The organism is Eubacterium ramulus ATCC 29099 (assembly GCF_000469345.1).
Taxonomy (GTDB): Bacteria; Bacillota; Clostridia; order Lachnospirales; family Lachnospiraceae; genus Eubacterium_I; species Eubacterium_I ramulus.
This window is the reverse complement of record NZ_KI271175.1, coordinates 8995-49912: the sequence shown is the minus strand read 5'-3', so window position 1 is coordinate 49912 and position 40918 is coordinate 8995. Positions and strand designations below refer to the sequence as shown.

At 47.3% G+C, this 40918-nt stretch carries 24 protein-coding genes and 1 riboswitch; of the genes, 22 read left to right on the top strand and 2 right to left on the bottom strand.

The genetic code is table 11. The features are described 5' to 3' along the window. From HMPREF0373_RS17055 to HMPREF0373_RS13215, 14 genes are all read left to right on the top strand, one after another. On the top strand, nt 1-2076 hold a 2076-nt coding region (locus tag HMPREF0373_RS17055; protein WP_021740269.1), incomplete at its 5' end, for a cadherin-like beta sandwich domain-containing protein. Nucleotides 2077-2162: 86 nt separating this feature from the next. Beyond that, nucleotides 2163-5861: a cadherin-like beta sandwich domain-containing protein gene (locus HMPREF0373_RS13275; RefSeq protein WP_021740268.1), complete on the top strand. Its 3699-nt coding sequence runs from the start codon at nt 2163-2165 to the stop codon at nt 5859-5861. A 79-nt stretch (nt 5862-5940) separates the two neighbouring features. Beyond that, entirely contained in the window at nt 5941-7188 is a 1248-nt protein-coding gene (locus HMPREF0373_RS13270) for a cohesin domain-containing protein (RefSeq protein WP_021740267.1), read from the top strand. 156 nt (nt 7189-7344) lie between these two features. Then, the gene (locus tag HMPREF0373_RS13265) at nt 7345-9618 is read left to right on the top strand and encodes a hypothetical protein (protein ID WP_147597898.1); all 2274 of its coding nucleotides are present in this window, start codon (nt 7345-7347) and stop codon (nt 9616-9618) included. Nucleotides 9619-9705: 87 nt separating this feature from the next. Then, entirely contained in the window at nt 9706-10641 is a 936-nt protein-coding gene (locus HMPREF0373_RS13260; RefSeq protein WP_021740265.1) for an AAA family ATPase, read from the top strand. Nucleotides 10642-10653: 12 nt separating this feature from the next. Beyond that, nucleotides 10654-11823, top strand: coding sequence for a DUF58 domain-containing protein (locus tag HMPREF0373_RS13255; protein WP_021740264.1), 1170 nt, complete (start codon nt 10654-10656; stop codon nt 11821-11823). Between the two features lie 72 nt (nt 11824-11895). Next, on the top strand, nt 11896-14310 hold the full coding sequence (locus tag HMPREF0373_RS13250) for a transglutaminase-like domain-containing protein (RefSeq protein WP_167618700.1): 2415 nt from the start codon (nt 11896-11898) through the stop codon (nt 14308-14310). A gap of 23 nt (nt 14311-14333) precedes the next feature. Beyond that, on the top strand, nt 14334-19295 hold the full coding sequence (locus tag HMPREF0373_RS13245) for a GumC domain-containing protein (RefSeq protein ID WP_044964468.1): 4962 nt from the start codon (nt 14334-14336) through the stop codon (nt 19293-19295). 104 nt (nt 19296-19399) lie between these two features. Next, on the top strand, nt 19400-20785 hold the full coding sequence (locus HMPREF0373_RS13240; protein WP_044964465.1) for a prenyltransferase/squalene oxidase repeat-containing protein: 1386 nt from the start codon (nt 19400-19402) through the stop codon (nt 20783-20785). A gap of 15 nt (nt 20786-20800) precedes the next feature. Next, nucleotides 20801-21445 (top strand): DUF4430 domain-containing protein, encoded by a 645-nt coding sequence (locus HMPREF0373_RS13235; RefSeq protein WP_021740260.1) that lies wholly within the window; start codon nt 20801-20803, stop codon nt 21443-21445. Further along, nucleotides 21442-22323, top strand: coding sequence for an energy-coupling factor transporter transmembrane component T (locus HMPREF0373_RS13230; RefSeq protein ID WP_021740259.1), 882 nt, complete (start codon nt 21442-21444; stop codon nt 22321-22323). Before HMPREF0373_RS13235 ends, HMPREF0373_RS13230 begins: the two co-directional genes overlap by 4 nt. Continuing rightward, nucleotides 22296-24029 (top strand): ABC transporter ATP-binding protein, encoded by a 1734-nt coding sequence (locus HMPREF0373_RS13225; protein ID WP_021740258.1) that lies wholly within the window; start codon nt 22296-22298, stop codon nt 24027-24029. Before HMPREF0373_RS13230 ends, HMPREF0373_RS13225 begins: the two co-directional genes overlap by 28 nt. A gap of 3 nt (nt 24030-24032) precedes the next feature. Beyond that, on the top strand, nt 24033-24725 hold the full coding sequence (locus HMPREF0373_RS13220; protein ID WP_021740257.1) for an ECF transporter S component: 693 nt from the start codon (nt 24033-24035) through the stop codon (nt 24723-24725). Nucleotides 24726-24958: 233 nt separating this feature from the next. After that, nucleotides 24959-26173, top strand: coding sequence for an LL-diaminopimelate aminotransferase (locus HMPREF0373_RS13215; RefSeq protein ID WP_021740256.1), 1215 nt, complete (start codon nt 24959-24961; stop codon nt 26171-26173). A gap of 168 nt (nt 26174-26341) precedes the next feature. Here the strand turns inward: HMPREF0373_RS13215 and typA are convergent, their stop codons facing one another. Continuing rightward, nucleotides 26342-28171 carry a translational GTPase TypA gene (typA, locus tag HMPREF0373_RS13210; RefSeq protein WP_021740255.1) on the bottom strand — a complete coding sequence of 610 codons (1830 nt, stop codon included), beginning with the start codon at nt 28169-28171 and terminating at the stop codon, nt 26342-26344. Between the two features lie 341 nt (nt 28172-28512). Here typA and HMPREF0373_RS13205 point away from each other — a divergent pair, with 341 nt between their 5' ends. From HMPREF0373_RS13205 to HMPREF0373_RS13170, 8 genes are all read left to right on the top strand, one after another. Further along, the gene (locus HMPREF0373_RS13205) at nt 28513-29145 is read left to right on the top strand and encodes a single-stranded DNA-binding protein (protein WP_021740253.1); all 633 of its coding nucleotides are present in this window, start codon (nt 28513-28515) and stop codon (nt 29143-29145) included. A gap of 141 nt (nt 29146-29286) precedes the next feature. Further along, complete coding sequence (locus HMPREF0373_RS13200; RefSeq protein WP_021740252.1) at nt 29287-29778, top strand: cob(I)yrinic acid a,c-diamide adenosyltransferase; 492 nt, start codon at nt 29287-29289, stop codon at nt 29776-29778. A 109-nt stretch (nt 29779-29887) separates the two neighbouring features. Beyond that, nucleotides 29888-30064, top strand: a riboswitch (Lysine riboswitch). A gap of 147 nt (nt 30065-30211) precedes the next feature. Next, nucleotides 30212-31099, top strand: a complete 888-nt coding sequence (gene dapA, locus HMPREF0373_RS13195; RefSeq protein WP_021740250.1) for a 4-hydroxy-tetrahydrodipicolinate synthase — start codon at nt 30212-30214, stop codon at nt 31097-31099. A gap of 76 nt (nt 31100-31175) precedes the next feature. After that, nucleotides 31176-31940, top strand: coding sequence for a 4-hydroxy-tetrahydrodipicolinate reductase (dapB, locus tag HMPREF0373_RS13190; RefSeq protein WP_021740249.1), 765 nt, complete (start codon nt 31176-31178; stop codon nt 31938-31940). 34 nt (nt 31941-31974) lie between these two features. Continuing rightward, nucleotides 31975-33945 (top strand): fructose-bisphosphatase class III, encoded by a 1971-nt coding sequence (locus HMPREF0373_RS13185; protein ID WP_021740248.1) that lies wholly within the window; start codon nt 31975-31977, stop codon nt 33943-33945. A 234-nt stretch (nt 33946-34179) separates the two neighbouring features. Then, nucleotides 34180-34818: a MarR family winged helix-turn-helix transcriptional regulator gene (locus tag HMPREF0373_RS16125; protein WP_021740247.1), complete on the top strand. Its 639-nt coding sequence runs from the start codon at nt 34180-34182 to the stop codon at nt 34816-34818. A 50-nt stretch (nt 34819-34868) separates the two neighbouring features. Further along, nucleotides 34869-37196, top strand: a complete 2328-nt coding sequence (locus HMPREF0373_RS13175) for an ABC transporter ATP-binding protein (RefSeq protein WP_021740246.1) — start codon at nt 34869-34871, stop codon at nt 37194-37196. Then, on the top strand, nt 37189-39036 hold the full coding sequence (locus HMPREF0373_RS13170) for an ABC transporter ATP-binding protein (protein WP_021740245.1): 1848 nt from the start codon (nt 37189-37191) through the stop codon (nt 39034-39036). The genes HMPREF0373_RS13175 and HMPREF0373_RS13170 overlap by 8 nt, the downstream gene beginning before the upstream one ends. Before the next feature lie 272 nt (nt 39037-39308). Here the strand turns inward: HMPREF0373_RS13170 and HMPREF0373_RS13165 are convergent, their stop codons facing one another. Then, complete coding sequence (locus tag HMPREF0373_RS13165; protein ID WP_021740244.1) at nt 39309-40643, bottom strand: MATE family efflux transporter; 1335 nt, start codon at nt 40641-40643, stop codon at nt 39309-39311. Nucleotides 40644-40918 lie beyond the last annotated feature (275 nt).

The following is a 40918-nucleotide window of genomic DNA, read 5'->3' as shown; positions in this document are numbered from 1 at the left end:
ATGATCTTCGTTCCGCTGGGCGGCGGTATCCAATGCTTTAATGCTTCTACATTGGAGTCTCTCTGGTGCTACAAAGGAAGAAAAGGTTCCTGTAACAGCCCGATCCGTTATGACAACGGAAGGATTTATGTGGGATTCCAGCAGGGTGATTTCGTGTGTCTGACAGCGACAGATGAAGATCCGTCTGATCAGACAGAGATGAAGACTGCATTATGGACCAATTACAGTACCGCAGGTTACTGGTGGGCAGGCGCATGGACGAATGACAACTATGTATTCTCAGTAGACGCCGGCGGTGCACTGATGGTTATGGATAAAAATACTGGTGTGACAGTACAGCGTATTCAGACAAAGGCTGATAAAGTAAGAAGTGATGTTTCCTATTACAATGGAAGAATCTATTTCTCTACACAGAGCGGATATCTCTACTCTTATAACCTGACAGCAGATGGCAAGGTGGATTTGGAGAACCTGATCGAGCCGTTATACTTTGGTGGTGCAAGTACCTGTACACCGGCCATCTACAACAACCGTCTCTACATCGGTATCTCTGGTGGAAGTGCCTTTGGCGAGGACGGCGCATCTATCCTGGTAGCAGATATCAACCCGGAGAACGGTGCCATGAGTAAAGCTTATCTGGTTCCGACCAAGACTGATTTTGGTTACTGCCAGACATCCGGACTGATCATCAACGGTTACGAGGATGAGACAGGATATGTATATGTATACTTCCTGGTAAACAGTGCAAAAGGTTCCCTGTACATGGTAAAAGATAAACCGGGCATGACAGAGGCTGATCCGGAGAGTGGATTATTGTATACGCCGAGCCATGAGCAGTATTGTATCGCAAGTGCGGTAGCGGACAGCGACGGAACAATCTACCTGAAAAATGATTCCGCATGGCAGATGGCATTGAAACGTTCCAATGCATACTTGAAAAATATTGAAATGATTGGTGGCAATGCAGTGCTTGATGGCGGAAAAAACTTTGCAGGCAGCGTGGCAGAGCACTGGTTTAATGTGGATCAGGGTACGGAAAAAGTAACATTAAATCTGACTGCGAATGAGGGCACAGAAGTACGCATTAATGGTGTTCAAGGTGCAAAACAGGATATTACCTTAACCGGAGACAATACAAATGTAGAAGTTACACTTGTAAATGGTGAAGATACCAGAGTTTACAATTTTGCTATTTACCGTGGCCCGACATTGAGCAATATGTATGTATATACTAGTCCAAATAATGGAATGGGCAAGAACTATGTGATGGATCCGGAATTCAATCCAGTAAAGACAGATTATCTTGCAGGATATAGTTCTGCAAAGGAGATTATGAGCGGTTATGTATGGTTTGTTAAGAATAATAGCACAGATACAATTAAGGCAACAGCCGTAAGTGGAATTGATGATTATAACGGTGGTACATTGCCGGAAGGAACTGAGCTGAATATTCGTACAAACTATAAAGGAGAAACATTTGTCGAAGTAGAGTTTGCTGAATATGGGGCAGGAGTTGCCACTACAGCTGCGATAAAACTTACCGTTACTTCTGCAGACGGAACACAAAGCAGGGATTATCTGATTACTCTGTATACGAATGATGCACTGCCAACCTTGACATTAGGTGAGAATGCAGTTGTTGAACGTACAGATAATGCAGCAAAAGTAGCTGTTACAGCAAACAAAGCAGGTACATTGTACTATCTGGCACAGGAAGCTGATAAAGCAGCCCCGGACGCAGAAACCATCGTAAAAGAGGGCAAGGTTGTAGATGTTGTTGCCGGTGAGAATACGTTAGAACTGACAGGCCTGACAAAAGCAGGCTATAACGTATACATGCTTCTGAAACAGGAAGATGGAAAAGCATCCAGAATCCGCAGCGTATCTCTGAAGGGACTCTGGACACTTGGTGATGTCAACAAAGACGATGTCGTAGATCTGACAGACGTAGCCGTATTACTGGACAAGATTACAGAGAATGAATCTGTATCCTTATCCACCGGTGATATCAATGGCGACGGTGTTGTTGATATGACAGATGTTTCTGTTTTATTAGATACGCTGACCGAGAAATAAACATCCAGAATATCTGAACAATTGACGCAGCCAATTGATTCGGAAAAGACGACAGCAATTTTAGAACAGACTGAGAGGAGAACCAAATGACAGGGAGACAGAAGAAAACTACAAAAAGGCTAGCATGGCTGCTGACACTGTTCCTTGTCATTTCGGCCATCCTTCCACAGCCCATGCAGGCGGCGGTGAGCAGCCAGACAGGACAGGTTGTGATGGAGGGGATCCGTCTCAGCAAAACAAGTCTGGTGATGAAGACCGGGGAAAGTAAGACCCTGACGGTATCTTTCCTGCCGGAGAATACCACAGAACAGCCGGATGTTATCTGGAGTTCCGATGACACAGATGTAGTGCAGGTAACCCAGGATGGAAAGACAGCCACAGTGACAGCACCGGAGGGCGAAGGCGGCACAGCCGTCATTACAGTAAAGGTTGGAACTTATACTGCCACCTGCCGGGTACTTGTGACCGTACAGGAGCCGATGCTGGAAAGTATGGTATTTATGCAGAACAGTTCCGGAAGCAACCGTTATGAACTGACGGAAGCAACGGAGGGTGTGCGGGAATATACCCTGCGGGTGCCGGAGAGCACCAATGTGGTATTTGTCAGACCACAGCTGCGGGATGATGCGCAGAATGCACAGATCACAGCCAGATTCACAGACGTGACTTCCGGACAGGAAGTGGCAGTGAATCTGCCGTCGGATGAAGTGACATCCCTGACCAGTGCTTCCACCGGAAGACTTCTGAAAGCTTACAATATTGAGCCGAAGGATCTGGTTATCGAAGTGAAAGACGGAGAGAATCAGGAGAACTATCATATTCAGGTGGTGCGTGGCACGTATCTGGGCGGCTTTACACTGACAGATGATGAAGGAACAAAGCTGGCATACACACCGGCATTTGACAAACGGACATTTCAGTATTCCCTCCATGTTCCGTCCAGCAGAAAGCAGATCCATCTGTCTATGACCGGAGCGGAGAAGACAAGTACCTGTCTGACCGTAAACGGAGAAGCAGCGGAGGATGGTGCGTATACGGTGGATATCGCAGACCGTACCGATGGTCAGATCCGGCTGGTATTGCAGGCTGGAGACGGAACACTGTCATCACCTTATGAATATGTGGTGACCGTTTATGTGGATGAGATCTGCTATGTATCCGTACATACAGAACCGGCGGATGCCGTTGTTTCCATCTATGATGCGGATAAAGTGAAGATCGATCCGAAAAATGGAACATTTGAACTGATCAAAGGTGCCGCTTATTCCTATACGATATCGGCACCGGGCTATCAGTCACAGTCCGGAACCTTTAAGGTGAAGGATAGTGAAACAAAACAGATTACATTAAAAAAAGGCTCAGACAGTCAGCAGGAACAGCTGAACGCAGAATGGGGCAGCTACTGGAAGACGGAGGACAATCAGAACATCCTGGAAGCCCAGACACCGGAATCTCTTTCCGGTGCAGAAGTAAAATGGAAAAAACAGTATGGTACATACGGGGATTATACCAACAGCATCAGCGATGGTATCCTGGTCGAGCAGTACATCTGCAGTTTCCAGGGACAATATCTGTATTATCTGGACCGGAACACCGGGGAGACCGTGAAGTCCGTAAAGATGCGGGGCAAAGGCAACAGTGCTTTTACAAAACCGCTGTATGCGGACGGTATGATTTTTGTTCCGCTGGTGAACGGAAGAATTCAGGCATTCCGAGCAAAAGATCTGGAATCGCTGTGGCTTTATACGGATGTCATCGGAGGAAATACAGCGACCGCACTCCGATATGATTCCGGATATCTGTATGCAGGATTTGCAGATGGCAATCTTGTCTGTCTGAACGCAGCAGATGAAAATGTGGATCAGAAGGATGAGGACAAGACACCAATCTGGCGGAAGTATGACAGCGGCGGTTATTACCGCAGCGGTGTTTATACCGGTGAAACATATCTGTACGCCTGCGGCCGTTCCGGCAGTCTGTACTGCCTGAATAAGAAAACCGGAGAAACCGTACAGACGCTCACACTTTCCACCGAATTGGGAGCACCTTCCAGTGCCATCAGTTATGCATCCGGCAGCATCTATTTTTCCACAGAGAACGGATATGTATGTGCATATCCACTGACAGAGGACGGATTGCCGGATACAGAGCATGCACAGCAGATCAGACTGGATGACACAATCTGTGGAACCCCTCTGATATATCAGGGAAGACTTTATGTGGGAAGTGCCGGTAAGGATTCGTATGGCACAATTCACAGTCCGTATCATCTGAATGTGGTGGATATCGGAAAAGACGGTACACTGAGCCTGGCTTACCAGATGAATGTCAGCGGATTCCCGAAAGGAAGCGGTACACTGACCACAGCTTATGAAGAACAGACCGGATATGTCTACGTATATTTTACGACAGACAGTACAAATGGAAGTATCTATCTGCTGAAAGATAAAGCAGGGCTTACCAGCCCGGGCGAGGGCAGCGGGCTGCTTTATCAGCAGAGCGAGGTCTATGGAAACGGCAGCGGTACCGTGCTGGCAGATAAAAATGGCAATCTGTATGTCCGGTATGAATCCGGTTGGATGTATGCCATCAAATCTTCCTCCCTGTATCTGGAAAATGTTATCATTTCAGACGGAAATGCCGTCGTTGATGATGGCGGAGCGTTTGACGGGCAGGCAGAAAACCATACGGTGATCCTGGATGCAGGAACTTCTGAGGTTACTATGAAGTTTGAAGTGTCTGATGGAACGCTTGTGACGGTGAACGGTAAGGAAGGAGCAGAGCAGAAGATCCGGCTGGTGGACGGCAAAGCAGAACTTTCCGTAATGCTTGGCAGAGAGGGACAGACCAGAACGTACCGGTTTTCGATTCATACGAAGAGCAGTGACACCAGTCTCAGTCAGCTGCAGGTCAGTTTTTCCACTATCGTGAATGTATTTGAGATGGAAATGGAACCCGCATTCCAGCCGGATATCACGGAGTACAATTCTTCACTTTTCGGAAGTGGAAAGGACAGAGAACCGTATTATATCTGGCCGGTAGCAGCAGACAGCAAGGCGACGGTTAAAGTGACAGCAGTATATGGTGTGGATGGGGTCCGTTCAGGACAGGAAATCACACCGGCCACGGCAGCTTTTGATGATCAGATCCGTGCCCGCTACAAAGTGCGGCCGTTATCTGAGACAGATCCGGCGCGTATCTGCATTACAGTGACAGCAGAGGATGGTGTGACTACACGCAGCTATTATATAAATCTGTACCGGAACAATGACTGGCCGGAATTTACCATTGACCGGGAGAATGTGACGAATCGTACCGCAGATTCCGTGACACTCCGGATCCATGCGAAGATTGACGGGTATCTGTATTACCTGCCGGCCTACCGTGGGGCGTATGCTGATATTCCGGCTGCCAATGAGGTGAAGTCCCAGGGACAGCGTATTGCGATCCATGCAGGAGACCAGGTGGTGACCATTCCGGGGCTGGGAAAAGAGGAATGCACCCTGTATCTATACGAAATGAGTTATGCACAGCGTTTCAGCAATGGGGCGCAGCTTGATATCGCAGCATATACCGGTGGAGATAATCCGCCGGATCCCGTAACACCGACTCCGGGAGATCTGAATCAGGACGGAAAAATCGATATGACGGATCTGTCGTGGATACTGGATGCCCTTACTGCGGGCAGGAGCGTAGATCAGACTATGGGAGATCTGAACGGGGATCATGTAGTAGATATGACGGATGCGGCGATTCTGATGGATCAGATTACCGCAGCGTTATAAAATGATGTAAGTAGCAAAATTAACTTTTGACACGCACATCATAAAACAAAAGGCACCAAAAAAGAAAAGGAGAAGAATCATGAAAGTCAGAAAGAAATTGACAGCATTGCTTGGCGCAACCGTCATGGCAGCAGCAGTAATGTTTGCAGCAGGCGGAACTGTAGATGCAAAGGCAGCAGCAAGTTACAAAGTAGACTGCTCAACAGGAGATGTCAGTGCTTATATCGGGGAAACAGTGGAAATCCCGGTAACTGTAAAAACGGAGCAGAAGCTGAGAGGTTTTCTTGGTAAATTAAAAGGAAACTACGATGAAACTGTACTGGAATTTGAGGGACTTGAGAAAAAAGATCTTCCGGAGAAAGCGATGGTATCCACTGCGGGAGGAAATTTCTCTTACCTGACATCTGCAAAAGATACTACCTTCTCGGAAGCAACGTTTGCATTAAAATTTAAAGTATTAAAATATGTAGATGATCCGGTAGAAGTAGCGATCAAAGGTCTGTATTTCACGGACGGCAATGAGAGCACAGCTCCGGTTGACCTGACTGCACATGTAACAACCAGAGACAAAGCAAGAGAGTTCACAGGTCTTCAGGAGAGAGAAGACGGTATCTACTATGTAAAAGAAGGCGAAGTAGATACTACTTATAACGGACTTTACAATGATGCTGTTTACGGATGGCGTTATGTCAAAGCCGGTAAAGTAGATGCTGAGTACACAGGTCTGTACAATGACAGTGTATGCGGCTGGTGGTACATCAAAGACGGTGCGGTAGATTTTGATTATACAGGGCTCGCTGAGTGTGAGTATGGCTGGTGGTATGTAGTTGGTGGAACCATCGACTATGGCTACACAGGACTGGTATATGACAGCAACTATGGCTGGTGGTATGTAGAGAATGGCAATATCAATTTTGGCTACACAGGTCTGTACAATGACAAGAACTGTGGCTGGTGGTATGTAGAGAATGGAACCATCACATTTGCGTTCACAGGGCTGACAGCAAACGAATATGGCTGGTGGTATGTGGAGAACAGCACGATCACATTTGTACGCACAGGACTGGTATATGACAGCAACTATGGCTGGTGGTATGTAGAGAACAGTGCGATCAACTTCGGTTACACAGGACTGGTATACGACAGTAACTGTGGCTGGTGGTATGTAGAGAACGGTGCGATCAACTTCGGTTACACAGGACTGGTATACGACAGCAACTGTGGCTGGTGGTATGTAGAGAACGGTGCCATCAACTTTGGGTATACAGGAACTGTAAGAAATGCATACGGTGTATGGAATGTAGTTGGAGGAGCAGTCAGATTCTAACGTGAATAAGCAAGTAGCGTGGGCAGATTGCGAATAATTATCTGACAATTATTGCATACACATCATTTAGATGGACACAAGGAAGTAAAAAACAGGTTTGTTTCGGACTTTGCAACCGGAACAAACCTGCTTTTGTCAAAAAAACAGGGGAATTTCATGAACAGACCGGGAAGTAGAAACAGAAAAAATAAAAAGAAAATAAGAGGAGCACTGGCGGGAGCCGGAATTGTGGCTCTGGTTCTGGCGCTGATGATTTCTTTTGGAAAGACAGCCCCGGAAAATCCCATGGACAGGAACCGTGCGGATGCATCACGGATGTATCTGCTTTCCTCTACGCTGGATATGGACATGGATCAGCTGGCGAATATCGAAAATGCAAATATTAATGCAGGTGATTCCGCCAATCAGGCAGAACAGGAAGAACAGCAACAGGAAGAAGAGAAACAGGAACAAAATCAGGATACTCCTCAGCAGGAGCAGCAACAGAATCAGGATACACAGAATCCGGATCAGAATATAAGCGATCCGAATATCCAGAACGCAGTGGCTGCCGATATTCCAGGCAGTCTGATGAATCTGATCCAGAAAAACCAGAGCGGCGGCAGTGGAAACGGAAGTTCCGATCAGCCGGGCGATGATCAGGGCAATGGTTCAGGCGATGGAACTACCGGGGGCAATTCCGGAATTCCATCCGATGGTGGTCAGCAGACCACATTGAATCCGTCACAGTCTGCGGCGTTATTTACCACAAGCCTGAAGGACGGAGATGAGGTGACAGATCCGGAGTATCCGTTTACCGTGGATCTGACCGAAAAAGGAAAACAGCTGACATTGGTCAGCATGACAGTGAATTTGAATGGAAGCGGGCGGATCTGCAGGAGCAGGGATTCGCTGACGTTAAAGGAAGGTGCAAACTCGGTCTATGTCACAGTGCGTTTCCGTGACAGTAAATATAACCAGATTGATGCATCGACTAAAATATATACGATCTATTACTACCCGGAAAACGAGGTGGAACTGGTAGTAAGAAATGCAAGGACAGGTGAGTACATCAATGATCAGGATGCACTGACGGTGATGCAGGATTCTTTCTGGATCGAAGTCCGGGCGAGAAAGGCTTCCGGTGGTGTCATCAATGATGTGGCAGCCCGGGTGCGTCTGAATAACAAGATACAGAAAGCAGATTCTGACGGTATCTACCGGATGGGTCTGACACTGGGAAATAACCAACTGAAAGTAACTGCCGGAGAAGGGGGCAACACGCAGAAGACCCTTTCCTGTACAGTGAATTATAAGATCGATAACTTTATGATAAGCTTTGAAAGTTCGATCCGGACAGAGAAGATATCTAACAATCCGGGTATCGGCGATAAAGTATTCAAGGGAATCACGAAGCTGAAATATGCCTCCACATCCGGTGATTTTTCTTTCCGGGTACGCAATTCCACGGTAACCGGTGTGGAGAAGATTGACAAAATCCAGATGACAAATCGTTACGGTACACTGGATATCACAGATCTGGCGGGAGCGGACGGATACATCCAAATTACTCTGGATGCGTCAAGAAGCACCGACATTAAAGTATATTGTACGGATTCTGATGGGGAACCACAGTGGTACACCTGGTCTGTCACCTATGAACGGGTACTGGATCCTGCAGAAAACCAGAGAAAGGCACCGGTCATCCGTGCTGATGTTACAAATGAGACAGTAAACAAGAATCCGTTTATCATTCCGATCAAGGTATTCGATTATAACGGAAATGAGTTAAAGGCAAATCAGAATTTTACACTCTATCTGAACGGAGCATATCAGGACTATCACAGCCGTGAGACGGATGGTACATATGAGTACAATCTGGTTCTGACAGAAGGACCGAATACTGTGGTGATCAAAGCTGTGGACAATGAGGGATACACGGCAGAGAAGACGCTGACGGTTACTTACAATCCGGTGGCGGAAGAGGCAAGGGTGCGTGTGATCGTATCCGGTGAGGTGCTGGGACTTGGTACTATGATCGATGAGACAATTACGGCGAAATCCGATCAGACGGTGGCACAGATCGTGGAAGATCGTCTGGCAGCACATGGTTACAGTACGATTCATGACGGTGTGGCGGATGCGGACAGCTATTTCCTGCGCCATGTCATGAAGACCGGTATCACAGACGGATGGAGCATTTCTGCTGAGGAACGGTCACTTCTGGAGATGCTGGGGTATGATATTGCAGAAGGTCCGAAGAATCCGAACAGTCTGGGAGAACGAGACTTTACCGCTGGTTCCGGCTGGATGGTGACGCTGAATCACTATTATATTGCGCAGACCATGGGAACACGGCCAATCCGTGACGGAGATGAAATCCATCTGATCTACACGCTGAGTGTGGGTAAGGATATTGGAGTGGATACAAGTTCAAGTATCTATGATTAAACAGGAGGATCATGTTTTTCACAGGTGATCGCAGGACATCTGTAAAAATAATGACAGAATAACAGGTTTATAAGGGAGGCAGACAGAATGAACAGTCGTACAGATGCGATCATAAATGAGATTGAAAAAGTAATTATCGGAAAAAGAAATGTTGTGGAGCGTGTGCTGATGGCAATCTTATCAGAGGGGCATATCCTTCTGGATGATGTGCCGGGAACCGGTAAGACCACACTGGCACTGACGTGCTCTGTGGTCATGGGGGTACAGTATCAGCGTATGCAGTTTACACCAGATGTTGTGCCGTCGGATATCGTTGGATTTTCCGTGTATAACAAGGCAACCGGCGGGTTTGATTACAAACCGGGCGTAGTTATGACCAACCTCCTGCTGGCAGATGAAATCAACCGTACGTCCAGTAAGACCCAGTCGGCGTTGTTGGAGGTTATGGAAGAAGGACAGGTGACCGTGGATGGTGTGACACATCAGCTGCCAAAACCGTTTGTAGTGATTGCAACTCAGAATCCGGTTGGTTCTGCGGGAACACAGCTGCTGCCGCAGGCTCAGCTGGACCGATTCGTGATCCGTCTGCAGATGGGATATCCGGATTTCAAGAGTCAGGTGGAAATCCTCAGAGACAGACAGAAAGTAAATCCGCTGGATCATATCAGCAAAGTGATCTCAGGGGAAGATATCATTGCCATGCAGCAGGAAGTGCGTGATATCCATGTGGAGGATTCCATTCTGGAATATGTCACTGCCCTGGCCACAGCCACCAGAGAGCATGAACTGATCCGTCTCGGAGTCAGTCCGCGAGGTGCCCTGGCAATTGTGCGTATGGCAAAGGCACATGCGTATCTGGAAGGCAGAACGTATGTCATTCCGGAAGATGTACAGCAGATTTTTACCGATGTGTGTGCCCATCGAATTATTTTGAACCCGAAAGCAAGAGTTTCTGAGTTGTCTGCGGATGATATTCTCAGACAGGTCATGAAGCAGACAAAATCACCGGATATGGGCCGGTAACAGGAGGAGACTATGAAAAAGTCCAGAGTATTATGGGGACTGTGGTTGTTGATGTCGGTGATTTTTTGTATGGCGACTGACAGTATGGCAGGATATCTCCTGGTGCTCCTTTCTGTAATCGTTCCGTTGCTGGCGGCTCTTCCGGTACGCCGGGCTGCGAAAAGGTTAGAAACAGAACTGACAATTTCAGCTTATGGAGAGAAAGGCACAGCATTTGCAGGGAAAATCCTGCTGACAAATAAAAGCCTGTTTCCCACAGACCGGATTCTTTGCCGTGTCAGCTGCGAGAATCTTTTGACCGGTGAGAAAGAGGTGATCTCCATTCATATGGCAGCACCGTCCAGAAGCAATACAGATACAGAGTTTCTGCTAAAGAGCCGACACGCGGGCAAGGTACGCCTTTCCCTTCAAAAAATGATCTGTTATGACTCCTTTGGTCTGTTTCCGGTAAAGACAGTGCCATCCCGGGAGATTTCTGCATTTGCACTGGTGGTGCCGGAGAGTTTTTCTCTGGAGACACAGATTGCTTATGGAGAGAGTACAAATATGGATAGTGATGAGTATTCCATGAAAAAGGCGGGCTACGATCCATCTGAGACGTTTGCGATCCGTGAATATCAGCCCGGAGACCGGATCCGTCAGATCCACTGGAAACTGACGGAGAAGTTTGACAATCTCATGGTGCGGGATTATGGACTGCCAATTCAGAATACGATTCTTCTATTGTTGGAGACCGGATATGGTACAGAGGAAGCAGATGCGGATTGTCTGGATGCACTGGCAGAGGCATTGTATTCTGTCTCACAGGAACTGTTGAGTCAGCAGATTATTCACAGCATCGGCTGGCAGAATCACGAGGAAAATACTTTTCAGTGTGTGGAAGTGGAAACAGAGGAAGATTTGAACGCACTGCTGCCGGAATTGCTGGGGGCCGTACCGGGCAGAGATGGCATGAGTGTTGCCGATCATTATATGGAAAGCCGGGAACAGCTGGAATTTGCACATATGGTGATTTTTTCACAGGCGCATCAGGCGAGCCTGGGCGGATTGGCAAGTCAGTGTATTCTGACGGAAGTGATCTGTTCCGGAGAGGCAGCCGGGTATGATCAGCAGGATGGCATTGCGATTTTGGGCGGAACACCGGAGAATCTGCCCGAGACACTGTCGTATCTTGAAATTTAGAGAAGAATGCAAAAAAATCAGATAGGGAAAATTGTAATGGATGCAAGAGACATCATGGAAAGATAAATGATTATGAAGAATAACAGAAATAGTAATAAAAAGAAAGGCGCGTTTTTGTTGCGCCCGGTACAGGTGCAGAATGGAAGGAAAAACCGGCTGACAGCATTTCTGACAGATGTCTGCTTTGTATGGCTCTACCTGGCAGGTATGACTTTCTGGCTGGAGAGTTCCCTGCAGCTTGATATCTCTATTGGAATCTGTCTGCTGGTGGCGCTGGCTGCAGCCCTGCTTCAGCAGCTGGCAGCCGGTGGATGGTCAGAGAATGGTGCCGGAAGACGATGGCTTGGAATTCTGAGCTGGTGTGGTGCCCTGGCGGTGATCGCCCTGGCGGCACATCAGATGTGGCTCAGTGGTATCCATCAGATCTGCAATCATGCAGTTGACATGCTGGGGCATCGGTTTCCATACCTGTTTTCATCCTATGCTGTGACCGTGGACACTTCTGCCGCACGGTATCTGGCAGTGTTCTGGGTGATGCTTTTGCTGGCACTGGCAGGCGGGTATCTGGTGCGCAGTGGAAACCGGATACTGCTTGGTATGCAGATTGTCTGTATGCTGGTTTTGCAGCTGGTGACAGGTATTGGTCCGGTGCAGATCCGCAGCTTTGTCCCGGTGTTGTGCTGTCTGATCGCTGTGTGGATGCGGGGGCATGGAGAACAGATTGCCGCAGGCAGACAGCGTCTGGCGGCATTGCAGAATGTTATCGGACTGGCTGTTCTGGCAGTTATCGTTCTGGCAGCTGGCAGTCTGACATTAGGAAAACTGGTGCCACAGGATGGGACGGTATTGTCGGATTGGAAAGCAGCAACCGTGGAAAAAATCCGGGATCTTCGCTACGGAGGCAGTAATGAAGTGCTTCCGGACGGAAGTTTTTCCGGACTGGGTTCCTTTCAGCCGAAGGGGGATGCAGTGCTGACGGTGACGATGAGCCAGCCGGAATCTTATTATCTGCGAGGCTTTATCGGAAGTGATTACACCGGGGATGGTTGGAAAGATACGGATGCGGTGAAACTCTGGAAAAGCCGGGATTTATTTTACTGGCTTCATCGGGACGGTTTTTACGGACAGGAGACATTGTCAGATGCGGCCTTGATTTTTGGCAGTGAGGAAGACCGGACGCAGAAGAATAACATAACCGTGAAAAACACCGGTGGCAACTCCAGATACTATTATGTGCCGTATGAGCTGGATAGCAGTGCAGATTCCGGTGTGCAGGCAGCACTGGGCGAACAGAAAATCGGAGACAGCACCATCATAGCAGACGGACTGCGGGGACAGCGGCAATATACATACCAGGCACTGCTGCCACAGATTACAAAATATCCGGTCTATACCACAGCATTGCTGGATACAGACGCACTGGATGAGGCAGGCAAAAATTATCAGAATCTGGAATCTTATTATAATGAATTTGTATATCACACCTACCTGGATATGCCGGAGCGGATCCAACGCACACTTTCTTCTCTGCTCGGGGAAGCCAAGATTCCGGAGGGAGAGAAACATGTGGACTATTCAGAGGCAAAGGAGAATATCCTGTATCTTCTGACATCGGCTTATACGGATAGCAATCAGCTGGATGAGCGCTGGACAGGAGATGATTTTATCTTTGATTTTCTGCAGATTTCGCAGAAAGGATATTCCGTTCATTTTGCAAGTGCAGCGACGATGATGTTTCGTTATTACGGAATCCCGGCACGATATGTGGAAGGATATCTGATCACGCCGGAGGATGCACAGGCGATGACAGCCGGAGAACCGTATGTGGTGGATGATACGCATGCACATGCCTGGGTAGAATATTATCAGGATGGTGTGGGCTGGTTGCCGTTTGAGACGACACCGTCCTATCTGGATATTATGAACAAGGCGGAGGATTATCAGAATATCAGCGGCGTGTCCGGCGGAAGTTCCCAGGATGAACAGGATATGGAGCAGCAGGAGGAAGAGAAACAGGAGGAAGAAGAACCGGATGAGAAGATTGACTGGGTACAGGTTCTGCTGATCCTTCTGGTGATCGGTATCTGTCTGCTGATCCTTGTGATGATCGCATTCCTGATCTGGGTGCTGGTACAGCGGCACAAGAGCAAAGTGCTGAAGCGGAAGTTTGATTCGGAGGATGCCAGAGAGGCGGTCAGAGCCATGTTTGAATATACGATGAATATTCTGGCGGCGGCAGGACTGAATATCCGGAATACTTCCCTGTATCGGTATGAGAAGCAGATCGCAAAGATGTTTGACGAAGAAACCGCAGCGGAGTATCATCATATTGTAGATATCCGTCAGGAAGCGGTGTACAGCAGCAATGAGATGACGCCGGAGCAGAAGGCGCAGATGATGGCCTTCAAGGAGAAAATTTGGAAGCGGATCTACACAAATGGAACTCTGATACAGAAACTGCAGTTGAAATATATTTATTTCTTATAGGGAACAGGAAGCGGGAGACAGCAATGAGGAAAAAACAGAAGATTTCAAAAGTGAAGAGAATAGGAACGTGCCTGGTGGCATGTATCATGATCGCGGCGATGACCATTACTTCTGTGCCCCTGTTTCAAACGGAAGTCCGGGCGGCGGGAGTATCCAATCCCTGGGACGGAAGCAGCAGGGAAGTACCGGAGACGGATGAAGACGGTACTTATCTGATCCATAACGGTGCGCAGCTTGCCTGGTTTGCAGATCAGGTCAACAGCGGAAATGGTGAGATCAACGCGAGACTGGAAGATTATATTTATCTGAATAAGTATAATACCTCCCACAAATGGGTGATCATCGGAGACAGCCAGGAGCATCCGTACAAGGGAACCTTTGACGGAAACGGACAGAAAATTGTGTACATGAATGTGGAGATCAATGGGAATATGCCGGAAAAACGCTATGCGGGTCTGTTTGGCGTCATCGACGGCGGAAGTGTCCGCAACCTGACAGTGCTTGGAAAAGTCATGAGTAACTATGCAAGCTATACCACCGACGGGGCCAACGACCAGTTTTACTCCGGAAGCGGCGGTGTGGCCGGTTATCTGAAAAACGGAAGTATCGTAAACTGTGTAAACTATACGAGAACCACCATGGAGGGAGATGCCCTGTATCGAAATGCGGGCGGTATCGCCGGTATCAGCGAGGGCGTGATCTCCCGGTGTGAAAACTATGGAAAGATATCCACCACGGTAGTGATCGCGCAGAACCATGTAGGTGGTATCGTGGGTCTGGTGTCCGGTGCCAATGCGGAAGTAACCACCAGTGTCAACCATGCCAATGTGCAGGGATATTATTGTGTGGGCGGTATTGCCGGAGCGGTAAAAGCCGGAGCGGAAGTACACCTGAGTGCCAATTACGGCGATGTCAAGGGTAACGGTATCATCGGCGGTGTGGCAGGACGGGTGTCCACCACCGGTATGTACAGCAATGGTACCGCAAAAGAATGTGCGGTTTACGATGTCTATAACTTAGGTCTGGTCAGTGGCTATGGAACCACTGCCGGAAGTGAGATGGGCGGTATCGTGGGCGAAGCCGGATATGAGAACTGGAAGCAGGAGGCACTGCCTCCGATGCCGGTGATTGAGCGGGCCTATTCCGTGCCGATCAGCAGTGGTGTGGCCAGAAACGGCGGCATCATCGGTTATCTGCTGAGCGGATGTTATGGAACGGTATATGCCATCAGTTCTTCCAGTTACGGACCGAATGTGGTGGGAGCCACTAATAACCGTGCAGTGAAGATCCTCGGAGAAGCACGGAAAGTGACAGAAGCTGAAATGAAAGGGGAAGTGGTGCTGGAAAAACTCGGCAGCGCATTTACCGCTTCCAATGCGTATGATACGGAGAACAAAGGATATCCGAAACTGGCATGGCAGAGTCTGCCATCCGAACTGTTGGATCGTATGGATGCGGCACAGTTGGAACTGAGTGGCTGGCTCACAGAGAACAACCGGAAAAAATATGGCAAGAATTATGTCAAGATTGAATCTCTGGTCAAAACATACAAAGAAAAATTGTCAGCGGCAGCGTCTGAAGAGGAACTGGATCAAATGATGGAGGAGGCAAGAGAAAAACTGACCGCCATCAAGCCGGGGGTCGGACAGGATACGGATCTGGCGGATGCCATTGACAATGGTATTATCGCCCTGGAAGAGTATCACAAGCGTCTGGTGAAAGAAAATCCGGATCTGACAGATGACCAGAAGCTGCAGCTGGAGAATGTGCTGACAGCATGGAAAGAAAAACTGGAGACAGCAGAGTCTGAGGATGATGTGCGGCTTCTGGTGCGTGACGGAAAAGATGCATTGGAAGATGAGATTGCATCATTTACTGCAGATAAGAAACTGGAAGAAGTCCGTGCCAATGCGGTACAGGTACTGACAGATTACCGTGCGTCTGAGACTTACGATGTGGTATGGATGCACAAGATCAAACTGGTTCGGGATGGATTTATCAGTGACCTGCAGAAAGCACAGACAGTGGCAGAACTGAACAAGCTGCTGGAGCAGGCGAAAAATGAGATCGACGCCATCATCGACCAGATTCCGGAGACCGGAGCCTGGGATGGTGTGACAAAGACAGAGCCGAAGGCCGATGAAAACGGAGTTTACCAGATCACCAGCGGTGATGAGCTGGCATGGTTTGCAGATCAGGTCAACCAGGGAAAAGGAAGCCTGAATGCCGTGCTCTGTAACGATATCAGTCTCGGTGGAAAATACTGGACACCGATTGGAAAGAGTGCGGATAAGACGTTTTCCGGAACCTTTGACGGGCAGGGACATGTAATCCGCGGTCTCTATCAGGATGTGGAAAGTGATTTTACAGGGCTGTTCGGCGCTGTCCGGGGAGCCGGAGCATCTGTCAGCCATCTGACGGTATCCGGTAATATCAAACTCGGTGGAAGAGTTACCTATGTGGCAGGAATTGCGGGTTATGTGGCAGGGAAGAACAGTGATGCAAAGGCACAAATCACAGACTGTCACAGCAAAGTCAGCATTACGGTAACCGGGATCCGTACACTGGACGCCGGTGTGGCGGGTGTAGCCGGATACAGTACAAATGCAAAAATCACCAACTGCTCAAATGAAGCGACAGTAGAAATCGTATCGGCAGGACGGGGTGGTCTGACGTATTACGCTGGAGGTATTGTGGGCGTGGCACGAACCGGCTGTCAGATCGAGGCTTGCACGAATAAAGGAACGGTCTGGTCTGCACATGCGGCAGGCGGACTGATCGGTGGTATTCTGACATCGGATATATCCTGTCGTTCCAGCTATAATGCAGGAGATATTTCCGGACTTTACTATGCAGGAGGAATCTGTGGAGTTATGCTGAATGATACCGCAGAATTTAACCGGTGCTATACGTCCGGTACTGTCAATGCAAAGGATTCCGGTCTGGCACTGGGTGCACTGTTTGGCAGGATCACCGGAAGTAAGGAGATGATTCTGTTTGCACTGAAGCGTGCGGACAATATTGGACGTACTCTGGTGGGAAGCTCCGGTGATTTCTCTGCCTGCGGTAAATTTGTCAGTGAAAAAGAACTGAAAAGCGATGATATGTTAAACAATCTGAATGCAGGCGGTAACCAGTATATCCACGATTATCTCGGATTCCAGAACGGTTATCCCATCCTTGCCTGGGAAATGACATTGGAAGATTTTCAGGCCGGTTCTATCTCGTCACTGAACAGCAGTGTCAGCGAAGCAGATTACACCGCAGAAAACTGGAAACAGGTGCAGAAGATTCTGGCGGATGCAGCAGACCGGATTCATCAGGCAGCGGATATGGAGGCAGTAGATGCCATTCGAACAGAAACACAGACAGCCTTAAAAGCGATTGAGACACTTGCCGGTGCACAGGAGCGGAAACTCCAGGAGGCGAAAGAGGAAGCTATCCACCTGCTGGAAAACTATGTGGATCTGGAAAGCTACCGGGATGAGGAAAAGAGCGAGATCCAGTCTCTGATCGCCAATGCGAAGAAATACATTCTGCTGGCAGATACGATTGCGGAAGTAGAACGGCACAGCAGTGAGACAAGAAGCAAGATTGACCGGATTCCGGATGCATGGCAGTATGAGCATCAGCTGGATATGGCAGCGGCAACCCAGGTGGACAGCTATATAATGAATATCGGTGAAGTTATTTATACACCATATGTCAAAATGTCCATTCAGATTGCGAGAACGGCATATGACAGTCTGACGGAGAGACAGAAAAGTATGGTAACGGCATATCAGATCTTGTTGGATGCTGAGAAACAGTGGGAGATTCTGGAAGCAGAAAACAGTTATACAGACGAAGATCTGGCACTGGCGGCAGAGGTGGATAAACTGATCGATGCAATCGGAAGCGTAACCGAGGACAGCGGAGAGGCAATTGAAAAAGCACGTTATGCCTATGACAGTCTCCCGGAAAAAATAAAAACGATTGTTTCACATCCGGAAGTACTGATACAGGCGGAGCAGACCTATAACCAGCTGAAAGCTTCAAAAGTCGTGGCAGCCATTGCCGGAATCGGAGAAGTGACGCTGGAGAAGAAAGAACAGATTTTTGCTGTTCAGGCGCAGTATGAGACACTGACGGAAATACAGAAAAAACTGGTGACGGATTATAACGTACTGGTGCAGGCAATCCGCAGATATCAGAATCTGGTGGTAGTACAGCCGGTAATCCAGCAGATCCATGAGCTGGGCGGAGTGGAGAGTATCACACTGGAGAGTGGAACAGCCATCATGGCAGCCATTAACATGTACAATGCCCTGACCGGTGAACAGCAGGAACTGGTGACAAATTATGATGTACTGGAAATGCTGATCAGAGTCTATGATTCGAAAGCGGCCATTGATCGTGTAACGCGGCTCATTGACAGTATTGGAGCGGTGAGCAGCGCAAGCGGTTCACAGATTCAGGAAGCAAGGGCAGCGTATGATGCACTGACGCTGGATGAGCAGAAACAGATCCGGAACCTGTCGGTGCTGGAGCATGCGGAAGCAGCCTATGCGGCATTGACACAGAATGGCGCAAATGCACGGCCGGGAACGGGAGAAGGAAATCAGGAGACACTGGAGAGCCTGCGAAACGGAGGCAATACGTTCGGACTCAGTGATCTGGCACAGAACGGCCAGAATATGACCGGGGAAGTGGCAGGAACGATAGAAGGAGTGCTGCCGGAAGAAGCCCATGATGCACAGGCGCAGGATCAGACACAGATTCCGGTGGAAGATACGCAACTTCCGGACTGGCTGGCCAGTCAGCTGGATGAGGGGGCAGCAGAGGACAGTACAGCGGTAAAGACGACCGGAAAGGATGGAACATACCGGACACTTCTGTCGGTACTGGTGATCGTATTTACAACCTGCGGCATTGTGACGATCGGTTTTGCGGTGGCACTGGCTGAGGCAGCAAAAAAACGAAAAGCAACACAGGTTCATTATTAGACAGCAGACCCGGGGCGGATGGATAATAAGCGATAAGAGAAGCATCCGGCGTAAGTCTGATATGAGATACAAGGTATAGAATGAGATCATATGAGGAGAGAGACATGAGAAAGGGCTACAAAGCAAAAAACAGGTGGAGCGCAGGATTTCTCCTGCTGCTCCTTGTGGCAGTCTGGCTGACTGCCATGCCGCGGCAGGTATGGGCCGCAGATCGGTTACCGGATGTAAAGCAGATGGAGGAAGGCATCGTGTCATGGAAGAGCAGTTCGGAAGGTGAGAAGGAACTGCTGACAGGAGAACTGCGTGATCAGGCCGGGAGCGCCGGCAGTGACTGGTTTGCGTTTGATGTGGCGCGCATGGGAAGTGCTACGGAAGAACAACGGGCAGCATACCTGGCCAGATTGCAGGATGCAGTGGAGGCGGTGTATGCAAACAAAGAAGACAGTATGATGAGATTACGGATTTCCGATATTCACCGTATGGCACTGACTGTCATTGCATGTGGTGGGGATCCGGAAAATTTCGGTACGGATCCGGATGGAAATCCCATCAATCTCATTCATGATACCGTATGGAACAGCAACAGCTGCTGGGGAGACCCGGGGGATCAGGGGATCAACGGTTATATCTGGGCACTGTTGACCATTGACGCAAAGAACTATCAGGAGCCGGAAGGCGCTGAGTGGACCAGAGAAAAACTGATCAGTGAACTGTTATCCCGACAGCTGGCAGATGGCGGTTTCGGACTGATCAAGACAGACCCTTCTGATGTGGATTTGACTTCCATGGTACTGACGGCATTGGCGCCTTATCGGGGACAGGACAAGACATATACTTATACCGGAATCATTTCCGGGCAGGAAGAGACATCCACTGTGGATGCGGTGGCAGAGAAAGCGTTTGCACGCTTAAGCGAGCTGCAGGCAGATGACGGAAGCATGCTGACTTACGATGAACGTACTTCCGAGAGTACCGCATGGGCGATGATCGCGCTGGCATCCTGGGGCAGAGATCCGGAGCAGGATGGTGCCTTTATAAAAAATGGTAAAACACTCATCGACGGTATGCAGGCATTTTGTCTGGCAGATGGTGGTATCATCCATAGCCTGGATAGCGATGAGAAAGAAACTGAGGGCAATAACATGGCCGGTTATCAGACGCTTTACGGTCTGGAGGCAGTGCGCCGTCTCTGGGAAGGACAGACGAGACTGTTCGAGATGACAGATGCACAGACGGTTTCTGCAGATGCCATTGCGGCAGCAGACAAGAAGCTTCCGGCACTGAGCGATACAGATACAACAGATACACGCAGCAGTGAGGAAGTGGAGGCGGATGTCAGCAACAGAACCTTATATCTGACTGCTGGTATTGCCGTTGTGATCGTTGTGGTGGTTGTGATTTTCCTTGTTCTGATATTAAAAGAGAGCAAAAAGAAAAAAGCGTCGGCACAGAATGCGCAGCTTGACGACGATGATGATGACGAGTGGTAAGGACAGGATGATGGCATGAAAAAAAATATTGTAATGATCGGAATCATGCTGGTACTGGCACTGGTTCTGATAAGAGGAACCAAAATTCAGTCCGTGGACGAATACTATCTGACGCATATGGAGGATATTCAGGAAGATTCCGAGACCGTTACGATCAGTATCAAATGTGATACTCTGCGTCAGCCTGAGAACTGGGAAAAACTAAACAAACAGTTGAAGGACGAAAAATATGTTCCGAACGATGGTGTCATTCTTCCGGAAACGACCTATGTACTGCGAAAAGGCGATACGGCATTTGATATTTTGAAACGCGCCTGCCAGTACAACAAAATTTCCATGGAATACAACGGTCCGGACACGAACAAGTACAGCACGGTGTTTATCCGCGGCATTAATCATGTCACGGACTATTCCTGTGGAGAACTGTCCGGCTGGATGTATAAGGTAAACGGCAGTTTCCCGGGGAAGGGACCAAGTGCTTATAAGCTGAAGGACAAAGATACGATCGAGTGGGTATATACCTGTGATCTTGGCAGAGATGTCGGAGACGACTATTATGAAAAGATAAAAAATCAGAAAAACAAAAAGAATGGAAACAAAACAGATTCTGAGAAACAAGACACAGAGAAAGAATCAGCAGGAGAGGGGGATGCAAAATGAATGGGTATGAAAGTTATCATCCTGCCGTACAGTTTCTGTACTATGCACTGGCTGTCGGATTTTCCATGGTCAGCATGCATCCGGTGGTGATCGCGGCATCCATAATTGGCGGAATGCTGTTGTTCAGCATCCGAAATACTCCTCGCAAAATTGTAGAAGAATTGTTTTTTTTCTTCTGTCTGTTTTTTATGCTGGCAGTGATGAATCCGATATTTATTCACAGCGGTGAGACCATTTTGTTTTTTATGAATGATAATCCTGTGACGCTGGAAGCACTGATCTATGGAACAGTTTCGGCCGGTATGCTGGTGGGCGTGCTGCTCTGGTGTAAATGTTATACGACAATTCTGACTACAGACAAATTCCTGTATCTGTTTGGAAAAATCATTCCAAAGATGGGACTGATCCTGTCTATGGTATTCCGGTTTATTCCGCTGTTTAAACTGCAGATCCATAAGATCAATCAGGCTCAGAAGACCATGGGACTTTATGCCACAGACAGTATTCCGGACAAAATCGGCGGCGGTATGCGTGTTTTTGACAGTCTGCTTGCCTGGTCGATGGAAAACTCCATTGACACGGCGGATTCAATGAAAGCAAGAGGATATGGTCTGCCGGGAAGAACCAGTTTTACACTGTTTAAGTTTCAGACCAGAGATGCCATTGTAATGGGGATCATGGGTGTGCTGGCAGTGATCACACTGTTTTGTTTCCTGAAAGGATCTTTTGAAATGTATTATTATCCGTATGTAGCTGATATCAAAACAGACCATCTGGCTGTTGTCGGATATGTAAGTGTTTTAATATTTATGTGTATTCCGGGTATTTTGGAATTGAAGGAGAAAGTGTTATGGAGTTACTTAAAGTCGAAAATCTGACTTTTACATATCCGAAGCAGAATCCGGATGCGGCTGAGCCAGAACCGACGCTTCAGAATGTATCTTTTCAGGTGCAGGAAGGAGCGTTTGTGGTGGTTTGCGGAGAATCCGGATGTGGCAAGACCACGTTGCTGAAACTGCTGAAGCGAGAGCTTGCCCCGGCAGGAGAACGTTCTGGGAACATCTGGTTTCACGGCGTGGAACAGGCAGCGTTGACGGAACGGGAAGCTGCCTGTGAGATTGGATTTGTTTTACAGAATCCGGAGAATCAGACAGTAACAGATAAAGTCTGGCATGAACTTGCGTTTGGGCTGGAAAATATGGGGGTACCGACCCCGGTCATTCGTCGTCGAGTGGCAGAGATGGCATGTTTTTTTGGAATTGATGACTGGTTCCGGAAAAAAACCACAGAACTTTCCGGAGGTCAGAAACAGCTGCTGAACCTTGCAGCTGTCATGGTCATGCAGCCAAAACTGCTGATATTGGATGAACCGACAAGCCAGTTGGATCCGATCGCAGCTTCTGACTTTATCAATACACTGCGAAAAATCAACAAGGAACTTGGTCTGACCATCATTATGACAGAGCATCGTCTGGAGGATGTTTTCCCGGTGGCAGATCAGGCGCTGATCATGGACCAGGGCAGAGTCTTGTTGATGGAGTCGCCGCGGCAGGCCGGTAAAGATCTGAAAAAACTGAATTCAGATCACAAGATGCTGGTTGGTATGCCAAGCGCCCTGCGGATTTATCATGGACTGGATGTGGAAGAGGAAGAGTGTCCGTTGACTGTCCGTGACGGGCGGATGTTTCTGGAAAAGAATTACCGCAATGAAATCCGTCATTTTGAACGGAAGAATGAGACTGTTTCCGAGGATGCACCGTTTGTCATGCGCATGAAGGATATCTGCTTCCGGTATGCGAAGGATCTGCCGGATGTGCTGGATGGAGTAGCACTGTCCGTACGCCAGGGCGAGATTATCAGCCTTCTGGGTGGAAACGGTGCAGGCAAGACAACACTGTTGAAAATCATCTCCGGAACCTGCAAACCGTACCGCGGCAAAATTGAGGTATTTGGAAAGCGTCTGCAGAAATATTCCGGAAAAGAGCTGTATGTGAACAAACTGGCATTTCTGCCACAGAACCCACAGACTGTATTCTTAAAAATGACTGTGCGGGAAGATTATGCGGAAGTGCGAAGAACCATGGGATACAGCAAAGAACAGATGGCACAAAAGACAGAGGAGATTGCTGCGACGCTGCACATCGAACACCTGCTGGACCGCCATCCGTACGATCTCAGCGGCGGCGAGCAGCAGAAAGCAGCCATTGGAAAAATTCTGCTGCTGCAGCCGAAACTGCTTCTGTTAGATGAGCCGACGAAAGGCATTGATGCCTGGTCCAAACGGCAGCTTGGAATGCTTCTGAAACAGTTGAAACAACAGGGCATTACTATTATCATGGTAACCCATGATGTGGAGTTTGCAGCAGAAGTTTCTGACCGCTGCGGACTGTTTTTTGATCATGAGATCACATCTCTGGATGTACCGGAGGAATTTTTCTGTAATAATAACTATTATACGACGGCAGCCAACCGTATTTCCCGCAAGGCTTTTGATAACACCATTACCTGTGAGGAAGTCATTGCTTTGTGCAGGCAGAACGGAAAAAAAACGGATACTTCTGTACAGATGCAGGAGCGGAGGTAGCATATGAGCAGTGAAAAACGACGAATTAGGAATGATGTGATCATGATCGGCAGCATAGTGGCGTTGATCGTTCTTGGCGTGCGATTATTTTCTGACCGGAGGTATACGCTGGTGTCCATGATGATCGCATTTCTGGCATGCTTCTTTTTCTATCTGACTTATGAGAAGAAAGAAGGCAGTATCCGCCGGATGGTCATGATCGCAGTTATGACGACCATCACGGTCATCAGCAGACTGATCTTCGGTGTAGTGCCCGGCTTCAAACCGATGTCAGCCATTATCATTCTGACCGGTATTTTTATGGGGCCGGAGTGTGGGTTTCTGGTAGGATCCCTCTCTGCACTGACTTCGAATATTTTCTTTGGACAGGGGCCATGGACTCCGTTTCAGATGCTGACATGGGGAATCATCGGATTTCTGTCCGGACTTCCGGGGATGCGAAAAGTGCTGCGCAACCGCATACCGCTGATAATCTGGGGCATGCTGATGGGAATGCTGTATTCCGGTATTATGGATATCTGGACAGTGCTGGATCTGACAGGTGTGTGGTCCTGGAAACGGTATCTGATGGCACTGAGCACAGCTGTACCATATATTATTGCCTATATGTCATCCAATGTGGTCTTTTTGATGATTGGATTAAAACCGTTGGGTGAGAAGCTGAATCGTGTGCAGACGAAGCATGGGATTTTTTAATCACAGTTCACCCATCACATGTATTCAGGTAATGATCATGCTTGTATGAGGAATTACCTGGATACATAGTGACGGAATCGGTTGCTTTTTTTCTATCAGTTATGTTATACTAAGTCCGCTTACATAAAACGCAGTACATATATGCGTTTATTTATGTAAGCGGACTTAGATTTTTGTTACTACACAGAATCCGAAGAAAATTTAAAGAGATTGTTTAGTGAGGAGTTGAGAAGATGTTTAAAGTGAATGACAACTATCAGAAACTTCCGGGCAGCTATCTGTTCAGCACGATTGCAAAAAAAGTAAGTGCATACCAGGCTGCAAATCCGGAGAAAACATTGATTCGTCTTGGAATCGGTGATGTTACCCAGCCACTGGCACCTGCAATTATCGATGCAATGCATGGTGCAGTTACAGAAATGGGAAATGCAGAGACCTTCCACGGTTATGCACCGGATCTCGGATATGAGTTCCTGCGCACTGCCATTGCGGACAATGACTATAAAGCAAGAGGATGCGACATCAGCGCAGATGAGATTTTTGTATCCGACGGAGCAAAGAGTGATTCCGGAAATATCCAGGAGATTTTTTCCGTAGATAACCGCATCGCTGTATGTGATCCGGTTTACCCGGTTTATGTGGATTCCAATGTTATGGCAGGCAGAACCGGTACTTACGATCCGAAAACTGAGATGTGGAGCAATGTCATCTACATGCCATGCACAAAAGAGAACAATTTCGTTCCGGAGTTCCCGAAGGAAGATCCGGACATCATTTATCTGTGTCTGCCAAATAATCCGACAGGTACTACCATCACAAAAGACCAGCTGCAGGAGTGGGTTGACTATGCCAACCGGATCGGTGCAGTGATCATTTATGACGGTGCATACGAAGCATACATTTCCGAGGATAATGTAGCTCATACGATCTATGAGTGCGAAGGCGCAAGAACTTGTGCCATCGAGCTGAAGAGTTTTTCAAAAAATGCCGGATTTACAGGTGTCCGTCTCGGATATGCCGTTGTTCCGAAAGACTTGAAATGCGGCGAGGTATCCTTGCATCAGATGTGGGCAAGACGTCACGGAACCAAATTCAACGGAGCTCCGTACATCGTACAGCGTGCCGGTGAGGCTGTATACAGCGAGGCAGGCAAAGCACAGTTAAAAGAACAGGTTGCATATTATATGAAAAATGCAGCAGCCATCAAAGGCGGACTGCAGAACGCAGGCTTTGAGGTGTTTGGCGGTGTGAACGCACCATATATCTGGTTAAAGACACCGGATCAGATGACATCCTGGGAGTTTTTCGATTACCTGCTTGAAAAGGCAAACGTTGTAGGTACACCGGGATCCGGATTCGGACCGAGTGGAGAGGGATACTTCAGACTGACAGCATTTGGAACGTATGAGAATACACTTGCTGCTCTGGAGCGCATCAAAGCGTTATAGGAAATTATGATAAAAAACTGTCGCATTTCGGTGCGACGGTTTTTTAAAATTAAGAAAATCTATTTGCTTTCATTGTAAATAGTGGTTTGAACATGCGCATTTTAATGCGTGGCAAAAGAAAACACAAGAGAAAAGACGTCTTAGTCTGTCTCTTGTGTTTTCTTGCATTTATTTCTTGAAAGATGCACGTTTTCTTAAAGTCGGATCAAGGATCTTCTTACGGATTCTCAGGCTTTCCGGAGTTACTTCCAGAAGCTCATCGGTATCAATGAAGTCAAGTGCCTGCTCCAGACTCAGAATTCTCGGCGGTGTCAATGTCAGTGCCTCGTCAGCAGAAGAGGAACGTGTATTGGTCAGATGTTTCTTTTTGCAGACATTTAATTCAATATCCTCACCACGGGAACACTGTCCGATGACCATGCCGGAGTATACTTTTTCACCAGGTCCGATAAACAGGGAACCACGCTCCTGTGCGGAGAACAGACCGTATGCTACGGACTCACCGGACTCGAAAGCAATCAGGGAACCAAGTTTACGATACTGGATATCTCCACGGTATGGTTCATAGCCACAGAAGATGGTGTTGATGATGCCGTTACCTTTTGTGTCTGTCATAAAATCGCCACGGTAACCGATGAGACCACGGGACGGAATTTTGAATTCCAGACGGGTATAACCGCCGCTGATGCTTCCCATATTCTGCAGCTCACCTTTACGCTGGCTCAGTTTCTCGATAACAACACCGGTGAACTCATCCGGTACATCGATGTAAGCCTGTTCCATTGGCTCTGTTTTTTTGCCATTCTCATCTGTATGGTACAGAACTTCTGCTTTACTTACTGCAAATTCATAACCTTCACGACGCATGTTCTCGATCAGAACAGACAGATGCAGTTCGCCACGACCGGATACTTTGAAGCTGTCAGCACTGTCGGTTTCCTCTACACGGAGGGAAACATCTGTGTTCAGCTCTTTGAAGAGACGGTCACGGATATGACGGGAAGTAATGTATTTTCCTTCCTGACCTGCCAGCGGGCTGTCATTTACGATGAAATTCATGGAGATGGTCGGCTCGGAAATCTTCTGGAACGGGATCGCTACCGGATTTTCCGGATCACAGATCGTATCACCGATATGGATATCAGCGATACCGGAGATCGCTACGATGGATCCGATCTTTGCTTCTTTTACTTCTACTTTATTTAATCCGTCAAACTCATACAGTTTGCTGATGCGGACTTTTTTCTGTTTTTCCGGATCGTGTGCGTTCAGCATGATGGCATCCTGGTTCACACGCAGGCAGCCGTTGTCGACTTTGCCGACACCGATACGTCCAACGTACTCATTGTAGTCGATGGTACTGATCAGAACCTGTGTGTTTGCATCCGGATCACCTTCCGGAGCCGGAATGTAGTTTAAGATTGTCTCAAACAGCGGCATCATATCTTTCGGCTCGTCGTCAAGACTCAGGGTTGCATAACCGTTCTTTGCAGATGCGTAAACGAATGGGCAGTCAAGCTGCTCATCGGAAGCATCCAGATCCATGAACAGTTCCAGAACTTCGTCGATGACTTCATCCGGTCTTGCCTCAGGACGATCGATTTTGTTAATGCAGACGATAACCGGAAGATTCAGTTCCAGTGCTTTCATCAGAACGAATTTTGTCTGAGGCATAGCACCCTCAAATGCGTCAACCACAAGGATAACGCCATTTACCATTTTCAGGACACGCTCTACCTCTCCTCCGAAATCAGCATGACCCGGAGTATCAATGATGTTGATTTTTGTATCTTTGTAAAATACTGCAGTATTTTTAGACAGAATCGTGATTCCTCGTTCACGCTCGATGTCATTGGAATCCATGACACGTTCCTGCACTTCCTGATTCTGACGGAAGACGCCGGATTGTTTCAGCAGCTCGTCTACCAGTGTTGTTTTGCCGTGGTCTACGTGAGCGATGATAGCAATATTACGAATGTCCTCTCTTTTTGTTTTCATTACATGTATCCTTCCTTCTGAATAAATCAGTTGTTTATAGTTTCGTCTATCGAAATGATAGAAAATGTAGTCTTTATATCAGTGCAACCAATTTATTTTATCACAAAATGAGAATTTGACAAGAGGAAGAATAAAAAATGTTATCGACAAAAATAACTATAATATTCATTCACTGAATGATACATTATGGGAGCCGGAAGACAAAAGCTGCTGCAGAAAACCCAGACCACAGAGGGGAGCGTTTCTGCTGAAGTTCAGGTTCTAAACGCGAAAAAAAAGAATAAATTAAAAACACAAGGAAGTACATGTAGAAAGATACATGTGAAGAAGGGAGCACAATTATGACAGATAAATTGTTTGAAAACAACCAGGTGACAATGATGGGTGAGATTGTTTCAGCGTTTCAATTCAGTCATGAAGTATTTGGAGAAGGTTTTTACATGGTGGAACTGGCGGTGAGCCGTCTGAGTAATTACTCCGATTATATCCCGCTGATGGTTTCAGAACGCCTGATCGATACTGAACAGGATTACACCGGGCAGTTCATCCGGATCAGCGGACAGTTCCGGTCTTATAACCGCCATGAAGAAAAGAAAAATCGTCTTGTGCTGTCGGTGTTTGTCAGAGAACTGGAGTTTTTGGATGAGATAGATGAAAATGAGAAAACAAACCAGATCTTTCTGGATGGCTATATCTGCAAAGAACCGATTTACCGAAAAACGCCTCTGGGAAGGGAGATTGCCGATGTGCTGCTGGCAGTGAACCGGTCTTATGGAAAGTCAGATTACATACCATGCATCTGCTGGGGCAGAAATGCACGGTTTGCCTCCGGGTTCACAGTGGGATGTCACATTCAGATCGTTGGCAGGGTGCAGAGCCGGGAATATGTCAAACGGATCAGTGAGGAAGAAGTGGAGCACCGGGTGGCATACGAAGTATCTGTGAGTAAGGTGGATCTGTTGGAAGACGAATAGAAATATTTGCATTTTTTGGATAAATGTGCTATCTTAAATCCGGTTTGAGGATCGTTCTGATGCTGCAAATGTAGAAATAAAGCATCCGATACAGAATATGCAGGCTGCAAAGAAGCATATGTGACTTCAAAGGAGGAGACTATGAGTACAGGAAAAATACAGGTATATTATGGTGCCGGCAGGGGAAAGACATCGGCGGCATTAGGATATGCCATTCATGAGGCAAGCAAGGGAGAATCCGTCATTGTAATTCAGTTTTTAAAACGGAAAGATGAAGATGAGATCAGCTTTCTCGGACGTCTCGAACCGGAGATCCGTCTGTTTCGTTTTCAGAAATCAGAGAAATATTACAATGAACTGCCGGATGAAGGACAGTTAGAAGAGCAGATGAATATGAAAAACGGCATCAATTATGCCAGAAAGGTACTGCAGACAGGGGAGTGCAATATTCTGATCCTGGATGAGGTACTGGGACTCCTGAATGAGCAGATTGTGTCAGAAGAGGAGATTGTTCAGTTGATGGAACTGAAATCCGATGATATGGATCTGATCATGACCGGACAGATCATCAGCGATGGTATCATTACTCATGCAGATGAGGTGTATGAAATCTGCATCAAAAAGGAAGGATAGAAGAAATCCTTCTGTGAACTATAATAAATATGTGAAAAGTCTGTATAAAAATACAAACCGAAGGTTGACAATTCTGTTTCAAAGTGTTATATTGAGCACCAACAAAACATTAACAGATAGAGGTTGCGTGGATTAAGAGTAATCTGCCGTATGTTCCGATTCACAGATGAGGGCAGAGGAAAGGAAGACACGCCGAAAGAATATATGGGAACGGCTGTATATTGCTTGGGGGCAATGTGAAGAACATTGTAACTGTCATCGGAAACGATGGTGCGCTATCACTGAAATAGGACGTTTAATTCGTTTGTGTATTTAAGACATGAATCAGTTTCAGGAACCAGCGCGTGAGCTGGTTCATTTTTTTGTCAATCTATTCAGAAAAAGCAGTAATTCGTTTCGTTTGTTGAAAGTATATAGGTAGGAGGAGTTTGAAATGCCAATTTTCAAAGGAGCAGGTGTTGCAATTGTTACACCGATGAAAGAGAATTTAGAAGTTAACTATGAACTGCTGGAGAGAAACATCAATTATCAGATTGATAACGGTACAGATGCCATTATTATTGCCGGTACAACCGGTGAGAGTGCAACTTTATCCGAAGAAGAACATAAAAAAGTTGTAAAAGCAGCCATTGAGTTTACAAAACACCGTGTTCCGGTCATTGCAGGAACCGGTTCTAACAGTACGCAGACAGCCATCGAGCTTTCTCAGGAAGCTGACAAAGACGGTGCAGATGCTGTTCTGATCGTAACACCTTACTATAACAAAGCAACACAGAAAGGTCTTATTGCACATTATACCAGCGTTGCAAATTCTATCAAAGTGCCGGTGATCATGTACAATGTTCCGTCCAGAACAGGCTGTGGACTGAATCCGGAGACCATCGCACATCTGGTAAAAAATGTAGATAATATCGTAGGTTTGAAAGATGCCACCGGAGATCTGTCTCACGCAGCAAAAACCATGAACCTGTGTGACGGAAAACTGGAACTGTATTCCGGAAATGATGATCAGGTAGTTCCGCTGTTATCACTGGGCGGTCTGGGTGTGATTTCTGTATTATCCAATATCGCACCGCGCCAGACCCATGATATCGTGATGGAGTTTCTGGAGGGAGATTATAAGAAAGCAGCAAAATTACAGCTGGATGCAATTCCACTGATCAACGCATTATTCTGTGAAGTAAACCCGATTCCGGTAAAAACAGCCATGAACATGCTTGGCTGGGAAGCTGGTCCGCTGAGAGCACCACTGTGTGAGATGGAAGATGCACACAAGGAGATGCTCCGTCAGGAAATGATCAGATACGGTTTATTAAAATAAATACAATAAATTGTCTTGCCCCCGCATGATGTGCGGGGGTATTATTAAATAGAAAGATTACGGAGGAAGATAAATTATGACAAAAGTAATTATGAATGGATGCAACGGACATATGGGTCATGTGATCAGTGATCTGTGTGAAAAAGATCCTGAGATTGAGATCGTGGCAGGCATTGACATCAACACGGAGCAGCATTACGGCTATCCGGTATTTGCAAATATTGGAGACTGCGATGTGGCAGCTGATGCCATTATTGATTTTTCACATGTCAGCTGTATTGATGCTCTTATGGCATATTGCGTATCCCGTCAGATTCCGGTGGTTGTATGTACCACAGGTCTTTCCGGTGAGCAGGACGCTCTGTTAAAAACATCCAGCGAGAAAGTCGCTGTATTGAAATCAGCAAATATGTCTCTGGGTGTGAATACTTTGATGGAATTGCTTCAGACGGCTGCAAAGGTGCTGGCTCCGGCAGGATTTGACATGGAGATCGTGGAGAAACATCACAATCAGAAGCTGGATGCTCCGAGCGGAACTGCCATTGCGCTGGCTGATTCCATGAATGAAGCACTGGATGAGGCATATTCCTACAAATATGACCGTTCTCAGGAACGTAAGAAACGTGACAAATATGAGATCGGCATTCAGGCGGTCCGCGGCGGTAATATCGTCGGTGAACATGAAGTAATCTTTGCAGGAACGGATGAAGTGATCACATTCAAACATACTGCATATTCCAAAGCCATCTTTGGCAAGGGAGCCATTGAGGCAGCAAAATATCTGGCAGGAAAACCGGCCGGATTTTACGGAATGGCAGATGTGATCAAGAGTGCATCCTAAAACACGAACGATTTAATAAGGGGGATAACCAGGCATGGAAAATGCAGATATCAAGTATTTGAAGGTACTGGCAACACAATATCCAAACATTGCAGCAGCAGCGACAGAAATCGTCAATCTGAAGGCAATCTTAAGTCTGCCGAAAGCCACAGAGCATTTTATTACAGATGTTCACGGGGAATATGAACAGTTTCGGCATGTTATGTGCAACGGTTCCGGAGCCGTACAGCGCAAGATTGAAGACGAATTCGGAAGTTCTCTTGGAATTCCGGAGAAACGTACCCTGGCGACATTGATCTATTATCCGGAATTGAAGATCAAACAGATTGAGGGAAAACTGACACAGCGGGAAAATCTGGAAGACTGGTATAAAGTGACAATCTTCCGTCTGATCCGCGTGTGTAAAAATGCATCATCCAAGTATACCCGTTCCAAAGTGCGGAAATCATTGCCAAAAGATTTTGCATATATTATTGAGGAACTGATGACAGGAAGACCGGATGTGGCAGATCAGGAAGCGTATTATAATGAAATCATCAACTCTGTCATCCACACCGGCAGAGCCGCACAGCTGATCATTGATTTCTGCTATCTGGTGCGCAGATTTACTGTAGATCATCTGCATGTGGTAGGCGATATTTTTGACCGAGGTCCATACCCGCATCTGATCATGGATGATCTGATGACTCATCATTCTGTGGACATCCAATGGGGAAACCACGATATCCTGTGGATGGGAGCAGCGGCCGGTTCCGTACCATGTATGTGCAATATGCTGCGTATTTCCGCCCGTTACGGCAACCTGGCGATTCTGGAGGATGCGTACGGGATCAATATGATCCCACTGATGCGGCTTGCCATTGATTGCTATCAGGGACATACAAGTAAGACATTCAATGTTCATGTGCGGGATGATGATAAGGAATACGACAGGGATTATGCAGAGATGGATGCCATGATGCACAAAGCCATCACCATTATTCAGTTCAAGGTGGAAGGGCAGCTGATCAAGAAGCATCCGGAGTGGAATATGAAGGAACGTCTGCTGCTGGACAAGATTGATTATAAGCAGGGAACCATAAAACTGGGCGGCAAAGAATATCCGTTGAATGACACCTATTTTCCGACCATTGATCCAAAGGATCCATATAAACTGACTCATGAAGAGGAAGACGTAGTGGAACGATTGAAAAACAGCTTTCTCGGCAGTGAGCGTCTGCAGCGTCATATCCGTTTTCTGTATACAAAAGGAAGCCTCTATAAAGTATATAATGGAAACCTGCTGTATCATGGATGCGTGCCGTTGAATGAGGATGGCAGTTTTATGAAAGTCAGGATTTTTGACAAAACTTACAGTGGAAAGGCGTTGTACGATATTCTGGAGCATTATGCCAGAAAAGGATATTATTCCATTGATCCGCAGGAGAAGCAACGAGGTGAGGATATCCTGTGGTTTATCTGGAAAAACAAACATTCACCGGTGTTTGGAAAAGAACGTATGGCGACGTTTGAGCGTTACTTTATTGATGCCACGGAAACGCACGAAGAGCCAAAAAATGCTTACTACCGTCTCTTTGAGAAGGAAGAGATCGTAGATAAGATTCTGAAGGAATTCGGACTTCCGGTGCAGGGGGCACATATCATTAACGGTCATATTCCGGTCATTGTGAAAAAAGGTGAATCACCGGTAAAATGCGGCGGCAAGCTGTTGGTCATTGACGGTGGATTTTCCAAGGCATATCAGCCGAAGACCGGCATCGCCGGCTACACGCTGATCTACAACTCCTACGGTCTGGTATTGGCAGCACATGAGCCATTTACTTCTATGGAAGATACGGTGCTGAATGAGACTTGCATCCATTCCCATATCGTCATGGAACAGAATGTGGTGAAACGGAAAACTGTAAACGATACCGATACCGGAAAGGTATTGCGGGAGAATATTGCGGAACTGGAAGAACTGCTGCAGGCGTATCGAAGTGGTATGCTGGTGGAGAAGTTCTGAAAAACAGAATAATGAGATTCGAAAGAGGAATCAGCTGATTTTATATTTATTTTAGAATTGCTGCTTCCTCTTTTTGTTGACAATAATGATTAACAGTGTTAATATTTAGCGACAGTTAATTGTTAACACTGTTAAATATTGGGACGAGAAAAGCGTTCTCACTGAAGAGCATATGGAATGATAAGAGCAGTGGGGTGTTTTGGAGCATAAGGAAAGGAGGACTATCCGGGAGTTATGGAAAATGCAAAGGATAAGAAAGAGGAACAGACAAAGAATGCGGATACTTCTGCAGCGCGTGAGATGAGATGCAGCTGTGCCGGATATATGGAACGGATAAAGGCCATAGACTCGATGGAAGATATGGAGCAGAACGTGTGGGAGGCACTGCATATGTTCCGAAAACTGAATATCGGAAGTATTCTTCCACACCTGAACAAAGGCGAGTTTGTATTGATGAACGGCATTTACCATGTGCAGAAGAAAATCAGTTCCGAGCATGGTGTAAAGATGTCTGATCTGGCGGAATATACGCATGCGCTGCCTCCGGCAGTGTCACGCAGTATCAAAGCATTGGAAGAAAAAGGATATGTCAGACGTTTTGTGGATCAGAAAGACCGAAGAAATACACTGGTGGAGATTACAAAATCCGGGCAGGAGGTTCTGGATGAATCCAATGAGATTACGAATGAATTTATCCGCCGGGTATTTGAAAAAACGGATAAAGAAGAAATGGCGCGGCTGGTGAGTTATATTCACCAGCAATATGATCTGGCCAAAGAAGAACTGGAAAAAATCCGGCAGAGCCAGAAGAAAGCAGCTGATAAGCATACCGGTGCAAATCATAGTGCGAATGTCCGCTTTACAGACAGCTGAATTTGGAAACGCTTAGCGTAGTAGTAGTAAACAGAAAGGAAATCACGGAAATGAAGAAGATTTTTAAGAACATGATTCCGTACTGGAAGACGATTCTTGTGATCGTGGCAGTGCTTGTGCTCCAGGCATACTGTGATCTGGCATTGCCGACTTATACTGCAGATATCATCGATGTGGGAATTCAGAACAAGGGTATCGAGTACAGTCTTCCAGAGGAGATAACAGCGGAGGAATATGAAGATGCACAGCTTTTTATGACAAAAGAAGAAAAAACGCTGTGGGCATCCAGCTATGAAGCGACACAGCATGAGACATATGAGTGTTCAGTGACAGACAAAGAGACGCTGGGGGAGCTGGATTCCGAATTTGCCATACCGCTGATCCTGAATTATCAGATGTCCCGGATGGAAGAAGCACAGTTCAAAAAACTGCTTGCAGAGCAGACCGGCGGGGACGTATCGGTATATGAACAGATGAGTCTGGAGCAGATTGGCCAGATGATGGGAACAGAGTTGAAAGTATCAGAAAAAGATGTGGAACAGGAGGATGGAAGTACACAGACGGTAACCTGTGTGGATATCCGTCCGATGTTTGAAGCAATGATCAAGAGCGGGCAGATGGATGAGGATGCAGTGCTTTCCATGCGGGATTCCACGCAGAAAATGGTGGATGCCATGGGAGATTCCATGATCACGGCCAGCAAAGCAGCCTATGCGGCATCCTGCGATGAAGCAGCCGGTCTGAACCTGGCACAGATCCAGACATCCTATCTGTGGAAAAAAGGATTGCAGATGGCTGGTCTGGCTGCAATTATGATGGCCTGCGCTATTTTTGTATCCTATCTGGCATCCAAAGTGGGAGCCGGTGTGGGACGTTCTCTGCGCGGTCGCCTGTATGAGAAAGTCATGCATTTTTCCAATGCGGAGATGGAGCATTTCTCCACAGCATCTCTGATCACTCGAAGTACCAATGATGTACAGCAGATCCAGATGGTGACAGCAATCTTTCTGCGGATGCTTGCCTACGCACCGATCCTTGGTATCGGCGGTATCATCAAAGTAATACAGACAAGATCCGGCATGGGCTGGCTGATCGTAGCGGCGGTCATCGTGATCTTTGCATTTGTCATGATACTGATGAGTGTGGCACTGCCGAAGTTCAGGCAAATGCAGGAAAAAGTGGATGGTGTCAATCTGGTTTCCAGAGAGATTCTTACCGGTCTTCCGGTTATCCGTGCATTCCGTCGTGAGGATAAAGAGGAAGAACGGTTTGACGGTGTGAACCGGGAACTGACAAAGACCATGCTTTTCACAAACCGTGTCATGACGCTGATGATGCCCGGTATGATGCTGATCATGTATGCCCTGACCGTAGCCATTGTCTGGGTGGCAGCTAAAAAAATAGATCTTGGAGTGATGCAGGTTGGTTCCATGACTGCATTTATCACGTATGCGATGCTGATCGTTATGGCATTCCTGATGCTGACAATGATGTCTGTTATGCTTCCGCGTGCCGGTGTGGCAGCAGACCGTATTGATGAAGTATTGCATACAGATTTTACAATCCGGGAAGCAACAGAACCGAAACATATCGAAACATCAGAGGGTGTGTTGAAATTTGACCATGTGGATTTCATATATCCGGGCAGCAGGGAGCCGGCGATTCACGACATTGACTTCACTGCTTATCCGGGGCAGACTACGGCGATCATCGGAAGTACCGGTTGTGGAAAATCTACGATCGTGAATCTGATTCCGCGTCTGTATGATGTGACGAAGGGAAGCATAACACTGGACGGTATTGATATCCGGGAACTTTCTATGAAAGACCTGCGTCAGCAGATTGGATTTGTACCGCAAAAAGGTGTGTTGTTTTCCGGAACGATTGCGTCCAACCTGCGTTTTGGAAACGCCGAAGCAACGGATGCCCAGGTAGTTCAGGCAGCACAGATTGCCCAGGCGGAAGAATTTATCGAAGAAAAACCGGAGAAATATGAATCTCCGATCGCTCAGGGCGGAACGAACGTGTCCGGAGGACAGAAGCAGCGTCTTGCCATTGCCCGTGCCATCGCAAAACATCCGAGAATCTTTGTGTTTGATGACAGCTTTTCCGCACTGGATCTGAAGACAGATGCAAAACTGAGGAAAGCACTCTCAGATACCGTTCAGGAAAGCACGGTGATCATCGTGGCACAGCGTATCAGTACAATTTTGCATGCAGATCAGATCCTTGTGCTGGATGAAGGGGAGATTGTTGGAAAAGGAACCCATGAGGAATTGATGAAACACTGTACGGTATATCAGGAGATTGCAAAATCTCAGATGTCCGCAAAAGAACTTGGCCTGACAGACGGAGAGGAGGGTGAGTACCATGAGTAATGAAAGAAATATACATTCTGCTTCCCGACCGAGACGCGGAATGAGACCGGGCAGAGGGATGGTCCCGGGTGAAAAGGCAAAAGATCTGAAAGGTGCCCTTGGAAAAATTCTCCGCTATATGGGAAAATATAAGATCGCCGTTGTGTTTGTCATGATCATCGCGGCATGTTCCACAGTATTCAGTGTGCTTGGCCCGAAGGTACTTGGTAAGGCGACGACAGGCCTGGCAGAAGGTCTGATGGCAAAAGTAGCCGGAACCGGCGGCATTGATTTTTCCTATATAGGAAAAGTGCTGCTGTTTGTACTTGGTTTATATCTGCTCAGCTCTGTCTTGAGTTTTGTGCAGGGATGGATCATGACCGGTATCACACAGAAAATCTGTTACCGGATGCGAAAAGAAATTACAGAAAAAATAAACCGCATGCCGATGAAATATTTTGAGAGCCGTACTTACGGTGAAGTGTTATCCAGAATTACGAATGATGTGGATACGCTGGGGATGGGGTTAAACCAGAGTGTGACCCAGATCATTACATCTACGGCCACCATCATCGGTGTGCTGGTGATGATGCTCAGTATTTCTCCGCTGATGACACTGATCGCGCTGGTGGTACTGCCGGTTTCGGGGTTGTGTGTTTCTCTGGTGGTGAAAAAATCCCAGAAACATTTCATTACACAGCAGGAGTACCTGGGACATATCAATGGACAGGTAGAAGAAAGCTATGGTGGTCATCTGGTCATCAAAGCTTACAACAAAGAAGATGAAATGATTGCCCGGTTTAACCGGACAAATGATGTATTATATACTTCTGCATGGAAATCTCAGTTCCTTTCCGGAATCATGATGCCGATCATGCAGTTTGTCGGAAATCTGGGGTATGCGGCAGTGGCACTCAGTGGTGGTATGCTGGCCATTCGAGGCGTGATCACCATCGGTGATATCCAGGCATTTATCCAGTATGTGAAGAGTTTTACGCAGCCGATCCAGCAGATCGCACAGGTAACAAATCAGGTGCAGTCTATGGCAGCGGCAGCAGAGCGTGTGTTTGAATTCCTGGAGGAAGAGGAAGAAGATCAGGTAGTGGAGCATCCGGCAGATGTGACAAAAGTGATTGGAAATGTAGCGTTTGATCATGTAAGTTTTGGTTATAATCCGAACCAGCTTATTGTGCATGATTTCAGTGCACAGGTGGCTGCCGGACAGAAGATTGCCATTGTTGGTCCGACGGGAGCCGGCAAGACTACCATGGTGAAACTGCTGATGCGTTTCTATGATGTCAACAGCGGATCTATCCGTATTGACGGACACGATATCCGGGAGTTCAATCGCCGGGAGCTGAGAGATGCGTTTGGAATGGTATTGCAGGATACCTGGCTTTTTAAAGGAAGTATCATGGAAAATATCCGTTATGGACGTTTGGATGCTACGGACGAGGAAGTTGTGGCAGCCGCAAAAGCAGCTCATGCGGATCATTTTATCCGGACACTGCCTGGTGGCTATGAGATGGAACTGAATGAAGATGCCAGCAATATTTCGCAGGGACAAAAGCAGTTGCTGACGATCGCAAGAGCGATTCTGGCAGATAACCGCATTCTGATTCTGGATGAGGCGACATCTTCTGTGGATACCAGAACGGAAGAACTGATTCAGAGTGCCATGGATAACCTGATGAAAGGACGGACCAGTTTCGTGATCGCACACCGACTGTCCACGATCAAAAATGCGGATATTATTCTTGTTATGAAAGATGGAGATATCATCGAGCAGGGCTCCCATGAGGAACTGCTGGAACAGGGTGGTTTTTATGCGGATCTGTATAACAGCCAGTTCGCGGAATAAAAACAATGCTTAAAATTTAATATATGAAAGCAAAATCGGAGAAAATTATCTCGTTCGCTAGACGTGCACTACCTTCGTTTCACTTCGTTTTCATCGCGCTCGTTCCCACGCCTGAAAAAGAGGTCGTTCCCACTCGCGCAAAAACTTGTGAAACTCAGTCGTTTACTTAATCGCTCACTGAGATAATTTTCTCCGATTTTGCCATTTCAGTTATGAAATCACGGAATAATATAACATCGTCTGTCTTGGATGTTTTCATTTTGTTCCTTACATTAAGTATGCGAACGGTAATACTTTGTAGTGCGCTGGCGGTACAGCATGAGCAGTCCGCGGACACACAGTTCAATCGGCATTGCGATCCACATGCCGGTGAGACCAAGGCGGCTGACAAGAATCAGTGCCAGGCCGATGCGCACGATCCAGATACTGCCAAGGTTCATCAGACTTGGTACGAAGGTGTCTCCGGTGCCGCGCAGTGCACCGGCGGCAACGATGGACACGCCAAAGAGCGGTTCCGCAAGCAGCTCAATGCGCAGGATATGAACGGACATTGCCTGCACAGTGACATCCGGTGTCAGAAGCCGGAAGACCAGCGGGCAGGCGAACATCATAATGGCACCGGTGCAGCCCATGAAAATGGCACCCATGGCGGTACTGATGTTACCGAAACGTTTGGCTGTTTTAAATTCTCTGGCACCGATGTTGCGTCCAACCAGTGTGGTTGCAGCCATACCAAGACCATAGCCTGGCATGTAGCACAGACTTTCTGCGGTAACGGCAAAAGAATTTGCAGCGATGGCAGCGGCTCCCAGTGGGGCAATGATCCGGGTGGATACGACCATAGCACCGTTCATGGCGATTTCCTGAACGGCCACCGGCATTCCAATCTGAAATGCTTTGCGCAGAATGTTACGGTCAAAATGATGTTTGTCAGTACGTCTGAGGTGCAGCTGCTTGTTGCAGATGCAACAACGCCATGTCATGATCAGACTGATGATGGCACAGGCGAGTGCTGTTCCCATACCGGCACCAAGGACACCAAAGCGTGGGATAAACAAGGCATTGAATACTACATCCAGTACACACATGACGGCATTTAAAATACTTGGTGTCACCATATCACCGCTGCATTGCAAAAATGCCGATGTTAGGGAATTCAACTGTGAAAATGGGATCATCAGTGAATATACAAAAAAGTATGCAGTTGCGTTCGGACAGATTGCCGGATCACCGCCTAACAGGATTGGCAGTGGATGACTGAGCAAAAGACCGCTGAAAGCTAAGAGCCCGGAAATGCTCAGGGCACTGATCAGACCGTGCCGGATGACGTTCCTGGCATCAGAATCCTGACCGGCACCGATGTGATGTGCCACCTGCACGGAAAAACCGGCAGAAACTGCGGACAGGACTCCATTATACAACCAGGTCATGGCAACGACCAGACCGATAGCGGCAGAAGCGGCGGCACCCAGAGCACCAACCATGGCAGAGTCGATGTACTGCATGGCGATGGTGGTGATCTGCGTCAGAATGGCGGGCAGACTCAGCTGCCAGACCTGCTTTACTTCCGGTTTTAGTTTTGTCCAGTTTAATGTTAGTTTCCCCATATAATCTTACTCCCCCTTGTAATATTTTAGACTGAGTTGGACCTCCGACTGAGTTCAAGTCGAACGCACGTGAGACTTGGTGCGTGAATCTGGTCAGCGAAAGCTGACATATTCTTTTCAGAATCACTGCACTCTACACTTCGCCAGGCAGCAAAAAAGGACTCTTCCGTTTTGTCTTGACCACTAATAATCGCTGGCCGGGACAAAATAGTCCGAGTCCTTTCCTCTGCCTGTCATAGTGCAATTCAAGTCGAACGCATGTGAGACTTGGTGCG

Coding starts and splice junctions, on each gene's coding strand:
- typA (WP_021740255.1), bottom strand. CDS start 28,171: ATGAAAACAAAAAGAGAGGACATTCGTAATATTGCTATCATCGCTCAC.
- HMPREF0373_RS13265 (WP_147597898.1), top strand. CDS start 7,345: ATGAACAGACCGGGAAGTAGAAACAGAAAAAATAAAAAGAAAATAAGA.
- HMPREF0373_RS13205 (WP_021740253.1), top strand. CDS start 28,513: ATGACAGATAAATTGTTTGAAAACAACCAGGTGACAATGATGGGTGAG.
- dapB (WP_021740249.1), top strand. CDS start 31,176: ATGACAAAAGTAATTATGAATGGATGCAACGGACATATGGGTCATGTG.
- HMPREF0373_RS13215 (WP_021740256.1), top strand. CDS start 24,959: ATGTTTAAAGTGAATGACAACTATCAGAAACTTCCGGGCAGCTATCTG.
- HMPREF0373_RS13245 (WP_044964468.1), top strand. CDS start 14,334: ATGAGGAAAAAACAGAAGATTTCAAAAGTGAAGAGAATAGGAACGTGC.
- HMPREF0373_RS13230 (WP_021740259.1), top strand. CDS start 21,442: ATGAATGGGTATGAAAGTTATCATCCTGCCGTACAGTTTCTGTACTAT.
- HMPREF0373_RS13275 (WP_021740268.1), top strand. CDS start 2,163: ATGACAGGGAGACAGAAGAAAACTACAAAAAGGCTAGCATGGCTGCTG.
- dapA (WP_021740250.1), top strand. CDS start 30,212: ATGCCAATTTTCAAAGGAGCAGGTGTTGCAATTGTTACACCGATGAAA.
- HMPREF0373_RS13270 (WP_021740267.1), top strand. CDS start 5,941: ATGAAAGTCAGAAAGAAATTGACAGCATTGCTTGGCGCAACCGTCATG.
- HMPREF0373_RS13240 (WP_044964465.1), top strand. CDS start 19,400: ATGAGAAAGGGCTACAAAGCAAAAAACAGGTGGAGCGCAGGATTTCTC.
- HMPREF0373_RS13165 (WP_021740244.1), bottom strand. CDS start 40,643: ATGGGGAAACTAACATTAAACTGGACAAAACTAAAACCGGAAGTAAAG.
- HMPREF0373_RS13225 (WP_021740258.1), top strand. CDS start 22,296: ATGGAGTTACTTAAAGTCGAAAATCTGACTTTTACATATCCGAAGCAG.
- HMPREF0373_RS13235 (WP_021740260.1), top strand. CDS start 20,801: ATGAAAAAAAATATTGTAATGATCGGAATCATGCTGGTACTGGCACTG.
- HMPREF0373_RS13175 (WP_021740246.1), top strand. CDS start 34,869: ATGAAGAAGATTTTTAAGAACATGATTCCGTACTGGAAGACGATTCTT.
- HMPREF0373_RS16125 (WP_021740247.1), top strand. CDS start 34,180: ATGGAAAATGCAAAGGATAAGAAAGAGGAACAGACAAAGAATGCGGAT.
- HMPREF0373_RS13170 (WP_021740245.1), top strand. CDS start 37,189: ATGAGTAATGAAAGAAATATACATTCTGCTTCCCGACCGAGACGCGGA.
- HMPREF0373_RS13260 (WP_021740265.1), top strand. CDS start 9,706: ATGAACAGTCGTACAGATGCGATCATAAATGAGATTGAAAAAGTAATT.
- HMPREF0373_RS13220 (WP_021740257.1), top strand. CDS start 24,033: ATGAGCAGTGAAAAACGACGAATTAGGAATGATGTGATCATGATCGGC.
- HMPREF0373_RS13185 (WP_021740248.1), top strand. CDS start 31,975: ATGGAAAATGCAGATATCAAGTATTTGAAGGTACTGGCAACACAATAT.
- HMPREF0373_RS13255 (WP_021740264.1), top strand. CDS start 10,654: ATGAAAAAGTCCAGAGTATTATGGGGACTGTGGTTGTTGATGTCGGTG.
- HMPREF0373_RS13200 (WP_021740252.1), top strand. CDS start 29,287: ATGAGTACAGGAAAAATACAGGTATATTATGGTGCCGGCAGGGGAAAG.
- HMPREF0373_RS13250 (WP_167618700.1), top strand. CDS start 11,896: ATGAAGAATAACAGAAATAGTAATAAAAAGAAAGGCGCGTTTTTGTTG.